Below are 45,453 nucleotides of genomic sequence, written 5' to 3' on the forward strand. Positions count from 1 at the left end.
GCCTTCCGATCGATCACCAGCCGTCACGCGGGATCGATGAGAGGGCAGCGATGATGGTGCTCGTGGTGCTGGGGGTCGTGGCGATGGGCCTCGCCCTCGCCTGGGAGCTGCGCTTCGTCGCGCTCTGGCTCCTCGTGCGGGCCGTCGACGCGGTCGAGGGCGCCGACGGCGCGGGCCGCCGGCAGTACCGCGACTTCCGCCGCGTCGTCACCGAGCAGGGTCTCGCCGGCGTCGACCTCGCCTGGCTGGCGAGCAACGACGACGACCGTTCCGACGTCGCCGACCGCGCGGACTGGCAGCTGCGCAGCGCCTGACCGTGCGCCGGTGGACCGCCCGTCAGTGGACCAGCTTCAGCCCGACCACACCCCCGACGATCGCCACCAGGAAGACGATCTTCAGCGCGGAGATCGACTCATCGCCCGTGGCCATGGCGTAGGCGACGGTGAGCACCGCGCCGATCCCGACCCACACCGCGTACGACGTGCCCACCGGCAGGCTGCGCATCGCGTAGGCCAGGCCGACCATGCTGAGCAGGATCGCCACGCCGAACGTGATCGACGGTCCGAGCCGGGAGAAGCCCTCCGACCTGCCCAGCGCCGTGGCCCACACGGCCTCGAGCACACCGGAGACGACGAGAACGATCCATGCCACGACGAGCCTCGCTACGGTCGCCGTCTTGTCGCGGTCTGGGTACGGCGCCCCTCGTCCAGGTCGCTCCCGATGATCGGGGAGCGCCACCCGAGGATCGCAACGGGTGCGTGAGCTCGGCAAGGTGGACGACGGTGCGTTGCGTCTCCACGGCCCGGCTCAGACGACCCGCGCCATCCAGAGGTGACCGTCGGGGTCGGTGAACGTGCTCTGGTACCCCCACCCCGGGTCGCCCGGCTCGACCTTCACGGTGGTGCCGGCCGACCGCACGCGCTCGGTGACGACGTCGACCTCGGCGGGCGTCGCCACGCCGAGGGCGAGGAGGCACTCGCTCACGCCGTCCGGCGCCACCTCGTGGTCCGCGCTGACGAAGCCGAAGCCGTCGCGGGGGATCAGCATGAGCGTCACGTCGGGGCCGAGGGCGAACTGGAGCGGCTAGGGCAGGCCGTCGTCCGCGATCTCGCTGCCGACGGTCTCGAGGTCGAGCACCCGGCGGTAGAAGTCGTGGGCGACCCGGCGGTCCTGCACCGGCAGCGCGACGGTGAACGGCATTTGCGCAGCCTCCCACCGATCTCCCCGATCCCACGAGCGGGTGGCGGCGTAACAATTCCGGCCCTTCGGACGAGAACACCGTCGACGGACCCGGCCGGGAACGCCTGCGACAACGCGGAAGCGGCCGCCGCAGTTCCGTCCCATCCACGCTCGTGCGGTTCTTCAGTCGGGGGGACATTCCGGTGTCGAAGAAGGGCTGGGCCATCGGCGTCGTCGCGTTCCTCGCGATCGTCGGCTCGTGCAGCGACAAGGAGACGACGACGACGACGCCGGCCCCGGTCGCGGCGCCTGCCAGCTCGTCCCCGTACGTCGCACCCGTGGCGGCGCCCACCACGTCGGCCGCGCCCGCCGGGGTCGCCGTCACCCGGGTGATCGACGGGGACACCTTCGAGATCGCCGGCGGGCAGCGGGTGCGCGTGCTCGGGATCGACTCCTGCGAGATCGGCACCTACGGCGGCACCCAGGCGAAGCAGTCCGCCGAGATCGCCCTCGACGGCGAATCCGTGGTCCTCGAGCAGGAGCCCGGCGTCGACCGCGACCGCTCCGGCCGCCTGCTGCGCTACGTCTCGACCGGCTACGGCAGCGACTTCGGCGAGACCATGGTCGTCCAGACCCACACCGGCGCCGCCCGGGGCGACAGCGACGCCTCCGACGCGCGGCTCGCCGACCTGCGCGAGCGGGACCACGGCGGTCGCGACTGCTCGGAGCCCGAATCCGCGCCCTCCACCACCGAGTACGACGTCGACGTGGATGTCGACGACGACGGCAACCTCCCCGACGGGGCCCTGACCGGCGGCTACTGCGCCCGCAAGTGGTGGTGCTGACCCGAGCGAGGCTGGGTCACGCCGACGAGTGATGGCTCGCACGCGGGCTAACGAGCAGGACCGGTCGGAGCGATGCCCGGGCATGACGCAGTCGGGGCGCCACGCTCGGGACCACAGCTCGATCAACGCCGTGCGGCTGGCACTCGCCAGCACGGTGCTCGGGATCCTCACCGCGGCGGTGGTGGTGCTGACGTCCGCCACGCCGACCGTCGCGCTCGTGGCGTCCCCGGTGGCGCCCGCCGCCGCGGTCACGCCCGTGGCACCGGAAGCGGTCGTCCCGGCGGAGCCGGTCACCACGGCTCCGACCTCTTCGAAAGCCGCCCCCGCGACCACCAGGTCGCGGACGTCGGACGAGGACGAGACGCCGGCCACCTCGTCCCGCTCCGGTGCCCGGAGCTCGGGCGCGGGGTGTGGTCAGCGCGCGGTCTCGGCGGGCGAGTTCAACCCGTCGTGCTCGGAGTACCAGGGCTACCTCGACCCCGGCCGCGCCGGCGGCCGCGCCCCGAGCTCCGGCGACCTCCAGACCGAGTGGGGATGCGAGCAGGGCTACATCCCTGCCGACGAGTGCGACTAGGTCCGCTCGACGGTCCTGAAGTACCGGACGATCGGGAACGGCGTGAACCCCGCGCTCTCGTAGAGCCGACGGGCCGGCGCGTGTCCCGGGTCGCCCGCGGTCTCCACCATCGCCGTCGCGAACCCCTGCTCGCCGATCCACTCGAGAGCGACCTCGGTCAGCCGCCGCCCGATCCCTCGCCCCTGGTACCGCGGGTCGACCGCCGCCATGTGGATTTCCCCGATCGGCTCGTCCTCACGGCGACCGACCGCGACGAAGCCGGCCACGTCGTCGTCGACCTCGGCGACCCGGACGTGCAGGGTGGCGCAGGCGCTCTCGACCGCCTCCTGCTGGCCGGCGCGCCAGTCCGGGTGCTGGGCCTCGAAGACCCCGGAGCCCGCGAGCTGCTGCTCGACCGAGGCGAACACCGGCGCCCACGCCTCGAGCGAGAGCTCGACGAGGCGCGGCAGGTCGGCCGCGGCGTAGCCCCGGACCGTCGTCACGACCGGGCGCGCGAGGCGGGGTCGGCCTCGAGGGCGCCGCGGTCCCACTGCGCGTTGTCGGCGGCGGCCTCGTAGGTGCTCTGCAGGAACTCGAGCAGGTACCGGTCCGGGTCGGCCGCCCGGCGCACCGCCTCGTAGGGCAGCAGGAACTGCTGGGCCGCGTCGACCCAGGCCGCCTCGGCCGGGGCGACGGGGTGCTCGCGGAACCCGGGCGGCTCCGGGTACGCGTAGGCGTAGAACGCCCCCTCCTCGCCGTAGCCCGGCCAGAAGCCGGCGCTGCTGAGCTCGTGCGAGTAGCCCTCGACCATGACCCAGTCCGCGCAGTTCGGGGCGCCGCCGGGGTGCGGCGGTGCGGTGCGGCCCGAGAACCGCGTGCACGCCATGTCCAGCCCGCCCCAGAAGAAGTGGACCGGGCTGACCTTGCCGATGAAGCGCGACCGGAACTCGGTGAGCACCCGCTGCGCGTTGACCAGCTGGCCCCAGAACGCCCGCGCGTGCGCCGGCTCGTAGGTGGTGTGCTCGTCGTCCTTCTCGAACGGGATCGCCCGCACCACCTCCGTGGGCGTGGTGCGGATCGTGACGTCCACGCCCAGCTCGCCCAGCGCGGCCATCGTCTCGGCGTAGAAGTCGGCGACGGGCCTGCTCGTCAGCGGCACGGAGCGCTGCCCACCGGTGCTCGCCCGCAGGTCCAGCCGGTGCTCGACGAAGTCGAACTCCATGTCGAACGCGCCGTGGGCGTAGGGCATCGACGACGTCGTCAGGCCGCGCGCCGAGACGTACAGCGGGACCTGCCACCAGTGGTTGATCATCGGCTCCGAGGCCATGCGGATCTTCCCGACGATCTGGGTCCACATGTGCAGCGTGTCGCGGGTGTCCGCCCAGTCGGCGACCCGGAGGGCCGGCCACAGCTCCGTACTCATTCCTCCATTCATAGCCGGACGAGCACCCCGCCGTCGATCACAGGTCGGACAGCGGGACCCCGGGGTCGGCGAGCCGGGCGGTGTCGAGCGTCGTGCCGGCACGGATGAGCCGCTCGATGTCGTCGGTGACGTCCCAGATGTTGACGTTCATGCCCGCGAGCAGCCGACCGTCGCGGAGCCAGAACGCGATGAACTCGCGGCCGGCGAGGTCGCCGCGGACGACCACCTCGACGTCCTCGTCGCCCGCGTCGACGTGGCCCGTGTACTCCATGCCGAGGTCGTACTGGTCGGTGAAGAAGTAGGGCAGCCGGTCCCAGCCCGCGGCGTTCTCGTCGATCATCGCCGCCGCGGCGACCGGCCCGCTGTTCTGGGCGGTCGCCCAGTGCTCGACACGGATCTGCCGACCGAGGGCCGGGTGGTGGATGCTCGCGATGTCCCCGGCCGCGTAGATGTGGGGATCGCTGCTGCGCAGGTGCTCGTCCACCCGGACGCCGTCGTCCACCTGCAGACCCGCGCCCTCGGCGAGCCCGGTGTTCGGGGCCGCGCCGATGCCGACGACGACCGCGTCCGCCTCGACGAGCGAGCCGTCGCCCAGGCGGACGCCCACGACGGCGCCGTCCTTGCCCACGATCTCGGTGACCTGCACGCCGGTGCGCAGATCGACGCCGTGCTCGCGGTGCAGGCCGGCGAATACCTCGGCGATCTCCGGGCCCAGCACGCCCAGCAGGGGCGCGTCGGCGGCCTCGAGCACCGCCACCTCCACGCCGGCGATCCGCGCCGCCGCGGTCACCTCGAGGCCGATCCAGCCCCCGCCGATCACGGCGATCCGCCCCGCCCGCTGCAGCAGGATCTTGAGGCGGTCGCTGTCGTCGAGGTAGCGGAGGTAGTGCACGTCCTCCAGCTCGGCGCCCGGCACCCGCAGGTGCCGTGGCGACGACCCGGTGGCGAGCAGCAGGGCGTCGTAGCCCACGCGGCCGCCGTCGTCGAGGACGACCTCGGAGGCGTCGCGGTCGATCCCGGTGACGGTCGCGCCGAGGCGCAGGTCGACGTCGTGCTCCCGGTACCAGTCGGCCGGGTGCACGAAGACCTCGTCGCGCTCCGACGATCCCTGGAGGTACTCCTTCGAGAGTGGGGGGCGCTCGTAGGGCCGGTGCTGCTCGGCGCCGAGCAGCACCACCCGCCCCTCGTACCCGCCGTCTCGGAGGGCCTCCGCCGCCCGGGCACCGGCCAGGCCGGCTCCGACGATCACGTACGTCATGCGTGGCTCCTCCTGTTCGTCAGCCCGACTTGGCGGCGAGGCGCTCCCGCGTCCTCGCCCGCTGCTCCTCGAACCGGGTGGCCTGGGCGTCGATCCGGGTGAGGAACGCGGAGAGCTCCGTCCGGGCCTTCTCGCCCTCGGCGTCGAGACCCTCGAGCTCGAACACCTTCCAGTGGCGCAGCAGCGGCCAGACCACCTCGTCGTGGTGCACGCGCAGGTCGTAGATGCCGGCCTGGGCGATCTGCACGGCCTTGCGGGTGAAGCCCGGGATGATCGCGCCCGGCATCGCGAAGTGGACGACCTCGTCGGTGATCGCGCGCATCGTGGCGTTCGGCGCGAAGTCGAGGGCCGCCTTCGTGAGGTTCCGGTAGAAGACCATGTGCAGGTTCTCGTCGGTGGACACCCGCGTGAGCAGCTTCTCCGCGATCGGGTCCCCGGCGAACTTGCCGGTGTTGCGGTGCGAGACGCGCGTCGCGAGCTCCTGGAAGGAGACGTACGCGAGCACGTTGAGGATCGGCTTCTCCTCCGAGTCGTAGCCCGTCTGCATCACCTGCATCCGGGCCTGCTCGAGCTCGTCGGGATCGACGCCGCGGGTCACGAGGAGGTAGTCGCGGATGCAGAAGGCGTGGCGACCCTCCTCCGCGGTCCACCGGTGCACCCAGGTCCCCCAGGCGCCGTCCCGTCCGAACGCCCGCTCGATCTCGCGGTGGTAGCTGGGCAGGTTGTCCTCGGTCAGGAGGTTGACCTCGAGCGCCGTCCGCGCGATCGGCGAGAGGGCCGACTGCTCGGGATTCCAGGCCTCTCCCCCGAGGTCGGCGAAGTCACGGCCGAGGCTCCAGGGCACGTACTCGTGCGGCATCCAGTCCTTCGCCATCCCGAGGTGCCGGTCGAGGTTCTCGGTGACGGCGGGCTCCAGATCGAGGAGCAGGCGCGTGCTGTCCGTGGTGGTCATGGTGTCCACTCTCAGCCGCGGTGTCGGCCATGGGGGTGCGTGCGCACGGCACCCGCAGACTACCGGGCCGGGCGACCCCCAGATGATCATCGACGCTCGCGCTCGCGGAGGTAGGCCTCCAGCTCGGCGGCCCCGCTCAACATCGCCCGGCCCCGGGCGGCGAGCCGTGCGTGCCAGTCGCCCAGGGCGGCCTCCAGCGGCTCGAGCCCGCCGGCCGCCCGGACCTGCGCGATCAGCGGAGCGATCTGCTCCAGCAGGTAGCCGCCCCGGCGGAGCTGGTGGGCCATCCGGACGTCCCGGACGTCGGCGTCGTCGTAGACGCGGTAGCCGGTCCGCGGATCACGGCGCGGGACGACGAGCCCGGCCCGCTCCCACGCGCGGAGTGTGGCGGGCCGCAGCCCGATCTTGTGCGCCAGCGGTCCGATGAACGTGCCGCCGGGCTCGGGCGTCGCGTCGGGTGCCAGGTCGCGCAGGGCCCGTTCCACGGCCCGGAGGGTCCGGCGGTCGTCGAGGAGCTGGGCGTGGCCCTCGTCGACCAGGCGGAATGCCTCCTCGGTCGCCCCCTCGTTGACCGCCCGCATGATCGACGTCGCCGCCTGGTGGCCGTGGCCGGGAACGAGGGCGAGGAACGCGCGCAGGGCTGCCGCGTGCACCGGGGTGTAGACCCGGTAGCCGTGCGCCGTGCGAGCGGCGGGCGGGAGGCTGCCGGCGTCCTCGTAGTTCCGGACGGCCTGCGTGGACAGGCCGTGCCGGCGCGCCAGGTCCACCGGCCGGAGCTTGCCGCCGCTTTGAGGCTTTCGGTCCACTGTCCTGCCGATGTCGCGTCGAAGTTTCCATGGACCGTTCAACGATAGCGTCGAGGAGGTGACTGCTGACATCACCGACACCGCCCGACCCGTCGACGCCCGGGCCGTCATGGGGCTGCTCCCCGGTCGGCCGCGGGTGCTCGCCCTGGGCGAGCCGACCCATGGCGAGGACGCACTCCTCGACCTGCGCAACGCGCTGTTCCGGCAGCTCGTCGAGCAGGAGGGCTACCGGACCATCGCGATCGAGAGCGACTGCCTGAAGGGCCTGCTCGTCGACGACCACGTCACCTCGGGGGCGGGCGACCTCGACGACGTCATGGAGCACGGGTTCAGCCACGGCTTCGGCGCGTCCGCGGCGAACCGGGAGCTCGTCCGCTGGATGCGGGCCCACAACGACGGTCGGCCCGCCTCCGACCAGCTCCGTTTCGCGGGGGTCGACGGGCCACTGGAGATCAGCGGGGCGGCGAGCCCCCGGCAGGCCCTCACCGCGGTCCGCGGCTACCTCGCCGAGCACGGGGACGAGGGCCTGCTCCCGTGTCCTCCGGCGACGCTCGACGACCTGCTCGGCGTCGACGACCGGTGGACGAATCCCGCCGTGATGTGGGAGCCGGCCGAGTCCGTCGGACGGTCCACCGACGCCCGGGAGCTGCGGCTCATCGCCGACGATCTCGTGTCGCTGCTCGACGAGCAGACGCCGCACCTGCTCGCGGCGACCTCCCGGGACGAGTGGGAGCGGGCCCGCCTGCACGCCCGCACCGCCGTCGGACTGCTGCGCTACCACCACTCGATGGCCGACACCTCGGCCAGCCGGATGCCGCGGCTGCTCGGCGTGCGGGACCAGATGATGGCCGACAACGTCCTCGCCGCCGCCGAGCGGGGCCCGACGCTGGTCTTCGCCCACAACGCTCACCTGCAGCGGGAGAAGAGCTCGATGCGGATGGGCGACCTGTCCGTCGCGTGGTGGAGCGCCGGCGCGCTCGTCAGCGCCCGCCTCGGCGCGGACTACGCCTTCCTGGCCACGGCGCTCGGCACGATCCGGCACCAGGGCGTCGACGACCCGCCGCCGGACACCCTCGAGGGGCTCCTGTCCGCGCTGCCGGAGAGCCGCGTCCTCGTCGACCCCCGACAGCTCCCGGGCGGCGCCGTGCCCCGCGTCTCGCCCTGGTTCGGCTACGCCCCGCTGGACCCGGCGCACCTGCGCTCGATCGACGGCGTCGTGTTCGTCCGGGACGTCGCCTGACGGCGGTCAGCTCGCCGAGCATCACCCCGCCGGCAGCTCGTAGACCTGGCCGGCCACCCTCGTCAGCAGCACGTTCGCCGTCTGCCGGCCGTCGAGATCCACGGTCAGGTTGCTCCAGATCACGATCGTCACCCGGTTGACCGGGTCGTAGCCGGCGAAGCCGTTGTAGCCCGGCATCTCGCCGAAGTGGAAGTAGAGCGGGACGTTCGGCGCGAGGATCTGCCGCTCGATGCCCAGCCCGTACTGCGTCGCACCCGGCCGCGACGGGTCGGAGGGCTGCGGGCTCTCCAGCCACTGCCGTTGCAGGTCGGCGCCGAACACGCGGCCGCCGACCAGCGCCTGCATCCAGGTCGCGAGGTCGTCGGCGGTCGAGATGGCTCCGCCGGCCGCCGTGGCGTAGGACGAGTTCTGGTGGGTGTAGTCGACGGGCGCCAGGGTGCCCGCCCGAGCCGCGGCCACCATCTCGGGCGGGTAGGGCGTCTCCACGAGGGCGTACTCGACGCCGCCGTACAGGTAGCCACGGGAGAAGGGTTCGGGGAGCGAGGTGTCCGTGCTCGCCGGGAGGCTGGTCCCCGCCAGACCCTGCGGGCCGTACAGGCGGTCCTGGAACGCCTGCTTCAGCGGCCTGCCGTCGACCCTCTCGACGATGAGGCCGAGGAGGGCGTAGTTGGTGTTGCTGTAGTCGTAGTCGGCGCCGGGCGGGAACAACGGGGGGTGCCGGAAGGCGATGTCCAGCACCTCCTGCGGCGTCCAGATCTTCGCCGGGTCGGCGTTCAGGGTGTCGGCGAAGCCGGGGTCGTTCGTGTAGCCGTACAGGCCGCTGCGCATCGTCAGCAGCTGGGCGACCGTGATGTTCTCGCCGTTCGGCACCCCCGGGACGTACAGGGACACGGGATCGGTGAGCCGCAGCTTCCCCTCCTGTGCGAGCAGCAGCGTCACCGCGGAGGTCATCGTCTTGGTGATCGAGGCGATGCGGACGTGGGTGCCGCCCGTGGGCGCCACCTGCGCACCCCGCTGCGTCGTCCCGACGGCGGCCGTGAACGCGCCCTGGGGGGTGCGGACCTCCACCACGGCGCCGGGGATCATCAGCTCTGCGGCGGTCGCCTCGACCATGGAGGTGAGGGCGGCGGGATCGATCGTCTTCACCACGCCCGACCCGGCCGGCGGCGTCGCCGCGGCGGCCGCGGTGGGTGCCGCCGATCCGGTCGCCGAGCAGCCGGCGAGCACCAGGAGCAGGCAGGCCGCCAGCCCGAGGAGACGGCCTCGCGGGGGCAGGGGCCGAGCGTCTGCGCGCATGTCCGGCTCCCCGCCCTGGGCACCGACGTCCTTGTCGGATTCCACGAGGTTGGCGCAAGGTCCGGCATGGTCACCAGCCGCTGACCGGCCGAGCCACCGCACGTAGGGGAGTCGCGACGCAGAGACAGTGTCGCGAGCCCGCCCGTCAGGGCCGAGCGGCGGCGTCGGTGGCGGTCGCCACGTAGACGGTGTGGGCCGCCTCGCGGTCCTGCAGCGGGTTGGGGAAGCGGACGACGTGCGCCTCGGCGCTCGCGAAGGCGTCGGCCAGCAGCGCGGTGAACTCGTCGTCGGGCGGGTCGTTGGACCAGAGTGCGAACACCCCACCGGGCCGCAGCCGAGCGGCCACGCGGGCCATCCCGTCCGGGCCGTAGAACTCGGTGTGCGCGGGATCGAGGACGTGCCTCGGCGAGTGGTCGATGTCCACCACGATCGCGTGGAAGAGCCGGTCGGGAGCGGACGCGTCGAACCCCGACGGCGAGCGGAGCATCCCGAAGAAGTCGCCGTGCACCAGCGTGCACCGCTCGTCGGAGATCAACGACGCGGCGGCGGGCACCAGGTCCCGCCGGTGCCACTCGATCACCTCGGCGAGGGCGTCGACCACGACCAGGCGGCCCACCCTCGGGTCCGCGAGCACCGTCTGCGCCGTGTAGCCCAGCCCGAGTCCACCCACCACCACGTCGAGGTCGGTCCCCGACACCTCCGCCAGGGCGAGACGAGCCATCTCCACCTCGGCGGCCGTGAACATGCTCGACATCAGGAAGTCGTCGCCGAGCTTGACCTCGAAGATGTCGACGTCCGACGCGGGTAGCCGCCGCCGACGCAGCACGAGCTCACCCATCGACGTCGTCCGCCAGTCGAGCTCCTCGAAGCGAGCGCTCATCGACACCCACCCCGACTCGGTCCGGCTGCTCCGGACACTGCCCGCACCGTAGCCGTGCGCCCCTCGCTCTCAGCCGAGGTCGAGCGAGCGGTCGAGGACGGCACGGGCGACCTCCGTCAGCGGCCGGCGCCGACTGCGGGCGTGGCCACGGAGCCGCGTGAAGGCCGTGCCCAGGTCGAGGGCGTGGCGCGCGGCGAGGAAACCCTTGGCCTGCTCGATGACCACCCGACTCGTCAGCGCGTGCTCCAGCTGCTGATTGACGGTCTCGGCGTTCACCTGGGCCCGGCGGTGCAGGATGCCGATGGCCGCGGCCGTGCCCAGGAAGTGGGCGATCCGCTGATCGGTGGACGAGAGGGGCCCGGGCTCGCGACGGAACAGGTTGAGGCCACCGAGGACCTCGGCGTGGAGCGCCACCGGCTCGGCGTGGGCGGCGCGGAAGCCCTCGGCACGTGCCTGACGGGCGAACGCGGGCCAGCGCTCCACGTCGTCATCCAGGTCCGCGGAGTGCACCGTTCCGCTCACGCGCACGGCGTCGAGGCAGGGGCCTTCCTTGACCAGGATCTGCAGGTTCTCGAGGTTCTGGCTGCCGCCGTGGGTGGCGGCGACGGGGACCAGCCGGCCCTGCTCGTCGACCAGCAGCACCCCGGCGGCGTCGACGTCGAGCAGTTCGACGCACGCCGTCGTGAGCGTGTACAGCAGGTCGGCGACGTCGAACCCGTCGCTCAAGGTGTCAGTGAGGGCGACGACGACCTCGGCGACGAGCTCGTCCCTCGGGGAGCTCATGGGGCAAGTATGGCCCCGGCGGGCGGACGCGGGACGGCCCGGCACCGCGATCGTGACCCGGGACCGCCGTCGTGCCCGGCGGCGATCCTCCGGGGATGATCGACGGTCGATCCCCGAGCCGAGAGGACTGCGTCCACGCGATGAAGCTGTTGGCGATCTCGGGCAGCCCCTCGTCACCCTCGAAGACGGTGCTGGCGCTCTCGGTCGCGCTCGCGCGGGGCGCCGAGCACGACGATGTGCACACCGACCTGCTGGACCTGCGCGAGCAGGAACTGGTGTTCAGCGACGGGCGCGACCCGGCGGACTACACCGGGGCCAGCCGGAGGGCGATCGACGACGTGGTCGCCGCCGATGCGCTCCTCGTCGGCACCCCGATGTACCGCGGCGGGTACACCGGTCGGCTGAAGAACCTCTTCGACCTGCTCCCCAACGACGCGCTGGCCGGCAAGCCGGTGGGCCTGGTGGCCACCGGGGGCACCGACCACCACTTCCTGGCGCTCGAGCACGAGCTCAAGCCGCTCGTCGGATTCTTCCGGGCGTGGGCCGTGCCCGGAGCCGTGTACGCCAACAACACGCACTTCTCGTCGGGCGAGCTCGTCGACCGGGACGTCCGGGACCGGCTGCACGATCTCGCGGACACCGTCGTGACCTTCGCCCTGCACATGCCCACCCTCGCGGGCGCCGCCGCGCCGGACATCCCCCGCAAGTCCGTTACGGAGGCCTGACAGGCGGCGAGCGCCGGCAGGAGGCCGCGATCGAGATCCGGCGCGCGGAGGCCTGCCGTCGCGCTCGCCACCGTGGGGCCGTGCCGGAGCGAGAAACCTGCTCGTCGGCCGGTGAGCTGGCCGACGGCGGGATACCCGCGGCCATGGCCGACTTCCAGGGCACCACCACCGTCGACGCTGCCGACGACGTCCTCTTCGCCTTCCTCTCGGACGTCCACAACCTCCCGAAGTACTTCGCGCGCATGACCTCGGCCGAGCCGGGCGAGGGCAACGAGGTGCACACCACCGCCGCACTCCCCGACGGATCGCAGGTCGAGGGGAAGGCGTGGTTCGAGGTCACCGACGACTCCCGCCACATCGCCTGGGGCGCCGAGGGCGAGAGTCGGTACCACGGCTACCTCGACGTCCGGGCGGTCGGCGACGATCGCAGCGAGGTCGAGGTCCACATCCACTCCGAGCGCGTCCCGTCCGGCGACGAGTCCGTCCAGGGTGGCGTCGACGAGACGCTCGCCGCCATCAAGCAGCTCGTCGAGCGCACGGGCGCCCTCGACTAGCGTGCCGCTCCCCCGCGTGGCCGCGCCCACGCGACCGGAGCAGGATGCGGCGCCATGACGGTGGCACTGGTGCACGGCAATCCGGAGAGCGCGGCGATCTGGGACCCGCTCGTCGCCGAGCTGGCCCGCGCGGGCGTCGACGACGTCGTCCGGCTCTCCCCGCCCGGTTTCGGCGTGCCGCTGCCGGCCGGCTTCCCCGCGACCGTCACGGCCTACCGGGACTGGCTGATCAGCGAGCTCGAGCGCTTCGACCGGCCCGTCGACGTCCTGGGCCACGACTGGGGCGGTGGCCACGTCGGGACCGCACTCATGGAACGCCCGGAGCTGGTGCGCAGCTGGGCCAGCGACGCCCTGAGCCTCTTCGAGCCGGACTACGTGTGGCACGACCTCGCCCAGACCTGGCAGACGCCCGGCGACGGTGAGGCCAGCCTCGACGAGATGTTCGCCGGGACCCCCGCAGAGCGGGCCGAACGGCTGCAGGCCTTCGGCATCGACCGGCCGGAGGCCCTGCAGATCGCCGGCGTGCAGGGCGACGAGATGAAGCAGGCGATCCTCGCGCTCTACCGCTCCGCCGCCCAGCCGGCGATGGCCGAGCTCGGGAAGGGTCTGTCGACCCTGGCGAGTCGCCCGGGCCTCGCGCTCGTCGCCACGGCGGACCCCTTCGGCGGCTCCGAGGAGATCCGCCGGCGCGCGGCGGAGCGCGCCGGCGCGGAGGTCGCGGTGCTCGACGGGCTGGGCCACTGGTGGATGGCCGAGGACCCGGCCCGCGGCGCTCGCGTCCTCACCGCCTTCTGGCGCGCTCGGGCCTGGAGCCCGTAGGTCGGTCGCGGGTCCTCGAGCACTGTTCCTCCACACTCAGTCGGGCACGAGTTCGATCCAGTTGCGCACCTCGTCGGCGGACTCGTCGTCGGCCAGCTCGGGGTGCTCGGCCGCCACGTGGGTCAGGATCATGGAGATCACCTCGTCGTCGGTCTGCCCGCGCGCGGTGTAACCGCACTCGCAGCGCACCTGACGGGTCATGGGCCTCCTTCGACACCGCACGTATCGTCGTCGGTCTAGCGTCAGCTGCCGAGGTGAGCAAGTGCCCTACTTTCCTGGCGGCACACGGGTTCAGCTCTGCGGGACCTTCGCCATCGAGCTGTCCGGCCGAGACATCGGGTCATCCCGGCTGAGCCGCCAGGCGCGTCTGCTCTTCGCCTACCTCGTCCTGTGCCGTCCCCAGCCGGTCCCCCGCGAGGTGTTGATCGACGCGCTCTGGGGCGACGATCCACCCCCGTCGGCCGAGCGAGCGCTGACGGTCGTGATCTCGAAACTGCGCGCCGCCATCGGCGCCGACATCCTGCAGGGTCGCGGGGAACTGTCCGCGGTGCTGCCGGACCCGGCCGCGGTCGACGTCGAGCGCGCCCTGGGGGCGCTGCACACCGCCGAGTCTGCGGTCGCGTCCGGCAACTGGCGGCGTGCCTGGTTCGCCTCCTTGACCGCGCATTTCGTCACCCGCCGAACACTGCTGCCCGGCGCCACGAGCCTGTGGGTGGAGAACCGGCGTCGCCGGCTCGCAGACGCCGGCGTCCGCGCCCTCGAGTGCTACACCACCGCCTGCGTGCATCTCGGTGGCGGAGAGCTGGCGGCCGCCGAACGGGCCGCGCGCGATCTCGTGGCCGCGACGCCGCTGCGAGAGACCGGGCACCTGCTGCTGATGCAGTCGCTGGTGGCACGCGGGAACGTGGCCGAGGCGCTCAGCTCCTACGAGCAGCTCCGCCGCATGCTCCGCGATGAGCTCGGCACCCTGCCCAGCCCGACGGTGCAGGACTACTACCTCGAGTTGCTGAGCTGACCGCGCCGGGCCGCTCGGCACCGACAACCTCTCGACAACGCTCCACCAACGTCGGTGCCGACTCTGGGTGCGACCAGCTCAGCAGCGACCGGAGAGCCGACATGACCACGACATCCACCGTCAGGCACAGCCTGGACGACCTGCTCGCGCAGTTCATCAACGATCTCGGAGCGACCGCCGCCGCCGGGAACATCGTGATCGGCGACCGCCTCGGTCTCTACCGCGGCCTGGACGAGGCGGGTCCGCTGACGTCGGCGGAGTTGGCGACCTACGCCAGCTTGTCCGAGCGGTATGTCCGCGAGTGGCTGCGCGGCCAGGCAGCCGGTGGTCTGGTCTCCTACCAGCCGGAGACCGACCAGTTCTGGCTGACCGGGCCGCAGGCGCTCGCTCTCGCCGACCCGAACGGGCTGCAGCTGGCCGGTGCGTTCCAGCTCGCCCTGGCCTGCTTCGCCGATCTCCCGGCCATCGAGGACACCTTCCGCACCGGCAAGGGCTTCGCCTGGGGCGAGCACCACCCCGACGTCTTCACCGGTTGCGAGCGGTTCTACCGACCGGGATACGTGGCGAACCTGGTGAGCGAGTGGATCCCGGCCATCACCGGCCTCGATGACCGACTCACCGCCGGGTCGACCGTGGCCGACCTCGGATGCGGGCTCGGGTCCTCGACACGGATCCTCGCCCGGACGTATCCGGCGTCGAGGATCGTGGGCTTCGACAACCATCCTGAGTCGATCGAGCTCGCACGCCGGATGACCCATGACGCCGGGCTGGCGGACCGGTGCACCTACCAGGTGGCGCCGGCACAGGATCTTCCCGGCGACGGCTACGGACTGGTCACCACGTTCGACTGCCTGCACGACATGGGCGATCCACTCGCCGCAGCCCGCCGTGTCAGGGTCGCGCTCGCACCCGATGGCGTCTGGATGATCGTCGAGCCCTTCGCCGGGACCTCGGTGGCCGACAACCTCACTCCGGTCGGACGGATCTACTACTCGCTCTCCAGCTTCCTGTGTGTGCCCCATGCTCTTTCCGAAGGCGCGGCGGACGCGTGGGGCAACCAGGCCGGAGAGGAGCCCGTCGCCGACCTCGTCGAGCAGGCCGGCTTCGGCGGCTTCCAGCGGGTGGCCGAGACACCGTTCAACATCGTGTACGAGGCACGGCCGTGAGCGACACCGACAGCGGCCCGCGCCTCGACGGGCGCGTCGCGCTCGTCACCGGCTCGTCCTCGGGGCTGGGAGCGCGGATGGTGGGCACGCTGAACGCCGCGGGCGCCGAGGTCGTGCTCACGGGCCGCGACCTCGACCGATTGGATCAACGAGCGGCGAGCATGAGCGGGTCGCCCCTCGTCGTGCCCGGCGATCTGCGAGATGCGGCGTTCCGCGCCTCGCTGATCGAGGCAGTCCGTGACCGCCACGGCCACCTCGACGTGCTGGTCAACGCCGCCGGCACCTGCGACAACGGACCGCTCGAGGAGCAATCGCTCACCGACGTCGCCGACATCATCGCCATCGATCTGCTCGCCGCCATCGATCTGTGCCGGTTGGCCGGCCCCCTGCTGCTCGACCGGCCCGACGCATCAGTGATCAACATCGCCTCGATCTTCGGTCAGATCAGCTCCGGCGGCGGCATGGCCGGCTATCACGCCGCGAAAGGCGGACTGATCAGCTTCACCCGCCACCTCGCGGAGCAGTGGAGCCGGCGGGGTGTACGCGTCAACGCGCTGTCGCCGGGCTTCTTCCCCACGCCCCTGACCGGTGAGCTCTCCGATCCCGGGCTGCGTGAACGGATCTGCCGACGGACCCTGCTGCGACGTGCGCCCGACATCGCCGAGATCGACGGGCCGCTGCTGTTCCTGGCCTCGAGTGCCTCGAGTTACGTCACCGGCCAGGTGCTCACCGTCGACGGCGGCTGGACGGCGAACTGACGAGCGTCGCCTGCCCGCCTGCATGGCACGGAGAATCGTCTGTCACGCGTGTGAATGAGGCGGTCCCCACGGGCCCGAGACCCAGCCGGATATGACGACGAAGACCCTGAGGCAAAACGCATCCGAGCAAGCCCCGACTTCCGCACGGGTGAGGGCCTCCAGGCCGCGACCACGTGGTCACGGTGGTCGAGGAAGCGCCGAGCATCAAGGTCGACGCCAGGGGCAGCTCGGGGTTGACGGAGCTGGCACCACAGGCTGCCCAGCAGAGGAGCCGAAGCTGCCTGTGATTGTTCGGCTACAGGTCCAGCACGGATGCGGACACGTAGGTGAGGCGTCATGGGGCCGAATAGAGCCTTTCTCTCCATGACATTGCCGTGAGCCCTACAGTGAGCGGCGTTCACAACGCGACTGCGATGCTCGTCTCTCCGCCTCAGAGGCTCAGCTTGGTTTCGGATCAATTCACTCCATGATCGGTCTACGGCCCGCCTCTCGGGCCGCGGGACGAGCAGAACGGTCACTGATGTAGGAGGCAACCATGGCCGGTCTCGTCACGAAGAGCCTGAACAATCCTGAAGAGGTCCGCCCGTTCAAGGACGGAATGGGCAAGCTTGAGCTGGTGAACCAAGACGCCGGCGGGGTCGGGCGCGCCACGTTCCAGCCCGGGTGGCAGTGGTCCCAACACGTCAAGCCGATCGCGGGGACCGAGAGCTGCCAGGCCGCCCACATGGGCTACGTGATCTCGGGCCAGATGATGGTCCGCATGGACGACGGACAGGAGACCCTCATCGGGCCCGGCGATTTCATGGACTGTCCACCAGGACACGACGCCTGGATCGTCGGCGACGAGCCGTGCGTCATGATCGACTGGCAGGGTTTCGCGGATTACGCGAAGGGTTGATCGAACCTGATCGACGACCTCGACGGTGGCCTTGCTGCTGTCCGGACCGGTGCCCTTGGTCAGCCCGGTGTCGGGTGACTTCCGCGATCAGGCCCGGCTTCTCGAACACGGCCGCGTAGACCACGTGGGTCACCTCGGAGAGGTCCTGGATGCCGTCGCGGGCCGCGGCGGCATCGCGCAGGTCCAGCGGGAGGTGGCGGAACGGCGCGCGTTCCGGACAAGCCGCGGGTCTTCATGCCCGACCTCGACTTCGTCGGCCCCTACCGCGCCGAGTGCGACGCGATCGCCGAACGGGCGGGAAGGCTCTGCCATCGACGGCGTCGCCACCCCGGCCCGCGACGAGGCTTCGCAATTCGCGGGGTCGCGTGCCTCGGCGAGGCGATCGTGGAGACCACTGCTTCGCTGATCTGCACCTCCGACATCCACACCGGCGTCATCAGCCCTTGATCACCTTCTGAGGTTCGGAGCCGCCCCGCCCCACCGCACAGAGTGACCGGCACTACGACTTCGAGGAGGCCCACAGCCCGTGAGCACCGCCATCGACAACCCCTACTACTCGCCCGAGTTCCACGGCGAGTACGAGCTGATCAGCATCGGCCGGCTCGACCTGGAGGAGGGCGGCTCCATCCCAGACTGCCACCTCGCCGTCGCCACCTTCGGCACGCTGTCCCCGGCAAAGGACAACGCGATCTTCGTGTCCACCTGGTACTCCGGAACTCACCAGATCTTCCGCGACGAGTACATCGGCGAGGGTCACGCCCTCGATCCGTCGACGTACTTCATCGTGGTGATCGACCAGATCGGCAACGGTCTGTCGACCTCGCCCCACAACGCATCGGGGGCGAACGCCGAGCTGTCGATGTCGAACTTCCCGAAGGTCCGCATCGGTGACGACGTCGTCGCCCAGGAACGGCTGCTGCGTGAACACTTCGGCATCGAGACCCTGCAGCTGGTGACCGGCGGCTCGATGGGGGCGCAGCAGACCTACGAGTGGGCTGTGCGCTTCCCGGACAAGGTGCGACGCGCCGCCCCGATCGCGGGCACGGCGCAGAACACCGACCACGACTTCCTCTACGTGCGCGTGTTGAGGGAGGCCATCACCTCCGACCCGGGCTTCCACGGCGGCGAGTACTCCTCGAACGCCGAGGTCGCGGCTGGGCTCGAGCGCCACGCCCGCATCTGGGGCGTCATGGGCTTCTCCACCGAGTTCTGGAAGCAGAAGGTCTACACCGGCCTCGGATTCGAGGACATGGACGCCTTCCTCGCCGGCTTCCTGCAGCCCTACTTCGCGGTCATGGACCCCAACGACCTGCTGGCGATGATGTGGAAGTGGCAGCGCGGTGACGTTGCCCGCCACACTGGAGGCGACCTGGCCGCAGCGCTCGGGCGGATCACCGCGAAGACGTTCGTCCTACCGATCGACGAGGACATGTTCTTCCCGATCCGCGACCACGTGACCGAGCAGGCCCACATCAAGGGCTCCGAGCTGCGGGTCATCAACGACGTTCTGGGCCACCTCGGTCTCTTCGCGGTGAACCCCGACTACATGCCCCAGATCGACCGCCACCTCGGCGAGCTCCTCGCCACACCGGCCTGACCCCAGGGACTGTCTGATCTCCGGTATCCGGCCTCGATGCTCCGGGCCCGTCCCGGGGGGGCCGGGCCAGCGATCACGGAGCGATCGAGCTTCCGGCTCGGATCGATCAGCAGCAACTCACGAAGTCAGTCGTCGGTGCGAGCCGGACACGCCCTGCGGGCGCGGATCGTGCTGTTGGCCGCTGAGGGGTCGGCACGGAGACCGCGCGGCGGTCGGGGTCTCCAAGCCGAGGGTGGTCCCTGGAAGCGGCGCTACACCGAGGAGGGTGGGTCTGGCCGCGCTGGGGCCTGCAGGCTCACCATCGGCCTCGGGTTCCTGGGGCGGCGGGCAGCCGACACCACCCTTCGTGCGCGGGCCCCGAAGGTGTTGATGGGCGGGCTGGACGCGAGCAGCATCCCCTCATGGCGACACGCCTCGCCCGGTTCGAGTCCGGGCTCTCCGAGCTGCGCTACATCCCGACCGCGAAGCACGTGCGAGCCACGGTCGGCGGGAGGACCGTCGTCGACTCCCGACGGGCGGTCCTGCTCTGGGAACCGCAACGCGTCGTTCCGCAGTACGCCGTGCCGGTGGTCGACGTCGCCGCCGACCTCGTCCCGGGCCGCCCCGGCGATGGTGACACCCGCGGCGGGCCGGTACGGATGGGAGACCGGGGGACCGAGGTACTCACCCCGGAAGCCGGCTTCGGTCACCACACCGCTCGGGGCGAGGTACTCACCGTGCGGACCTCGGACCAGGAACGGGTAGGGGCGGCGTTCCGGCTCGCGGATCCCGATCTCGCCGACCATGTTGTCCTCGACTGGGACGCTTTCGACGAGTGGTTCGAGGAGGCGCAACCCGTCATCGGCCATCCGCACGATCCGCTGGCGCGCATCGACGTCCTGCGCAGCGACCGCCACGTCCGCGTCGAACGCGACGGGACGGTCCTCGCGGAGAGCTCGCGGCCGAGGCTGCTCTTCGAGACCGGCCTGCCGGTCCGGTTCTACCTGCCCCCCGAGGACGTGCGGCTCGACCTGCTCAGCCCGAGCGGCACCCGGACGACGTGCGCCTACAAGGGCATCGCGTCCTATTGGGCCGCGCCCGACACGACCGCCACCGGCACTGCGGGAGTCCCGACCGATGTCGCCTGGACCTATTCCGACCCGTTGCCCGACGCCGTCCCGGTCACCCACATGATCTGCTTCTTCGACGAGCGCGTCGACATCGTGGTCGACGGCGAGCGGAACGACCGACCGCTCACCCCCTGGAGCTGAGGCCGTGCGTGAACGGCTTTCCGCTGAGCACGGCCTGCGCCCGCGAATTATCGGACCTACAAGTGCGACCCGTGGACTCGAACCCACGTCCACGGATCAGAAGTGAGCCCGGCTCCCAACAGATTCCGATAGGCTACCTAAGCTCTCAGCGACCCCACTGGTGGCCGAGCCGGTCTTTTTGCAAGTCAGTGGTGGCTGTAGGTCTCGACGGCCCCTTGGTCTGCGCGCGTCCAATGGCGTCGGAGGACAGCCGGACGTCGCCCCGACGCATTGTGATCGATGCGGTACTCACCGTCGCCATTGGCGCAGAACAATACGTAGTTGCCGTCATGTTCGCGTCGTGCGACGCGGTGGATGCTAGCCCTGTGACGACCACACACAGCACGAACGTTGCCACCGTTCAGGGCGCGTACGACGCCTTCAACAGCGGCGAGATGCCAGTGGTCCTTGCGGCAATGCAGCCCGACGTCGAGTGGATCGAGAGGGCCGGGCCGTACCAGGGCCGCTACGTCGGACCCCAGGCAATCGTGGACAACGTGTTCGGCCCAGTTCCCAGGGACTGGAGCGAGTTCACGGTGACCCCTGACGAATTCCTCGAGGCCGGGGATGTGATCGTCGTGCTCGGCTGGTTCGCCGGAACCGCCCGCGAGAGCGGCACGTCGTTCCGGTCCCGGTTCGCGCACGTGATCCGCATGCGTGATGGGCTGGAGGCCTCCTTCGAGGATATCTCCGACGCCCACGCTCTCCACGTTGCGCTCGGCCACTGACTAGTAGGTGCGTTCAGATCGTGGAGCTGAAAGTCCTGAGTCAACGCGCCGAGGAGCGCGTCCGTCCTTCACGGGTGATTGGCAGGGCGCCTCAGCGACACACGAACGTGAGCTGGCTCGTACCCGCTGAAGTGAGACTTCCCGAGGAGGTCGATCATGCCGTTGTACATCTACGAGGCTGCCTATACGGCTGAGTCGCTGGCGGCCCAGATTCGCGAGCCCCAGGACCGCCTGGAGGCCACCCGGGCCCTCTACGACGCTGCCGGCGTCACCGTCGTGGCCGCCGGTCACCCCCTCGGGGAGCACGACGTGGTGATCGTCTTCGACGCGCCCGACGACACGGCGGCCGCCAGCGTTGCGCTCACCATCGGCGCGGGAGGGGCGGCCCGGTCGGGTCGCACAACGCGCCTGTTGAGTACCCAGGAGTGGAAGCAGTCGCTGGAGCGCGCGCAGGGCGTGGCGTCCCAGTACCGGCCGGCGCGATGACCAGGCGGAGCCGGCGAGCCCGTAGCCGGCGTCGCTCCTGTGCCTGGCGACCCTCAGATTCGATGTCAGCGCTGTAGAACGCCATCACGCGCGAGCGTTTGGTCACCCGGACGGGCTGACCAGCGACGAGCGGGAACGCATCCGAGCGTGGGCCACCGAGGAAGGCATCGAGGTCAAGGCCCGAGGCCGCCTGAGCAAGGACCTCGTCGGCAACTACCGGTCCGTCCACGCCCGTCGCTAGCTTCCTTCGCCCCGACGACGGGCAGGGCCCCGACGACGGGCAGAGCCCGATCACGGAACCCGGGAGGGGGGGACGCTGGGGTCGGAGGCCCAGAGGCCGCCAGCGGACCGGGCAGCCATCGCCGCTCCGTTCGAGGCTCCCAGCGCCGACAGCGACACGATGTGGGGCACCCCACGAGGCCCCCTCAGAGGAAACCTTGCGACTCAGACTGACCCGTGCCAGACGAATGCACGCGCATGATCCTCCAGAGCCCCTGTGCGACGTCCCACTTCAGCACGCTGGACCGGTAGGCGTAATCGGCCTGCTTCGCGTCCGGAGGGAGTTCGGCCGCGGCGACTCGAAGCTTCCACCCACCCACTCGTGACTCCCGAGACCGCGCCGACGCGTCGTCCGGCCTCGCTGATGTGGTCGGTCACTCATGTGTGGCCGTGAATGGCGGAGCTGTGATGCCGTGCCTTGTCGGCGAAAGGTCCGTCGCGGCGCGCGAAGTGGGCACGTTAGAGCGGGTCGGTCAGTTCAATCCAGGTCGGCGCGTGGTCGCTGGTCTTCTCCTTGGCGCGAACGCCGCGGTCGACGCCGGAGGCGACGAGCCGGGCCGCGACGGCCGGGCTGAGCATGAGGTGATCGATGCGCAGGCCCGCGTCGCGGCCGAACGCGTTGCGGAAGTAGTCCCAGAAGGTGTAGGTCCGCTCGCCCGGGTGCAGCGTCCGCAGCGCGTCCGTCCAGCCCTGCGCGGCGAGCCGGTGGAACGCGTCGCGCACCTCGGGGCGGAACAGGGCGTCGTCGACCCAGCGCTCCGGCTTGTAGACGTCGAGGTCGGTCGGCATCACGTTGTAGTCGCCGGCCAGGACGACCGGAACACCGCGTGCGAGCAGGCTCGCGGCGTAGCCGTTGAACGCCTCGAACCAGGCCAGCTTGTCGTCGAACTTGGGACCGGGAGCCGGGTTGCCGTTGGGCAGGTAGAGGCAGCCGATCAAGATGCCGTTCACCGTCGCCTCGATGTAGCGCGACTGCCCTGAATCGGGCTCGCCCGGGAGACCGCGGCGTGTCTCCGCCGGCGACTCGCCGCGAGCCAGGATCGCGACCCCGTTCCAGCTTTTCTGGCCCAGCCAGACGGCCTCGTACCCGGCGTCGCGAATGGCGGCCGCGGGAAACTTCTCCTGCGGCGCCTTCAGCTCTTGAAGGCAGACGACGTCCGGCCCGGCCTCCGCAAGCCACTCCAGCAGGACCGGCAGCCGCCCGTTGACGCCGTTCACGTTGTAGGTCGCGATCTTCATCTCGTAGGTGCGCCTCCCACCGTCAAGACAACCAAGGCCAGCTCGCGCACCGCCACAAGGTCACGCTATCCGGCCGGCATCAGGCCGCCGCCGGTGCCGGACCGGGTCCGCTCGCCACCACCAGCGTCCCCGGACGCTCGCTGGTCAGCACCGTCTCGTACCCACGCACCAGGTGCGGATGGGTCAGCGTCTCGAGCAACATCCCCTCGGCCAGCAGCCGCGCTGCGGCGATCTCGTCGTCAGCAGGGTCCCGACGCAGGGTCTTGCCCACACAACGGGCTCCGCTGAACCTCCGACTTGATGTCTCCGGGACTGTCTGATTTCGGTGTACCGGTCCTGATGCTTGCTGACGACATCGCCGGCGAAGCTCGCCGCCTGGCCATTACCGAACAGGGCGTGCCGTAGGTAAGCGTCACCCGCGCTTAGGTGGTGGCCCGTGAGCCGACCACCGCCCGATCCGGCGCGGCATCCGGGCATGGCGCCTTGGTGATGGTCTCCTGCCCGCACGCGGCCCACCACCGGGTGAATCGCGGGGCCGTTGGCCCGGTCGTTGCTGGAGGGAGCAGGACATGACAGAGCCCGGGAGCGCTGACGCCTCGCGGACGCGGATCGCGGGCATCGTCCTGCTGGCGGTGGCCGGTGTCGCTGCCGTGGTGGGCCTGCTCGCGCTCGGCGGCGAGGGCCCGCCGAGCCACGAGGCGGCACCGACCAGTTCGCCCCAGGTGGCGTTGCCCAGCTTGACCTCCTCGACCGGCCCAGTCCCCGGCCCCCCGCCCGACGCGGTCCAGCCTGGAGGCGGCGGGCCGCCGGTGGGCACGCCGCTCGTGCCGGACGCCGGCCCCGGTGGTGCCGGCGATGTGGGTGGTCTGCCGCCCGTCCCTGGGCCCGTCCCCGGTTCTGCTCCCGGCGGTGTGCCCGCCGTCCCCGCCGGTGGCCCCGGCGGCCCCGGTGGCGGCAGTGCGGGTGGCCTGCCGCCTGCTCCCGGCGGCGCTCCTGGCGGTGCTCCTGGCGGTGCTCCTGGCGGTGCTCCCGGCACACTGCCGGGCGGCGGGTCGCCGGAAGGCTCGCCGACTGGGCCGGGCGTCGCCTCCGGTGGCGCCCTCGGTGGCGTCCTCGTTGGCGCGCCGGGCGCCGCGGGCACCGTCGGCGGGGCGCCTGGCACACCGCCGGGTGGCGGGCCGCCGGTGGTCGCCCCGATCGTGCCAGGCGCCGTTCCCGGTGGCGGCGGCGTGGGTGGTCTGCAGCCTGGTCCCGTTCCCGTTGGTGCTCCCGGCGGTGCGCCCGGTGCCCCTGCGGTCACGGTCCGCGTGTACAACAACTCGATGATCACCGGCCTCGCCCAGCGCGCGGCCGACGAGCTGCGCCTGCTGGGCTGGAACGTCACCGAGGTCGGCAACTACCCCTACGGCATGATTCCCGAGAGCACCGTCTACTTCCGCCCGGACACCGACGAGGAGGGCGCCGCCCAGTCGCTCGCGGTGCAGTTCGAGGTGCGCACATTGCCTCGCTTCGAGGGCATCCAGGACGCCTCACCCGGCCTGATCGTCATCGTCACCAGGAACTGGGGCGCCAACGCCGGTTAGAGCACCGCAGGGCCGCCCGGCTCACCTGCCAGCGTGGGGGAGCGGGAGCGAGCCGCAGCCACGCACCGCGCGCGGGAGCCCTTCGCGATGGACAATGTTAGCCCCGGCGAAACCTGCATGCGCTCGACGAGCCCGGGGCTGGCCACGGTCAAGCGTTCGCTCACTCGACACCTGTCCCCTGGTGGCGCATGCGCGGCCTCGGTACGCGGAGGTCCTCTCGCGTTCTTCCTCGGGTTGCTTCCGGTTAGGTTGACGCTCCGCAAGTTCAAATGCATCTTTGTGGGCTGAGCGCTACCGGGGATCGCCCTGCTCAACCACACCACCTTCGACGTCATCGGGCCGTGGGAATCCGACCGGGGCTCCCAGTACCTCGCCTATGACGCCTGGTGGCACCTCAACCGGAATACGCTGATCAGCACCGAGTGGGGCACTCCGTCGATGATCGAGGACGGCGGGAACCCGGAGCTGCTCCTGGGACAGAAGTATGGCCACAAACCTGCACTTCTGGGACCTCGCGCGGGGCGCCCACCTCCAGGAGATCGACCTCGGGGCGCAGCGCTATTCCTGCAGATGTATATGCAGATGTTGCTTGCACGCCCATCAGGGTCGAGGGTGGCCCGCCCCGACGTCCGCGTCGGTCAACGTCCACGCATCAGAAGAACGCCTGGCTCGACGGGGGCGACCAACACGACCTCATCGAGGTCGACCAACGCGGTCTGCTCACCTCTGGCTCGCGCAGCCGCAGCCATTCCGAGGAACAGATAGCCGACCCGCTCTGCGACCTCGGCCGACACCACCCGGCTTCGGACAGCGTGCCCCTGCTCGTCGGCCAGCGTGATCGGCACCAGACCAGTGGCCGAGTCACTCGACGTCGACACTCTCAGTGGCCCGCCCCGCGCAAGCGGGCGATCACGGCGGCCCGATGACTCAGCGTATGTCGTGCATGTCGGGCCGCCGAACAGCGCCCGTGCCATCGGGTCACTGCTGAGGACGCCACCAGCTCGCCTCCTGCGGCCTTCGGTGGGCAGCTCCCGACACCTCGAGCGGAGCCGGCGCCCGGAGGACCTGGTGGTCTGACTGTTCGCAGGCGTCGCAACCTGCTGGATCGTGAGCACCAAGCTCGCGGGTAGGGCGTTTCCACATCGACCGCCCGGCAACGCCTGTCGCGTAACACTCCAGGGAGCAGGGGGTCGCCGGCACGACCATGGGACGCCATCGCGACACAGGCGCTGGAACGCGCCCGACGCTGCACACCTCCGGAGGGGTGCGCTCGCACCGTCGGCCGCCGGGTGTGGCGCGAGCCCGGGCGGTCTCCCTGGTAGCCATCGGTGCTCTCGCGGGCGGGGTCGCCATCGCCAGCACGACGCCCTGGTCCCGCGAGGCATCGCACCTCCCGCCGGGAGCTCGTCCCGGCGGACCGTCAGAGGCACCGGGCGCCGGAGCTGGCGTGCTACCCGTGCCCACGGTGCCGCCCCCGGCCACCGAGGAGCCTGTCGAGTCCGCCGCGGTGCCGGCCCTCGCGCCGGCCCTCGCGCCGGCCGTGCCGACGGAACCCCCGGCTTTCCCTCCGGTGTTGGCGGAAGCCCCGGCGTCGGCGGTGTGGCGTGCCGACGGCCCGCGTGCCTTCCTGGGAACGTCGTGGAACACCGTCGGAGCCATGCCGCCCCAGGTGAACGACGACGAGGTGTCCTTCGAGCTCACCGGGCGCGGACAGCGCAGCGAGCTCGAGCCCACCCTGCCCGCCGTGCACGAAGGAGACCAGCACGACGTCACCTTCTCGGTACGGCTGGACGGCGAATTCGCCGGGGGCTCCACGGTTCGCCAAGTCATCGCCCGTTGGGAGAACGACAGTCCGGGGCAGGCGCCGCTCGACCTTCGGGTGAGCGGCGGTGAGCTCGTCCTGCACGGTGGCGAGGGCCACCCGTCGGGCCCGCGGACCTTCACCCGCACCCTCGGGCCTGCGCCCATCGGTGAGTGGACCCAGCTGCGTGTCCTGGTGCGCTTCTCGGCCGACCCGCGGAAGGCCGGCGTCAGCGTCTGGCGCGACGGCCGGTCCGTCGTCGACGACCACCACCCCCGCGGCGGCACGCTCTACCCGGGCCAGCAGAGCTACCTCAAGGTCGGCCTGCACCGGGACCGGGTCATCGCGCCACTGAGTAGGGTGCGGTTCGCTGCGTGGCGCATCGACCACGGACGCGCTGCCGCGCACCCGGACCGCACGGGCCCATCTCGGGACGACACCCCCACCGCGGTGCGCCAGTCGATCGGTCCCTCGCATGACGAACCTCGCTCGACGCCGTCCGGCGCGGCGAACGGGGCGTCCGAGAGCTCGGCTCGGAACGGGTCCGACCGGGACGTCACTGAGCACACGCCAACGATCCAGCAACACACGTCACCGAACGACGAATCAGACCGCGAAGAATCCGATGACGGTCCTTCGTCCGAACGCAGCTCGCCGGGCCCCTCGGATCCTGAACGCAGCACCTCGCAGTCCGACATGTCGCACCGACCCGCGTCCGAGAAGTCGTCTCCGCACGTCGGGACTAGCCACCGGACATCGTCGGACAGGACGTCGCACCGGCGACAATACGAGGAGAACTCGGCATCTGATCACCGCGTGGAGCCCAGCGGGCGCACCTCGTCGCGCGACACGTCCCCTCGCGGCGCATCCGAGGACCCCGGCTCACACCAAGGCTCCTCGCGGGACGGCGCGTCAACCGACACCGACGCCGGACGTAGTGACGACTCCGGCGGGCGCTCGAGCGACGAATAGCCGCGCCGCACACGGAAGTCAACCACAAGTACCGAGGCGGCGTCCTCGGCTGAAGACCCCGACGCGCTCGATGGAGATCGATTCGTTGTCCGCACTGACGCGTGCGCCCATCTCTTCAGCGTGCTCGCGGTTGTGGGACACGAGCCCGCCCTGACCCTGGCGGCCGTCGCCGAACCACATCCCGCGGACCTTGCCCCGCGGGCGCGACTAACGGCCCGAACCGGCCCACGACCCCGCCGTCCTCCGCGGTCAATCACCGTCGTCGGCATCGAGAACGACGAGCTACGAGGCGCAAAACGCGTCCAGCCCACTCCCCCATCCAACCGCTACATGCTTGTCGCTGGTCTCGGGCAGCCTCCTGGCAAGGACGGGGTGATGAGGCGAGGAGTGGCGGGGTGGCGGACGAGGGCGAGCTGATCGCTGAGCGCTACCGCGTCCGGACGCGCGTCGGGCAGGGTGCGATGGGCGTCGTGTGGCGGGCCGAGGACGAGCGGCTGCGCCGGGAGGTCGCGCTCAAGCAGGTGTGGTTGCCGGCCGGGGCCGACGACGAGGCCCGCGACCAGGCCCACCGCCGCGTCTTCCGCGAGGCCCGGATGATCGCCCGGCTGCACCACCCGCACGCGATCACGGTCTTCGACGTCGTCGAGCACGACGGCGGACCGTGGCTGGTCATGGAATACCTGGCCTCGCGCAGCCTCGCCGAGGTGCTGGTCGCCGACGGAGCGCTGGGCCCCGAGCGGGTCGCCCGCGTCGGCCGCCAGGTAGCCGCCGCGCTCGCCGCGGCGCACGACGCCGGGATCGTCCACCGCGACGTCAAGCCCGGCAACGTCCTGCTCGCCGCCGACGGCCGGGCCAAGGTCACCGACTTCGGCATCGCCCGGGCCGTCGACGACGTCACGATCACATCGACGGGGATGATGGCCGGGACCCCGGCCTACCTGGCGCCCGAGGTCGCCCGCGGTGCGCACGCCGACTTCCGCTCCGACGTCTACTCGCTGGGCTCAACGCTCTACGCCGCCCTCGAGGGCGCGCCGCCGTTCGGGAGCGGGGACAACCCCCTCGCCGTCCTGCACCGCGTCGCCTCCGGCGACTACGCCCCGCCCACCCCCCGCGGGCCAATCACACCGCTCGTCGAGCGCCTGCTCCGAGCCGAACCGGCCCAGCGTCCCGACATGCACCAGGCCCGCGACGAGCTCGCCCGTCTCGTCTGGTCCGGGACCGAGGGGCCGATCACGCCGTTCCTGACGAGGCCGGGTCCGGATGCCGCGTCCGACGGTTCGGCCGCGGGGCGACCCGTGTCGTCGCCGGTGTCGGCCACGACGTCTCCGCCGGCACCCAACGCGGCCCCGGCTCCGGCCCCCGGACCGCCGTCGGTGCCGCCCTCGGCGCCCCCCTCGGTGCCTCCCGGGGCCCCGGCCGGACCGCCTCCCGGCACGCGCCCCGGCACCGTCCCGGCCGCGCCGCCGGCGTTCGCCGCCTCGGCCATCCCGCTCACCGCGTCGACCAGCGCCCCCAACGCACCACGGCGCCGTGACGTGCACGCAGCCCGATCCGTCGCGGCCCTGCCGGCCCGCGCCCGGGAGACGGGACCGGCCATGACCGCGCCGGTGAGCGCCCCGGAGGAGGTCGACAGCTCGCCGGACGGCGCGCCCGCACGCGGTCGTCGCTGGCCGTGGGTCGCGGCGGCCACGGCGATCGTCGCCGTGGTCGCGGTGATCGTGGTCGCGGCCCTGCTCGGCACGACTGGCGACCAGCCGGGGGCCTCGGTGCCGGGCAACACCGCGGCACCCGACGCCGGGAGCGGGAGCGCGTCGACGCAGGCCGCCGGGAGCGGCACCGACGGAGCCGACGACACCGGCGGGTCGGACGGCCCTGTGGCGCTGTCCGGCAGCCCGGACGACCAGGCCCGCCAGCAGGCCCTGGTCAACTACTACGGCCTGCTGCCGAACCGGCTCGACGAGGGCTGGCAGCGCCTCACGCCATCCTTCCAGCGGTCCACAGCGGGTGGTTTCGACAACTATCGCGCGTTCTGGGGCTCGATGTCCCAGGTGACGGTGCGGGGCGTCTCGCCCTCGGGCGGCGACGAGGTCGATGCCACCGTCACCTACCGCTACGCGAACGGGCGCGAGGTCGACGAGCGCACGGTGTTCCGGATGGTCTTCGTCAACAGCATCTGGAAGATCGACGGACAGCGTCGGGCGACCGGATGAGCTCGACGCTCCGGTCAGCCTGACCAGGCCAGGAGCTGCCGCGGGACCGAGCCGGGCGCTCCGTCGCCGTTCGCCAGAGCATGCGTCCGCGTCCGGAACAGCGTCCGGCTGCGCGGGGGGATCAATCGGCTGGCCCCGGGCACCAGCGCGTCGGCGAGGGCGAGCGGACTGGATTCGAACTCGAACGGCTCGGTGAGCTCCGAACGGAAGAACAGCGCCCCTTCCAGGCGCAGGTGATCGAGCGTCGAGGACAGGGCGTAGCTCATCGCGGCAGCCCGGGGGCTCCGGCTAGCTCCGGCGGCTTCTTGGTCATGGGGTTTCCTCGCTGCCCGCACACCATCGGAGTCGACTCTAAACACCTACGAAGGAGTAGAACGATGTCCGATTTCCCGCCGCTGACTCACGTGGCGCTGACGGTGCGCGACCTGGACGTGAGCATCCCTTGGTACGAAGCCCTCCTCGATGCCCGGCCGGTGATCGACGAGGACACCGAGCCCGACATGCACCACACCGTCTACCTGCTCGGCAACGGCACCCTGCTCGGCCTCCACCAGCACCGACGTGCGGCCTCTCCCGCGCCCTTCAGCGAGTTCCAGGTCGGCCTCGACCACGTGGCCTTCGGCTGCGCCGACCGGACCGAGCTCGAGAAGTGGTCCCGTAGGCTCGATGAACTGGGCGTTGAGCACGGTGCGGTCAAGGATGCGCCGTACGGCTCGGGCCTCGCGTTCCGCGACCCTGATGGCATCGCCCTGGAGTTCTTCGCCCCACCCGTTGGGTCATGAGCCTGCCGCGCCGCGCCCGCTGCTGACATGCCGGGCGCGGTGCGGCATCCCGGCGCGCCCGGTTGGCCACTCCGCCTCACGAGCCTCTGCGGCACTCGCTGACGACTCCGCCCAGGAGCACCCATCGGGCCGACGACCGAGGGCTGGCTCGGGCCCCGACGACTACGACCGAGGGATGTCATGCCGCACGGCGTGAGATGGACGGTCTCGGCATCACCGAGTCGGTCCGGCCGCCGGCTCGGTGACGTCGACGGGCTCGCCCGGGTTCAAGCGTTCCCACTTGAGCATCATCTGGTCGGCGACGTCGACCATCAGCAGCGTGTAGCCGGATAGAGCGCATCGAGAATGCCGGCAGGAGGATGTCGTGGACGCTCTTCCACAGGGGATCGCCGGACTCGGAGGTGAACAGCCCCCGGGTCGGCAGTGCGCTACCCAGGGTGCTCTGGGGCGTGGCGACGAACTTCGCGAAGCGGGACTCGTCGCAGAGGTCGTCGAACATCGTCAGGCCGGAGGTGACGTAGCGCGCGGCGCCCCGAGGATCTCCAGCTGCATCATCGGCCCGTAGCGCAGTGCCGGCTCCGTCATCGTGCGGATCATGCGGCCACGCGGTGGGTCGAGAAGGTTCCCCACGAGTGGCCGCCTCGGGGGTCCCGGGATCGAACGCGCTCCGGGCGGGCGCGGGTGCTTCTCGGCCAGGCCTCCACCGTCTCGTCCGGCTCACCCCGCCGGCCCTCTTCTCGGGTTCTCGAGCTGGTGGGGCAGCTGACGGGGGCGTCCCATCAGGCGCAGGGGGCGCCCTCGCTGCATCACTCCAGATCGACGCGTGCAGATCGACACCGAACACCGAACGAGGTGGTCAGGGCCGAACCGGGCCGCCCGGCCGCGACGATTCGTCACCTCGGTGGGACCTCGTCGGCGCAGTTCGACCGGGCGTTCCGACCTGCTCGGCCCGCACCCGGTCGCAAACGATGAGCTGCTGCTCACGGCTCGCATGCCGTCTCTGTCAGCGACTCCCGGCGGCGGGCCACGTTGACCTACTCCACGCCCGAAGTTGACGCCGCTGTTGTCCACGACCTGTTCCCCGCGAAGATCGTGTTCTCCCGGGTGCGGACCGCCACGAGCGGCGTCCGTGGCGAACCGGCCTGTCGCCCGGCGGCTGGACGCACACCACCCTCGAATGCGACCAGTGGGGCAGCGCCCGGACGATCTATGAGGCGCGCCAGGTGCTCGAGCGATACGTGAGTACAGCCACGGCCAAGCCGGCCTGATCACGCCGCTCGGTCGCGACGACCGTCACCTCGGTGCGATGTCGTCGGCGCAGTTCGACCAGGCCTGCCAGCCCTGCTCGGCCCGGACCCGGTCGCCGACGAGGATCTGCTGCTCACGGCTCGCGTCGTCGGCCTGCGGGGCGAACTGGCCGCCCCCGTACGCGGACCACGTGCGGGGGCTGAGCTGCAGCCCGCCGTGGTGGCCGTTGCCGGTGTCGGCGTGCCAGTCGCCGCCGGTCTCGCACCGGGCGATGGTGTCCCAGGGCTCTGCCGGGGCCGCGAGGGTCCCGGACGGGAGGGCCGCCGGAGAGGTCACGGCGGCGCCGGGCGCTGCCGGTGCCGACGCGGGAGCCCCGGGCGGTACCGGAGGAGGAGGGAGCGGCGGTGCGGCGACGCCGGTCGCGCCGCACGCGCCGGCGACCAGGGCGGCAACGACGCCGAGCTGCGCGATGGCGCCCCTGCGGTCGAGGATGGACATGGGTCGTCCCGTCGACGGATGTCCGGGCCGACCAGCACCGTCTGCAGGTGTATGGGCGGCTCCGCCCGTTCCGCTGGCTCGGCGAGCGCCTCACAGGGACCGGCGGGCGGTGAGGACACGATCGGTCCCGGCGCATCGTGTCCGTGCGGTTTCCCGATCGTGACGGCGTTGACACTGTGTCCGCAACCGTCTGCCTCGGACGCGGCAGGTGTGCACGCGGGCCACGAAGATCAGCGTTCAGTCATACCGGCTTGCCCCCGCCCACAGTCCGGCCTCCCGGCTTGGCCTCCGGCCACCCCGAGCCCGTCACCACCGCGCCTGGGGATGCGGGGCGGCGAGCGCCCCGCTTCGGCTGCTAGTGCTCCGGCGCGCGGTCGCCGAGGACGCGGCCAATGGCGGGCAGCGCGTCAGCGGGACCCCGGACCAGGATGATCGGGTCGCGGCGTCGCCGCGGATGGGCGGGGGCGCCGGGAACAGTTTGATCGTCACGGTCTGTCCTTCCGTGAACTCCAGGGAACGCGAACGGAGGGTCCCGTGCGCTCGCGCACCGTTCACTCAGCCGGTGACGGGGCGAACGCGGCGACGCGCGAGGTCGTCCGCGCAGCGCTGCAACAGGTCTGCGAGCAGCGAGAGCCAGTACGGCATCCGGTTCAGCGCGCCTTCCGCCCGAAGGTTGCCGATGCCCCGCTGGGGGGTCGTTGCGCCCGAGGCGTCGCGTCGTGCCCATCCGTCGAGGATCAGCACTATTCGCGGTAGTACGCGAAGCCGTACCGGTCGCACAAGTCGCGCGCCTCGGCAACGGCGGCGGTCATCGCGGGAACGTCTCGGCGCAGGTGGTGTGGGATCGCGGCATGGGCCAGGGGCCGCGGCGAGGCTGTAGGGGTGGTCGATCTCCCGGGCGAGCGCGATGGCGTCGCGGCAGCTCGCCAAGGCCGCGTGTTCGTCTCCGAGCAGCCAGTGGGCGTGCGCGGCACATGCCCGGGCGGGCCGGGTGCCGGCGCAGCTCGTGCCCGTCGCCGGAGAGCGTGGCTGCGAGCTGGAAGTGGCGCGCGGCGTCGGCGGGCATCCCCCGGCTGAAGGCGGCGCCGGCGACAGCGAAATGCGCCCGGGCCGCTCCGTTCGGGATCGGGATCGGGATCGACCATGGCCAGACCCGGGACGCCACGCGGTAACCGTCGGCGATGCGCCCCTGGACCTGCCGCGACGTCCGCAGCGCGCGCGGATCAAGAACGAGAATGCCCTGAAAGGGGGGTTGACGGAGTGAGGCCATCAGAATGTGGGCTGATACGGCGACGGCGGGCCACCCCGGGAACGACTCGGTGCCGACCGTTCCGGGGAGCTAAACCCTCGATGATCCCGTATCCAGGTCCGGCTGTCGGAGAGCACGCCCGCGCCTCGTTCAGCGCGGAGAAGAAGGAGCAGTCAATGCTTCTCGCGACGCAACGTCGCTTCTGGTGGCGGCCGGACGCGGCGGCGTCTTGAGGTAGCTGATGTAGAAACCGGTGATCGGCCCGTCGCACGGAGGAGGGGATCGATCAGAAGGCGACCCTGTTGCGCGATCCGGGCGCGTTCAGCCCTTGACGTAGGCGCGCTTCTCGGCGACCAGACCGTCCCGGACGGTGAAGACGTCGACGCCCCGCACGTGCCCGGTGCCCCAGTCATAGCGCCAGCACACGACGACCCGATCCGAGGCCTCGATGAGCTCCTCGGTGTGGAACGCACCGTCCGGGGATCTGCGGAATAGTTGCTCCCAGGCGGCTCGCACATGATCGGCGCCCTCGTGCCGGACGCCGTCGGGGGGCGTGGTGTCGTCGAAGACGCAGTCCGGCGTCATCGCGGCCATGATGCCGTCGAGGTCTTGGGCTGCGAAGGCGGTCTGGAAGCGGGCCACCGCATCGAGCGGCCGGACGCCCGTCACGGCGTTCACGTCCGCGCGTAGTTCGACGCGCCCCACCAGTCCACGACGACCACCGGGGTGTCGCCGACCACCCAGGCGTCGTGGCCTGAGGGCAGAGCGGTGACCTGCCCTCGTGTGGCGTCGAACTCCTCGCCGTCGATCATGCGAATCCGCAGGGTGCCGTCGAGGTGGTTTTGGAAGTGCGGGGCCTCGCACAGCTCGGTGCCCCCGAGCGGTCGGACGTCGTTCGACCACCGCCAGCCGGGTTCGAGGGTGAGCCGGCCGGTCTCGGCTCCGCCGATGCGCACGATGTCGACCCGGCCGTGCGGGAATTGCCGCGTCTCGGTGGGGTTCGCGAAGTCCTGCTGCTCGTAGCTGACGCCCATGACGTCCTCCGTCTGTCGTCGGGGATCGGATACGAGGAGGCTAGGAGCGGGACCTTGCGGTTCCATGGCGGCGGACGACACTGTGGCCGTGCCGCAGGTGCACCTCCAGCTGCTCGGGCGCTTCCAAGTGCGCCGGGAGGGCAACGAGGTTCCGCCGGGCGCGTTCGGCGGTCGCAAGGTGCGCTCGCTGCTGCGCGTGCTCGCCGTGGCCCGCCCGAACCTGGTACCGCACGACGTGCTGGTCGAGGCCCTCTGGCCAGACCGGCCGCCGGCGGACCCGGTCGCCAACCTCAACGTGCTCGTCAACCGGGCGCGGCGGGCACTTGGCGATCCCGGCGCCATCACGACCGGGACGTCGGGCTACGCGCTGGGCGAGGTCTCCTGCGACCTCGACGAGTTCGACGCCGCGCTGCGGGCGGCGAGGACCGCACACGACGCGGCCACGGTGCTCCACGCGGCCACGACCGCGTTGGCGATGTGGGGCGAGCCTCTGGTCGAGGACACCTACGCAGACTGGGCGCGCGAACCCCGCGAACGACTTCGCCGCGACCGCGTCGATGCTTGTGAGCTGGCCACCGAGGCGGCCCTGACCCTCGGCGACGCCCGGGCGGCCACCGCCACCGCAGCCGAGGCGGTGGCCGCGGAGCCCCTCCGGGAGGACGCCGTTCACCTCTTGGCACGGGCCCGCGACGCGGCGGGTGACCGGGTCGGGGCGCTGGACACGATCGCCCGGTTCCGACGACGGCTCGCCGACCAGCTCGGGCTGGACCCCTCGCCGCCGCTCGAGGCCCTGCGGACGGCGCTGCTGCGCGCGGAGCCGGGCAGAGTCCGCACGTCACGTCCGACACCGACGGCGACCTTCGAGGGGCTCGCCTTCGCAGGACGCGACGAGGAGGTCGCCGCTCTGCGCTCCGGGGTCGCCGAGCGCAGCGTCGTCGTCGTGCCCGGGCCGGCGGGGTCCGGGAAGTCCCGCCTGGTTGCGGAGGCGCTGCGGAGCTCGCCGATCCCCGTGGTGGCGGCGCGGGCGTTCTCCTCGGAGCGGGCGGAGACGTGGGCGCTGGCGCGCACCCTGGTGGCCGAGGCTGTGGCTCTCGACGTGACCGTGGCCGGGAGCCTCCCGCCCCGGATGCGGGACGCTCTGAGCTGGTTGCTGCCCGAGATCGAGGGCCGGCCCCCGGCCGCAGTTGACGGTGAGAGCCGCCGGGCGCTGGTCCTGGGCGCGACCGTGCGGGTGTTCGAGGCAGCGAGCACCGAGGGTGCGGTGCTGGTCGTCGACGATCTCCAGTGGGCCGATCCCAGCAGCGTCACCCTGATCGGCTCCCTCCTGGCCCGCGTCACTACGGTGGCCGCAGTGCTCGCCTTCCGGCCCGACGAGCTCGACCCGGCCGCTCTCGGCGAGATCACCGGCGACCGCGCGGTCACCGAGATCCCGCTCGGCCCGCTACCCGCTGCGGCCATCGATGGGCTGGTCGACGATCCGGAGCTGGCCCGGGCGTTGCGGACATCGACCGACGGCACGCCGTTCGCTGTCATCGAGGTCCTGCGCGAGCTCACCACCCGCGGTGTGCTGGGTACCGCCGACGCCGCGCCGATCGCGGTTTCGCTCGGACGGGACGGGCAGCGACGCTCGATCGCCCGCCGCGTCCGCCGGCTCAACCCCGCCGGCGCAGACCTGCTCACGCTGGTGGCGCTGTCGGGGAGGGAGGTTCCCGCGCGCACGCTGGCCGCCGCGGCGGGCGCCGATCCGCGGGCGACGCTCGCGGAGCTCTCGGCGCTCGCTCGCGTCGGGCTGTTGCGTATCGGCGAGTCCGGCTGGGCGCCCGCGCACGACCTCGTGGGCGAGACCGTCGACGCCACGCTCGTCATCGGTGAGCGCGGCCGCCTGCACGGGCTGCTCGCCGCCGCGCTGGAAGCCGACGGCGCGGAGGACGCCGAGGTGGCCGGCCATCACCGCGAGGCCGGCGACGGCGCCGCAGCAGCCCGCGCGTACCTGCGCGCGGCGGAGCGGGCGCTTGACCAGCACGCTTTCCGGGAAGCCCGCGAGCTCGCCACAGTCGGGCTGGGACTGCACCCGCGGCGGACGGTCCGGGTCGAGCTGCTCGACGTACGCGCGCAGTCGCGCTCAGCCCTCGGCGACCTCGACGGCGCGCTCGCCGACCTCCACGACGCCCTCGCCAAGGATGCACCCGGCCGAGCGCACCGGATGGCCCGCCTCGCCATGCTGACCTCCGGCGCCCGAGATCTGCGCCGCGCCGCCGAGCTGGCCGAGCTCGCCCTGGTCGAGGCCCGCGACGAGCCCGCGGAGCGAGCGACTGCGCTGGAGACCGCCGCCATTCTGGACATGAACCTCCAGCTCCACGACCGCGCCCGTATCCGCGCGGAGGAGGCCCTCGGGCTCTACCGGGAGCTCGGTGACGGGCGCGGCATCGCCCGCATCCTCGACGGCCGGGCGATGGCCACCTTCCTCGACGGGCGCATCCGCGACGGCGTCGCCCTCTTCGCCCGGGCCGCGCAACTCTTCGCCGACTCCGGCGACCTACTGCGGGTGATCACACCGCGCTCGACCTGCGGGCACGGCCTGGTCTTCGCCGCCCGCCCGTCCGAAGGTCTCACCGAGACCGACGCCGCGTTGGGGCTCGCCCGCGAGCTCGGCCACCCCGAAGGCCAGGCGTACGCGTTGTGGCATAGATCCGAGGCCCTCTCAGCGCTCGGCCGGGTCGACGACGCCGAAGCCGACGCGCGCGAGGCCCTGCGAATCGCCCGCGCCGCCGGACACCGCGGCTGGACGGCCACGGCACACCGGGCCCTGGGAATCGCGCTCCAGACCCGCGGCGACCTCGACGCCGCTGCCGCCGCCTTCGCCGACTCGGCCGCCGTCGCCGGCGACACGCTGACCCTGTTCGCCTGCTGGGCCGCCGCACGGTCCGCCCTGGTCGCCGTCGTCCGAGGGGACCTCGCCGACGCCGAGACCTACACAACCCACGCGCTGCGGACCGGGCCCGGGCTCGGCCGGCACGAGGCCCGATGGGCACGGGTCGAGCTCGCCGCCGCCCGCGGCGATCCCCGCTGCGCAGCGTGGGCCACCGACGCGATGCGCGCCGCCGAGGACGCCGGCGCGCACGCCGCCCTCCGCCGACTCGGCGAGCTCGCCAGGCAACCGGTGGATGGAGCCTAGGTCGAGCTCGAGCCCCTGACCATCGACGGCTCCGCACGGTCCTCGACGGGCGTGCCGATCTTGTGGTCGCCGGCGAGCGACGCGACCGACCGCTCACCCTTGGAGCTGAGGCAGCGGCGCACGACCTGCGCTTCGATTGACCGCCGGACAGAGAAGCGGTGATCGGCTCGCTGACGCGGGGAGTTCGATCGCTCGTACGTGGTGAGGATCGCCCCTGACCAGGGATGAACGAAGCACACCAGATCAGCGACCAGTCACAACGCTGTGAGCCGGCAACGTGCCGGTCAGGCCATCCATGGGCGCCTCGACGAGCTGATCCACGCTTCGATGCCGCAGCCAGTACACCGCTATCCGCTACGGCGACCGGCTCACCGAGGCGCCCGTGAGAGCGGGCCGAGGCCCGTACCGGCGTTGGGTGGCCGCTGGCGGGAACGTTCGGTGCGTTCAGCGTCTGGGCTCCGCTCGTCACCCACCGCCGGTACTGGTCGGCCCAAGGCGCCCTAGTCGCCGCGCGTCGTAGCCACGCGCAACTCCTCGACCGCCTCGGCACACTGCGCAGATGGGGTGGACGGTCAAGGAGAACGTGGAGGAGTTCTGGCGCGCGACGGAGCCCTACCTCCGAGCGCACCGGGTGACCTCGACGATCGTGCTCTCGATCGTCGACACGCTGCGTACGCGGAGTACGGGCGCCTACTCCGGTCCGCCGGAGCTAGCGTGGTGGGACCCCGGCGACGGGGTGTCGGGGCTGATCGTCCACACCCCGCCGTACCGGCCACTGGTGTCGACGATGTCGGCGGAGGCCGCCGCCGCCTGGACCGTGGGCCGTCCACGCCCCGAGCGGATATTGGGGCCGTCGGACACGGTCGAGCACCTGGCCCAGGCTTGGGGCGCGGTCCCCGAGGTCATTGTCGCGGAGCGACTGCACCGCCTCGACGTCCTACGATCCCCGGGCAACCCTGCGCCGACCCGGATCGCCGGTGACGCGGAGCGGAACCTCCTCTGGGCGTGGCTGCAGGCGTTCCGCGACGAGGCAGTCCCCAACGACCCGCCCCCAGACCGCGCGCCGCTCGACGCGGCCGTCGACGAGGGACGTATTGCGGTCGCGGTGCCGGACGGTGAGCCGGTCGCCTACGCCGCGGTGAGCCCGAGCCTCATGCGATCCTCCCGCATCGCCCCGGTGTACACGCCACCCGCGCACCGCGGCCGGGGCTACGGGGCGGCGGTCACCGCGGCCGCCGCACGGATCGCCCTCGCGCGGGGCGACGAGGAGGTCCTGCTGTTCACCGACCTCGCCAACCCGACGAGCAACCGGCTCTACGCCCGGCTCGGATTCGTCGGGGTCGCCGACATCGTCGACGCGGCGCTGATGCCCGTGGCTGGATCGAGATCACCGGGTACCGGCCTCCCCTAACCTCACGTGGCCCGTGCTGGGCGGGCGCGTACCCGCCGTCGGCAGTGTCGGCTTCGGCGCGGCGATCAGGGCGGCCGTCGGGCGGTGCCCGACGTCCCGTGAGTCGGCGGCGGCGCCCTTTGCTGCGGCCGTTGCACCGCCACCTTCTGCCGGGCCTCTGTCAGGACGGCGGTCGAGCAGCGAACGAGCACAACTCGAGTTGGCCCGAACGCGCAGCCTTCTCTGCTTCACGGGCGGCCCTGGGGCCGGGAGGGATGAGCTCACGCAGGTACATCCGACTGCCGGTGACAGGGTCCCATCCGGCGAAGAGGGAGACCCGCAGTTATCCGCTCGGCAACGTCTCAACCGTGCCTCGCTGGCACTCCAACCGCACCACGGGCCTACGGTAGCCGCCGTTTCGCACCACGACCCGCACCACGGGGCCCGCAGGGCGGCTTGAGGCATTGACTCATGTCACCGAGCCGGCGGCTCAGGAAGTGACGGGACCTGTTGGGCTCGTTCCGGCGCCTTGCCGTCGGTGAGCGCTTCGTCCGCTGAGCTGGGCGGACGCCGGCGGCCTGGTTCCGAGCATGGCTGCCTCGGGTGGGCCCTCGCCCATCATTCCGTGGGGGAGAAGTGTGGGAACGCTCGTACTTGCTCAGGCCATGATCAACCGCCGGTAGCCGAGGACGGAGGCGGCAGTAGCGCTACAGCGTCACCCCTTGCTCTCCGACCGGGCCAGTGCCGATCGGCGCCGCTCGCTGTCGGTGCGCCGATGCGACCGCGGCGGCGTGACGAGCGCGCCGGCCATCAGCTATCCCGCCACCGACCGAGCGGCGGCCTCAAGGCGAGCGCTCGACCGCCTTGCCGCCCAGCAGGAGGGCGAGGCCCGCCGCTGCTGCCGAGAGGACGCCCACTACCGCCCCCTCGAGCTCGGCATCGGCGATCGCACCCTCGGCGAACGCCCCAAGCGCTGCGGCAATCGCGGCTGCCTTGATCTCGGTACCCATCATTCCTACTCGTCGAAGGTAGATGCGTTGTCAGGACGGTCGGCTGTTCGAGCGCGCACCAGCCGTACGCCGGTCGCAAGCAGCCACACGAGCCAGGCGGCGAAGCCGGGCAGCCCCACGAACAGGAGCGCCGAGCCGTCCGCGATCGCGAGGTTGGCCGCCCCGGCGGCGAGCAACAGGCCTCCCCCGGCCACGCCGAGCAGACGCTGCCACGGCGGCGTCAGCCGGCTCGTATGAGCCGCCAGCGCAGCGCAGATGAGGGTGGTGCCGAGCGCCGGCAGCGCCAGCGCGAACGCTGCTGCATGCAGCTGCCAGGCGAGCTCGAACGCCGGGCTCGGCTCGGCGAGCTCGCCGGCGGACAGCACGACTCCGATCCACAGCACGGTGGAGAGCGCGAAGACCGCCGAGAGAGTTGCGCCTGCGGCCACCGCGAGGCGCGACCAGTCCGCGCCCGCACCCCCGCGACGTCCGACGAGCCCGTGGAGACCGGTCAGGAACCCGAGCAGCAGCGGCAGGTTCAGCGCCTCCTGGCCGACCGCGATCGCGACCGCGACCCGGTTCTCCACGTGGAAGGCGAGCACCTCTTCGATCGGGTCCCCGAAGGTGGGCGCTCCGACCAGCACCGCGTTCTGGATCGTCACCGACGCTGCGAGCGCGATCGCCGCCGCGCCGACGACCCGCTCTCGGAGCGGGGTGGTCCCCGTCGTCGCCGCTGCGGTCCATGCCGCGAGCTTCGCCTGGACCCGGACCTGCCGGTTCTCTGGCGCGGTGAGTTCTGCTGTCTGGGTTCTCACGTCGTTACTCCTTCGTCTCAGTCGGATGGCGGGTTGTCGAGCAGGTTCGGGTGTTCGTTCGGATGGTCATCGGTTCTTCCTTGCGAGAGGAGCGGTCCGTCCGACGGAGTAGCGGCAGGTCAGGACGTGCACATGTACGGGTGGGTCGTTCTCGTCGGTCCGGTCGTCAGACGGTGACGACGACCTTCCCTCGGGTGTGGCCGGCCCCGACGTGGCGGAGGGCGTCGGCTGCTTCGTCGAGGGGGTAGGTGCGGTCGATGACCGGCGTGACTTGCCCGGTCGCGAGCAGGTCGGCCAGGGTGAGCAGGTCCTGGCGCTTCTCGACCGACAGGAAAGGCCTCAACTGCTGACGGGTGAACCCGGACAGCACGCGCGCTTTGACGATCCGACCGAGGGGGCCGAGCCAGCGGCCGCCGCGTCCGCTGTTGGGGATGAGGGTGCCGGTGGGTGTCAGCGCTCGGCGGACAGCCGCCAGGGGCTGGGCTTCCACGTTGTCGAGGATGACGTCGTAGCGCTTCTCGGTGCGGGTGAAGTCGGTCTTCGTGTAGTCGACGACGTGGTGGGCACCGAGCGACCGGACCAGGTCGACGTTGCGGGTGCTGCACACACCGGTCACCTCGGCGCCGAACGCCTTGGCGATCTGTACGGCGAAGGAGCCCACGCCGCCCGCCGCGCCCGTGACCAGCACCGTCTGGCCCGGTCGAACGTTCGCGATGTCGCGCACTGCCTGCAACGCCGCCATGGCCGACGTGGGGACCGCTGCCGCGTCCACGACCGACAGGTTGGCGGGGACGGACACGAGGTTGTCCGCCGGGACGCAGGCGTACTCCGCGAGCGTTCCAGCGGTGCTCCAGCCGAACACCTCGTCGCCGGGGCGGAGAGCGGTGACATCCTTCCCGACCGCTGCCACCACGCCGGCGAGGTCCCTGCCAGGGGTGCCGTGGCGCGGCCGGCGGAGCCCGAACGCCAGACGCAACACGTGCGGCTCACCGGTCATGACGAAGTAGTCGCCGGGATGTACTGACGCCGCGCCCACCTGGACGAGCACATCGCCTCGACCGGGCAGCGGTAGCCCGACCTCGGACGACTCGAGCACTGAGGGCAGGCCGTAGCGGTGGTGGACGACGGCCCGCATCGTCGCCGCCCGGGCCGGGCTCGCCCCCGGCACCAGGCGTGCTCCGGCATCCGGTCCTTGGTCGGTTCCCACAGAAGCTCCCCATGTCCGAGGTGGACCCTCGCTGGCGTCGTACGGTGTACGTCGTACGCCGTACTATGGGCCGTACGCTGTACGATCGTCAAGCCGTCGAGGGAGCGAGGAGACCCGTGTCGGTGAGGAAGCAACGCCAGGTCGCGTCGGACGCGGGCCTGAGCAAGCAGCGGGTGGTGGTCGAGGCGGTCCGGCTCGCCGACCGCGAGGGGGTCGACGGGCTGAGCATGCGCCGGCTGGCTGGCGCGCTCGACGCGGGCGCGATGTCGCTCTACCACTACGTGGCGAGCAAGGAGGAGCTGCTGGACGCCATGATCGACGTCGTGTTCGAGGAGATCGAGCTCCCGCCCGAGGAGACCGACTGGCAGTCGGCGATGCGACGGCGGGCGGTATCCGCCCGACAGGTTCTCGCACGCCACCCGTGGGCGATCGGCCTGCTGGAGTCGCGGACATCGCCGGGGCCCGCGAACCTCCGCCACCACGAGGCGGTCACGGCCTGCCTGCGGAGGGCTGGCTTCCCGGTCTTGATGGCGACGCACGCCAACTGGTTGCTCGACAGCTACGTCTACGGGTTCGCCCTGCAGGAAGCCAGCCTGCCGTTCGACACCGCCGATGAGCTCGCGGACATGACCGAGGGCGTCTTCCTGCCCCAGCTTCCTCCTGACGAGTTCCCCTACCTCAACGAGTCCGCCGCGGCGCTCGTCGCTGCTGGATACGACCCGGCAGAGGAGTTCATCTTCGGCCTCGACCTCGTCCTAGCCGCCCTCGAGCCCCTGAGAGCCTCCGCATAGCGAAGCTGACGGACCGTCGCGCGGCCTCTACCACCGCAGCTCGATCCGATCTCCGAGTACCTCGAGATCTGGCACAACCGACGCCGCCGCAGCGCTCGGGGATGGTAGTCCCCGATAGAGTTCGAGAACCAGAACAAGATCGTCGTGGCCTGAAGCTTCCAGCGGCCCGACTCCGCGAAACCAGGGGCACCCCAGACACCAACAGACGAACGAACTCGTCCTGCCGGTGTTCAGTATCGGTAACTCCGAGGCGTCCTACGGCGACAGGGTGACATCTCGTCGCCCTCCCAGCCCCGGGGTTGACCTCGCAGGGGGCGTTGACGCGCCTGCTCTCGCTCAGGAGTGAGGTGCCGATGGCGACCAGCCTCGTGGTGACACCGAAGGGGCTCCGGGTGCAGTTCTCGGGACTCGACCGAGTTGCGGCCTGCTCGTGGGGGCTCGATGTGCCCTTCGAGCTGATCGTGGGGTCGCGCGTGATGACCCGGGACGACGCCGGCGCCTCGAGCCCCCGCCTTCCCTGCCCCAGCGCCTGGTGGCCCTGGCGGCTTTGCGTCGGCTCCTGGAGGATCGGTGAACGCCGCCAGCTCTTGGAGCGTCCGCCGAGGTTCACACGTCATGGTCGTCTTCCTCCTGGGGCGTCCGTTCCACCGCATCGTCGTCGATGCCGAGGACCCGCATCGAACGCATCGCGGCATCGAGTCGGCGCTGCTGCACAGCAAGAAGACCGCTGCGCGTGTATCGGTCCGCAGTCTCCTGCCCGAACTCAGCGACGATGGAGTCGGCCTCACCGGGCTTGCGCAGCACTGAACGGCGATCACCGTGGTCGGACCCGACGACGCGCCAAGAACGTGGATGCGGGGTGGTCTCGCGGCCCCCGGCGCCGGGACCTGTCCGAAGACGTAGGCCCTTAGGGAGGGTGGCCCACTGCGTGCCGCTCGATGCGCCACCGCAAGCCGCGAGGCCAAGTACATCTGCGGCAGGGGGGCAGCGAACCCAACTTCAGGTGAAGCAGCCGGCTCAGAGCGAGCCCCCGAAGTACCGATCCGCCCCGCTGAGGACGCGATTGCTCGTCGGACCGAGGCCCGATGCTGGCCGCGGCATACGACCGCACGAACGCGACGATCAGGAGGGCCGGCGGCTGCGGGCGGGATGAACCCAGCCGGCCTCGGATTGGCTCCGACCACGAGGCGTCTCGGGACCGCGGCGGAGAGCGCGACCTCGCCGCGTCAAGACGGCCCCCAGGTGACCGGGAGGTCGGTCAGGCCCCTGAACACCCAGCCGAACCACGCCTCGTCGCGACGAGTGTCGGTCCGGAGACCCTGCAGAGCCTCGTAGACCCGCGGTACGGCGATCTCGCCAACAGCGATGCGGGCGGCCCAGTGTCCGGGGCAGAGGTGAACGCCGCTTCCGAACCCCAGGTGCGCCCGCTGCGAGCGGGCGATGTCGAAGCGCTCGGGGTGCTCGAACGCGGCGGGGTCGCGGTTGGCGGCGACGATCACCACACCCAGTGTCGCGCCGCGAGGCAGCTCGACGCCGTCGAGCACGGTCGCCCGGGTGGTCTCGCGGGGGTACATCCCGATCGGGGACAGCCACCTCAGCGCCTCGTCGAACGCGACCGGCCACAGCGACGGGTCAGCCAGGACGCGGTCACGCTGCTCGGGGTGCCGGCTCAGCGCCCACACCATGTTGGTAATCATGTGCTGCGGCTCGTTCATCCCGCCCGAGATCGTGAGTTTCACATTTGCCCGCACCGCAGCCTCGGGGAGACCGGCGTTGGCCAGCGCCGAGGTCATCGAGGTGTCCGGGTGGCGCAGCAGGTGCGGGAGCAACACGTCGAGGTGCTCGTCGACTTCCCGCTGAGCGTCGTCGCAACGAGCCCAGATTCCGGGGTCATCGGCCAGATTCCCGATCCCGGCGATGAAGGCGTGGGACCACCGCTGCATCTCCTCGGGGGTGGCCTCGCGGAACCCAAGCACATCGACGAGATTCCGCGCGGCCACCGGTGCCGCGTAGTCGCGGTTCAGCTCGGCCTGCTTCGGCCCGCGTTCGCGAAGGACGTCGAGGTGAATCTGCGCGTTGCGCTCGAAGCGCGGCCCCCAGGACGCGCGGATGCTCTTCGCCCGCAGGCCCGGATTGATCGGCGCCCGTTCCACCGCGTGCCCGGGGTCATCCTTGCGCAGCATGGGCTTCGCGCCGAGCGCACGCGCCATCGTCGCGCCACTGCCGCCCACATCGGCCGAGAACGTGGCCTGATCGGCTTCGACGGCACGGCAGGCCGCGAACCCGGTGACGAGATAGCGCTCAAGGGCCGGCACCCAGACCACCGAGCCCTGCTCACGCAGCCGATCGTAGGTGTCGAAAGGATCACGGAGCATCGCCCTGGGATCGACCCAGTCCGCCGTGGTGGCGGCGGCCACGGCCGTCGTGGTGAAGCTGCCCTCGGACATGATCGCGGCCTCCCGAGGTCGCACCGCCCGCCGCAGTGGACATCGCGCCCCCGCCGGGGCGCCTCGCAGCGGTGTGCGACCAGGGTCGGGGCCGCGCACAGGCCCTGTAAACCGCTCATCTCCGATTGCCACCGAGCGGAACATCCGGTGGCCGACGGTGCGAGCGCGCCTGTGTCCTCCGGACGTGAGCAGCATCGGGCGCGTTCCGGGGAACGGTCATGAACCGAATTCGAACTACGTCCCGGTCCAGCGGCAGCTCGTTAGTGCGCAGCTCACGTCGTGTCCTCGAACTCGTGCTTGGCGAGTGGGGCAGGGTGCTGACCCGCAGGCGAGTCGGGTGGGCCGCGGCCATGACCGCTGGAACCGGGCGGACCGGAAGCGGAGCGACCAACTGCGAGGAACGACCAGGCGAACGCGACCACTCCCACCAGGGGGTCGCTTAGCTGCCACTTCTGCTCAGGTGGCCCTGGCCCCACAGGGCACGATCTGGGGTG

At 71.5% G+C, this 45,453-nt stretch carries 48 protein-coding genes, 1 pseudogene and 1 riboswitch; of the genes and pseudogenes, 26 read left to right on the plus strand and 23 right to left on the minus strand.

Annotated features, from left to right (window positions below; translation table 11 throughout):
• Positions 1 to 50 precede the first annotated feature (50 nt).
• Positions 51 to 314 carry a hypothetical protein gene (locus tag PH191_RS11125; protein WP_274194624.1) on the plus strand — a complete coding sequence of 88 codons (264 nt, stop codon included), beginning with the start codon at positions 51 to 53 and terminating at the stop codon, positions 312 to 314.
• A 22-nt stretch (positions 315 to 336) separates the two neighbouring features.
• On the opposite strand, the gene PH191_RS11130 is transcribed toward PH191_RS11125, so the two are convergent.
• Both PH191_RS11130 and PH191_RS11135 read right to left on the minus strand, forming a co-directional pair.
• Positions 337 to 651 carry a DMT family transporter gene (locus PH191_RS11130; RefSeq protein WP_274194625.1) on the minus strand — a complete coding sequence of 105 codons (315 nt, stop codon included), beginning with the start codon at positions 649 to 651 and terminating at the stop codon, positions 337 to 339.
• 13 nt (positions 652 to 664) lie between these two features.
• A riboswitch (guanidine-III (ykkC-III) riboswitch) is annotated at positions 665 to 738 on the minus strand.
• A 69-nt stretch (positions 739 to 807) separates the two neighbouring features.
• Positions 808 to 1,047, minus strand: coding sequence for a VOC family protein (locus PH191_RS11135; protein ID WP_274194626.1), 240 nt, complete (start codon positions 1,045 to 1,047; stop codon positions 808 to 810).
• Positions 1,048 to 1,382: 335 nt separating this feature from the next.
• Here PH191_RS11135 and PH191_RS11140 point away from each other — a divergent pair, with 335 nt between their 5' ends.
• Both PH191_RS11140 and PH191_RS11145 read left to right on the plus strand, forming a co-directional pair.
• Complete coding sequence (locus PH191_RS11140; RefSeq protein WP_274194627.1) at positions 1,383 to 2,024, plus strand: thermonuclease family protein; 642 nt, start codon at positions 1,383 to 1,385, stop codon at positions 2,022 to 2,024.
• A gap of 82 nt (positions 2,025 to 2,106) precedes the next feature.
• Positions 2,107 to 2,598: a hypothetical protein gene (locus tag PH191_RS11145; RefSeq protein ID WP_274194628.1), complete on the plus strand. Its 492-nt coding sequence runs from the start codon at positions 2,107 to 2,109 to the stop codon at positions 2,596 to 2,598.
• On the opposite strand, the gene PH191_RS11150 is transcribed toward PH191_RS11145, so the two are convergent.
• The 5 genes from PH191_RS11150 to PH191_RS11170 form a co-directional block, all read right to left on the minus strand.
• Positions 2,595 to 3,080, minus strand: a complete 486-nt coding sequence (locus tag PH191_RS11150; protein ID WP_274194629.1) for a GNAT family N-acetyltransferase — start codon at positions 3,078 to 3,080, stop codon at positions 2,595 to 2,597. The genes PH191_RS11145 and PH191_RS11150 overlap by 4 nt on opposite strands.
• Positions 3,077 to 4,000 carry a DUF5996 family protein gene (locus tag PH191_RS11155; protein WP_274194630.1) on the minus strand — a complete coding sequence of 308 codons (924 nt, stop codon included), beginning with the start codon at positions 3,998 to 4,000 and terminating at the stop codon, positions 3,077 to 3,079. The genes PH191_RS11150 and PH191_RS11155 overlap by 4 nt, the downstream gene beginning before the upstream one ends.
• A gap of 37 nt (positions 4,001 to 4,037) precedes the next feature.
• The gene (locus PH191_RS11160) at positions 4,038 to 5,258 is read right to left on the minus strand and encodes an NAD(P)/FAD-dependent oxidoreductase (protein ID WP_274194631.1); all 1,221 of its coding nucleotides are present in this window, start codon (positions 5,256 to 5,258) and stop codon (positions 4,038 to 4,040) included.
• 19 nt (positions 5,259 to 5,277) lie between these two features.
• Positions 5,278 to 6,210 carry an acyl-ACP desaturase gene (locus PH191_RS11165; RefSeq protein ID WP_274194632.1) on the minus strand — a complete coding sequence of 311 codons (933 nt, stop codon included), beginning with the start codon at positions 6,208 to 6,210 and terminating at the stop codon, positions 5,278 to 5,280.
• A gap of 86 nt (positions 6,211 to 6,296) precedes the next feature.
• Entirely contained in the window at positions 6,297 to 6,977 is a 681-nt protein-coding gene (locus PH191_RS11170; protein ID WP_420791779.1) for a TioE family transcriptional regulator, read from the minus strand.
• A 97-nt stretch (positions 6,978 to 7,074) separates the two neighbouring features.
• On the opposite strand from PH191_RS11170, the gene PH191_RS11175 reads away from it, so the two are divergent.
• Positions 7,075 to 8,256 carry an erythromycin esterase family protein gene (locus PH191_RS11175; protein WP_274194634.1) on the plus strand — a complete coding sequence of 394 codons (1,182 nt, stop codon included), beginning with the start codon at positions 7,075 to 7,077 and terminating at the stop codon, positions 8,254 to 8,256.
• A gap of 21 nt (positions 8,257 to 8,277) precedes the next feature.
• Here the strand turns inward: PH191_RS11175 and PH191_RS11180 are convergent, their stop codons facing one another.
• The 3 genes from PH191_RS11180 to PH191_RS11190 form a co-directional block, all read right to left on the minus strand.
• Positions 8,278 to 9,552, minus strand: a complete 1,275-nt coding sequence (locus tag PH191_RS11180; RefSeq protein WP_274194635.1) for a serine hydrolase domain-containing protein — start codon at positions 9,550 to 9,552, stop codon at positions 8,278 to 8,280.
• Between the two features lie 145 nt (positions 9,553 to 9,697).
• Entirely contained in the window at positions 9,698 to 10,432 is a 735-nt protein-coding gene (locus PH191_RS11185; RefSeq protein ID WP_274194636.1) for a spermidine synthase family protein, read from the minus strand.
• A gap of 69 nt (positions 10,433 to 10,501) precedes the next feature.
• Entirely contained in the window at positions 10,502 to 11,215 is a 714-nt protein-coding gene (locus tag PH191_RS11190; protein ID WP_274194637.1) for a GAF and ANTAR domain-containing protein, read from the minus strand.
• 140 nt (positions 11,216 to 11,355) lie between these two features.
• Between PH191_RS11190 and PH191_RS11195 the strand changes: the two genes are divergently transcribed.
• From PH191_RS11195 to PH191_RS11205, 3 genes are all read left to right on the plus strand, one after another.
• Positions 11,356 to 11,940, plus strand: coding sequence for an NADPH-dependent FMN reductase (locus PH191_RS11195; RefSeq protein WP_274194638.1), 585 nt, complete (start codon positions 11,356 to 11,358; stop codon positions 11,938 to 11,940).
• An 80-nt stretch (positions 11,941 to 12,020) separates the two neighbouring features.
• Complete coding sequence (locus tag PH191_RS11200; protein WP_274194639.1) at positions 12,021 to 12,494, plus strand: SRPBCC family protein; 474 nt, start codon at positions 12,021 to 12,023, stop codon at positions 12,492 to 12,494.
• A gap of 54 nt (positions 12,495 to 12,548) precedes the next feature.
• Positions 12,549 to 13,313 (plus strand): alpha/beta fold hydrolase, encoded by a 765-nt coding sequence (locus PH191_RS11205; RefSeq protein ID WP_274194640.1) that lies wholly within the window; start codon positions 12,549 to 12,551, stop codon positions 13,311 to 13,313.
• 36 nt (positions 13,314 to 13,349) lie between these two features.
• Here the strand turns inward: PH191_RS11205 and PH191_RS11210 are convergent, their stop codons facing one another.
• Positions 13,350 to 13,514 (minus strand): DUF1059 domain-containing protein, encoded by a 165-nt coding sequence (locus PH191_RS11210; protein ID WP_274194641.1) that lies wholly within the window; start codon positions 13,512 to 13,514, stop codon positions 13,350 to 13,352.
• A gap of 61 nt (positions 13,515 to 13,575) precedes the next feature.
• Here PH191_RS11210 and PH191_RS11215 point away from each other — a divergent pair, with 61 nt between their 5' ends.
• The 10 genes from PH191_RS11215 to PH191_RS11260 all read left to right on the plus strand — a co-directional run bounded on the left by PH191_RS11215 (position 13,576) and on the right by PH191_RS11260 (position 21,491).
• The gene (locus tag PH191_RS11215) at positions 13,576 to 14,328 is read left to right on the plus strand and encodes an AfsR/SARP family transcriptional regulator (protein ID WP_274194642.1); all 753 of its coding nucleotides are present in this window, start codon (positions 13,576 to 13,578) and stop codon (positions 14,326 to 14,328) included.
• A 101-nt stretch (positions 14,329 to 14,429) separates the two neighbouring features.
• Complete coding sequence (locus PH191_RS11220) at positions 14,430 to 15,494, plus strand: class I SAM-dependent methyltransferase (RefSeq protein WP_274194643.1); 1,065 nt, start codon at positions 14,430 to 14,432, stop codon at positions 15,492 to 15,494.
• Complete coding sequence (locus PH191_RS11225; protein WP_274194644.1) at positions 15,491 to 16,252, plus strand: SDR family NAD(P)-dependent oxidoreductase; 762 nt, start codon at positions 15,491 to 15,493, stop codon at positions 16,250 to 16,252. Before PH191_RS11220 ends, PH191_RS11225 begins: the two co-directional genes overlap by 4 nt.
• Positions 16,253 to 16,787: 535 nt before the next feature.
• Positions 16,788 to 17,150: a cupin domain-containing protein gene (locus PH191_RS11230; protein WP_274194645.1), complete on the plus strand. Its 363-nt coding sequence runs from the start codon at positions 16,788 to 16,790 to the stop codon at positions 17,148 to 17,150.
• A gap of 234 nt (positions 17,151 to 17,384) precedes the next feature.
• A complete protein-coding gene (locus tag PH191_RS11235; RefSeq protein WP_274194646.1) occupies positions 17,385 to 17,597 on the plus strand; it encodes a hypothetical protein in 213 nt (70 codons plus the stop codon).
• Positions 17,598 to 17,676: 79 nt separating this feature from the next.
• Positions 17,677 to 18,747, plus strand: coding sequence for an alpha/beta fold hydrolase (locus tag PH191_RS11240; protein WP_274194647.1), 1,071 nt, complete (start codon positions 17,677 to 17,679; stop codon positions 18,745 to 18,747).
• A gap of 401 nt (positions 18,748 to 19,148) precedes the next feature.
• Entirely contained in the window at positions 19,149 to 19,997 is an 849-nt protein-coding gene (locus PH191_RS11245) for a DUF427 domain-containing protein (RefSeq protein WP_274194648.1), read from the plus strand.
• Positions 19,998 to 20,362: 365 nt separating this feature from the next.
• Positions 20,363 to 20,764, plus strand: coding sequence for a nuclear transport factor 2 family protein (locus tag PH191_RS11250; RefSeq protein ID WP_274194649.1), 402 nt, complete (start codon positions 20,363 to 20,365; stop codon positions 20,762 to 20,764).
• 156 nt (positions 20,765 to 20,920) lie between these two features.
• Positions 20,921 to 21,250, plus strand: coding sequence for a GYD domain-containing protein (locus PH191_RS11255; protein WP_274194650.1), 330 nt, complete (start codon positions 20,921 to 20,923; stop codon positions 21,248 to 21,250).
• 139 nt (positions 21,251 to 21,389) lie between these two features.
• Positions 21,390 to 21,491 carry an Lsr2 family DNA-binding protein gene (locus PH191_RS11260; RefSeq protein WP_420791793.1) on the plus strand — a complete coding sequence of 34 codons (102 nt, stop codon included), beginning with the start codon at positions 21,390 to 21,392 and terminating at the stop codon, positions 21,489 to 21,491.
• A 497-nt stretch (positions 21,492 to 21,988) separates the two neighbouring features.
• Here the strand turns inward: PH191_RS11260 and xth are convergent, their stop codons facing one another.
• A complete protein-coding gene (xth, locus tag PH191_RS11265; protein WP_274194651.1) occupies positions 21,989 to 22,768 on the minus strand; it encodes an exodeoxyribonuclease III in 780 nt (259 codons plus the stop codon).
• A gap of 79 nt (positions 22,769 to 22,847) precedes the next feature.
• A complete protein-coding gene (locus tag PH191_RS11270; protein ID WP_274194652.1) occupies positions 22,848 to 23,039 on the minus strand; it encodes a hypothetical protein in 192 nt (63 codons plus the stop codon).
• 298 nt (positions 23,040 to 23,337) lie between these two features.
• On the opposite strand from PH191_RS11270, the gene PH191_RS30075 reads away from it, so the two are divergent.
• Positions 23,338 to 24,351, plus strand: coding sequence for a LytR C-terminal domain-containing protein (locus PH191_RS30075; RefSeq protein ID WP_420791780.1), 1,014 nt, complete (start codon positions 23,338 to 23,340; stop codon positions 24,349 to 24,351).
• A gap of 333 nt (positions 24,352 to 24,684) precedes the next feature.
• A pseudogene (locus PH191_RS11280) lies at positions 24,685 to 24,786 on the plus strand (selenium-binding protein SBP56-related protein); the annotation flags it as partial.
• 203 nt (positions 24,787 to 24,989) lie between these two features.
• Here PH191_RS11280 and PH191_RS11285 read toward each other — a convergent pair.
• Positions 24,990 to 25,196: a hypothetical protein gene (locus tag PH191_RS11285; RefSeq protein WP_274194653.1), complete on the minus strand. Its 207-nt coding sequence runs from the start codon at positions 25,194 to 25,196 to the stop codon at positions 24,990 to 24,992.
• Positions 25,197 to 25,807: 611 nt separating this feature from the next.
• On the opposite strand from PH191_RS11285, the gene PH191_RS11290 reads away from it, so the two are divergent.
• Positions 25,808 to 27,124: a heparin lyase I family protein gene (locus tag PH191_RS11290; protein WP_274194654.1), complete on the plus strand. Its 1,317-nt coding sequence runs from the start codon at positions 25,808 to 25,810 to the stop codon at positions 27,122 to 27,124.
• A gap of 395 nt (positions 27,125 to 27,519) precedes the next feature.
• Positions 27,520 to 29,334, plus strand: a complete 1,815-nt coding sequence (locus PH191_RS11295) for a serine/threonine-protein kinase (protein ID WP_274194655.1) — start codon at positions 27,520 to 27,522, stop codon at positions 29,332 to 29,334.
• A 14-nt stretch (positions 29,335 to 29,348) separates the two neighbouring features.
• Here the strand turns inward: PH191_RS11295 and PH191_RS11300 are convergent, their stop codons facing one another.
• Positions 29,349 to 29,600, minus strand: coding sequence for a hypothetical protein (locus PH191_RS11300; protein WP_274194656.1), 252 nt, complete (start codon positions 29,598 to 29,600; stop codon positions 29,349 to 29,351).
• A gap of 111 nt (positions 29,601 to 29,711) precedes the next feature.
• Between PH191_RS11300 and PH191_RS11305 the strand changes: the two genes are divergently transcribed.
• On the plus strand, positions 29,712 to 30,116 hold the full coding sequence (locus tag PH191_RS11305) for a VOC family protein (RefSeq protein ID WP_274194657.1): 405 nt from the start codon (positions 29,712 to 29,714) through the stop codon (positions 30,114 to 30,116).
• Between the two features lie 1,293 nt (positions 30,117 to 31,409).
• Here PH191_RS11305 and PH191_RS11310 read toward each other — a convergent pair.
• From PH191_RS11310 to PH191_RS11325, 4 genes are all read right to left on the minus strand, one after another.
• Entirely contained in the window at positions 31,410 to 31,862 is a 453-nt protein-coding gene (locus PH191_RS11310) for a transglycosylase family protein (protein WP_274194658.1), read from the minus strand.
• Between the two features lie 555 nt (positions 31,863 to 32,417).
• Positions 32,418 to 32,606 (minus strand): hypothetical protein, encoded by a 189-nt coding sequence (locus tag PH191_RS11315; protein ID WP_274194659.1) that lies wholly within the window; start codon positions 32,604 to 32,606, stop codon positions 32,418 to 32,420.
• An 826-nt stretch (positions 32,607 to 33,432) separates the two neighbouring features.
• Positions 33,433 to 33,780, minus strand: a complete 348-nt coding sequence (locus tag PH191_RS11320) for a nuclear transport factor 2 family protein (RefSeq protein ID WP_274194660.1) — start codon at positions 33,778 to 33,780, stop codon at positions 33,433 to 33,435.
• Positions 33,781 to 33,785: 5 nt separating this feature from the next.
• Positions 33,786 to 34,145: a cupin domain-containing protein gene (locus tag PH191_RS11325; protein WP_274194661.1), complete on the minus strand. Its 360-nt coding sequence runs from the start codon at positions 34,143 to 34,145 to the stop codon at positions 33,786 to 33,788.
• A 64-nt stretch (positions 34,146 to 34,209) separates the two neighbouring features.
• On the opposite strand from PH191_RS11325, the gene PH191_RS11330 reads away from it, so the two are divergent.
• Together PH191_RS11330 and PH191_RS11335 are read left to right on the plus strand one after the other, a co-directional pair.
• Positions 34,210 to 37,320, plus strand: coding sequence for an ATP-binding protein (locus PH191_RS11330; RefSeq protein ID WP_274194662.1), 3,111 nt, complete (start codon positions 34,210 to 34,212; stop codon positions 37,318 to 37,320).
• A 559-nt stretch (positions 37,321 to 37,879) separates the two neighbouring features.
• Positions 37,880 to 38,731: a GNAT family N-acetyltransferase gene (locus PH191_RS11335; protein WP_274194663.1), complete on the plus strand. Its 852-nt coding sequence runs from the start codon at positions 37,880 to 37,882 to the stop codon at positions 38,729 to 38,731.
• Between the two features lie 821 nt (positions 38,732 to 39,552).
• On the opposite strand, the gene PH191_RS11340 is transcribed toward PH191_RS11335, so the two are convergent.
• From PH191_RS11340 to PH191_RS11350, 3 genes are all read right to left on the minus strand, one after another.
• Positions 39,553 to 39,723 carry a hypothetical protein gene (locus PH191_RS11340; protein WP_274194664.1) on the minus strand — a complete coding sequence of 57 codons (171 nt, stop codon included), beginning with the start codon at positions 39,721 to 39,723 and terminating at the stop codon, positions 39,553 to 39,555.
• A 2-nt stretch (positions 39,724 to 39,725) separates the two neighbouring features.
• Positions 39,726 to 40,514: a hypothetical protein gene (locus PH191_RS11345; protein WP_274194665.1), complete on the minus strand. Its 789-nt coding sequence runs from the start codon at positions 40,512 to 40,514 to the stop codon at positions 39,726 to 39,728.
• A gap of 166 nt (positions 40,515 to 40,680) precedes the next feature.
• Entirely contained in the window at positions 40,681 to 41,649 is a 969-nt protein-coding gene (locus tag PH191_RS11350) for an NAD(P)-dependent alcohol dehydrogenase (protein WP_274194726.1), read from the minus strand.
• Between the two features lie 83 nt (positions 41,650 to 41,732).
• On the opposite strand from PH191_RS11350, the gene PH191_RS11355 reads away from it, so the two are divergent.
• Both PH191_RS11355 and PH191_RS11360 read left to right on the plus strand, forming a co-directional pair.
• Positions 41,733 to 42,512 (plus strand): TetR/AcrR family transcriptional regulator, encoded by a 780-nt coding sequence (locus tag PH191_RS11355; RefSeq protein WP_274194666.1) that lies wholly within the window; start codon positions 41,733 to 41,735, stop codon positions 42,510 to 42,512.
• 615 nt (positions 42,513 to 43,127) lie between these two features.
• Positions 43,128 to 43,319, plus strand: a complete 192-nt coding sequence (locus PH191_RS11360) for a hypothetical protein (protein ID WP_274194667.1) — start codon at positions 43,128 to 43,130, stop codon at positions 43,317 to 43,319.
• A 419-nt stretch (positions 43,320 to 43,738) separates the two neighbouring features.
• On the opposite strand, the gene PH191_RS11365 is transcribed toward PH191_RS11360, so the two are convergent.
• Complete coding sequence (locus PH191_RS11365) at positions 43,739 to 44,959, minus strand: cytochrome P450 (RefSeq protein ID WP_274194668.1); 1,221 nt, start codon at positions 44,957 to 44,959, stop codon at positions 43,739 to 43,741.
• Positions 44,960 to 45,453 lie beyond the last annotated feature (494 nt).

It is taken from the genome of Actinomycetospora callitridis (assembly GCF_028737265.1).
Taxonomy (GTDB): domain Bacteria; phylum Actinomycetota; class Actinomycetes; order Mycobacteriales; family Pseudonocardiaceae; genus Actinomycetospora; species Actinomycetospora callitridis.

What these genes read in the sequence shown, in the direction of transcription:
- PH191_RS11125 (WP_274194624.1), top strand. Translation starts at nt 51, where the DNA reads ATGATGGTGCTCGTGGTGCTGGGGGTCGTGGCGATGGGCCTCGCCCTC.
- PH191_RS11135 (WP_274194626.1), bottom strand. Translation starts at nt 1,047, where the DNA reads ATGCTGATCCCCCGCGACGGCTTCGGCTTCGTCAGCGCGGACCACGAG.
- PH191_RS11145 (WP_274194628.1), top strand. Translation starts at nt 2,107, where the DNA reads ATGACGCAGTCGGGGCGCCACGCTCGGGACCACAGCTCGATCAACGCC.
- PH191_RS11155 (WP_274194630.1), bottom strand. Translation starts at nt 4,000, where the DNA reads ATGAGTACGGAGCTGTGGCCGGCCCTCCGGGTCGCCGACTGGGCGGAC.
- PH191_RS11160 (WP_274194631.1), bottom strand. Translation starts at nt 5,258, where the DNA reads ATGACGTACGTGATCGTCGGAGCCGGCCTGGCCGGTGCCCGGGCGGCG.
- PH191_RS11165 (WP_274194632.1), bottom strand. Translation starts at nt 6,210, where the DNA reads ATGACCACCACGGACAGCACGCGCCTGCTCCTCGATCTGGAGCCCGCC.
- PH191_RS11180 (WP_274194635.1), bottom strand. Translation starts at nt 9,552, where the DNA reads ATGCGCGCAGACGCTCGGCCCCTGCCCCCGCGAGGCCGTCTCCTCGGG.
- PH191_RS11185 (WP_274194636.1), bottom strand. Translation starts at nt 10,432, where the DNA reads ATGAGCGCTCGCTTCGAGGAGCTCGACTGGCGGACGACGTCGATGGGT.
- PH191_RS11190 (WP_274194637.1), bottom strand. Translation starts at nt 11,215, where the DNA reads ATGAGCTCCCCGAGGGACGAGCTCGTCGCCGAGGTCGTCGTCGCCCTC.
- PH191_RS11195 (WP_274194638.1), top strand. Translation starts at nt 11,356, where the DNA reads ATGAAGCTGTTGGCGATCTCGGGCAGCCCCTCGTCACCCTCGAAGACG.
- PH191_RS11205 (WP_274194640.1), top strand. Translation starts at nt 12,549, where the DNA reads ATGACGGTGGCACTGGTGCACGGCAATCCGGAGAGCGCGGCGATCTGG.
- PH191_RS11210 (WP_274194641.1), bottom strand. Translation starts at nt 13,514, where the DNA reads ATGACCCGTCAGGTGCGCTGCGAGTGCGGTTACACCGCGCGCGGGCAG.
- PH191_RS11220 (WP_274194643.1), top strand. Translation starts at nt 14,430, where the DNA reads ATGACCACGACATCCACCGTCAGGCACAGCCTGGACGACCTGCTCGCG.
- PH191_RS11230 (WP_274194645.1), top strand. Translation starts at nt 16,788, where the DNA reads ATGGCCGGTCTCGTCACGAAGAGCCTGAACAATCCTGAAGAGGTCCGC.
- PH191_RS11235 (WP_274194646.1), top strand. Translation starts at nt 17,385, where the DNA reads ATGCCCGACCTCGACTTCGTCGGCCCCTACCGCGCCGAGTGCGACGCG.
- PH191_RS11245 (WP_274194648.1), top strand. Translation starts at nt 19,149, where the DNA reads ATGGCGACACGCCTCGCCCGGTTCGAGTCCGGGCTCTCCGAGCTGCGC.
- PH191_RS11255 (WP_274194650.1), top strand. Translation starts at nt 20,921, where the DNA reads ATGCCGTTGTACATCTACGAGGCTGCCTATACGGCTGAGTCGCTGGCG.
- xth (WP_274194651.1), bottom strand. Translation starts at nt 22,768, where the DNA reads ATGAAGATCGCGACCTACAACGTGAACGGCGTCAACGGGCGGCTGCCG.
- PH191_RS30075 (WP_420791780.1), top strand. Translation starts at nt 23,338, where the DNA reads ATGACAGAGCCCGGGAGCGCTGACGCCTCGCGGACGCGGATCGCGGGC.
- PH191_RS11300 (WP_274194656.1), bottom strand. Translation starts at nt 29,600, where the DNA reads ATGAGCTACGCCCTGTCCTCGACGCTCGATCACCTGCGCCTGGAAGGG.
- PH191_RS11305 (WP_274194657.1), top strand. Translation starts at nt 29,712, where the DNA reads ATGTCCGATTTCCCGCCGCTGACTCACGTGGCGCTGACGGTGCGCGAC.
- PH191_RS11310 (WP_274194658.1), bottom strand. Translation starts at nt 31,862, where the DNA reads ATGTCCATCCTCGACCGCAGGGGCGCCATCGCGCAGCTCGGCGTCGTT.
- PH191_RS11325 (WP_274194661.1), bottom strand. Translation starts at nt 34,145, where the DNA reads ATGGGCGTCAGCTACGAGCAGCAGGACTTCGCGAACCCCACCGAGACG.
- PH191_RS11330 (WP_274194662.1), top strand. Translation starts at nt 34,210, where the DNA reads ATGGCGGCGGACGACACTGTGGCCGTGCCGCAGGTGCACCTCCAGCTG.
- PH191_RS11335 (WP_274194663.1), top strand. Translation starts at nt 37,880, where the DNA reads ATGGGGTGGACGGTCAAGGAGAACGTGGAGGAGTTCTGGCGCGCGACG.
- PH191_RS11340 (WP_274194664.1), bottom strand. Translation starts at nt 39,723, where the DNA reads ATGATGGGTACCGAGATCAAGGCAGCCGCGATTGCCGCAGCGCTTGGG.
- PH191_RS11350 (WP_274194726.1), bottom strand. Translation starts at nt 41,649, where the DNA reads ATGCGGGCCGTCGTCCACCACCGCTACGGCCTGCCCTCAGTGCTCGAG.
- PH191_RS11355 (WP_274194666.1), top strand. Translation starts at nt 41,733, where the DNA reads ATGTCCGAGGTGGACCCTCGCTGGCGTCGTACGGTGTACGTCGTACGC.
- PH191_RS11360 (WP_274194667.1), top strand. Translation starts at nt 43,128, where the DNA reads ATGGTCGTCTTCCTCCTGGGGCGTCCGTTCCACCGCATCGTCGTCGAT.
- PH191_RS11365 (WP_274194668.1), bottom strand. Translation starts at nt 44,959, where the DNA reads ATGTCCGAGGGCAGCTTCACCACGACGGCCGTGGCCGCCGCCACCACG.